At 63.8% G+C, this 55,339-nt stretch carries 57 protein-coding genes (1 of these 57 cut by a window edge); 25 read left to right on the top strand and 32 right to left on the bottom strand.

From position 1 onward, the window contains the following. Window positions 1-78: 78 nt before the first annotated feature. The 5 genes from ACQZ5H_RS15765 to ACQZ5H_RS15785 form a co-directional block, all read right to left on the bottom strand. Window positions 79-225: a DUF1127 domain-containing protein gene (locus ACQZ5H_RS15765; RefSeq protein ID WP_112711237.1), complete on the bottom strand. Its 147-nt coding sequence runs from the start codon at window positions 223-225 to the stop codon at window positions 79-81. Between the two features lie 158 nt (window positions 226-383). Continuing rightward, a complete protein-coding gene (locus tag ACQZ5H_RS15770) occupies window positions 384-578 on the bottom strand; it encodes a hypothetical protein (RefSeq protein WP_112711238.1) in 195 nt (64 codons plus the stop codon). Window positions 579-634: 56 nt separating this feature from the next. Next, a complete protein-coding gene (gene rpsU / locus ACQZ5H_RS15775) occupies window positions 635-868 on the bottom strand; it encodes a 30S ribosomal protein S21 (protein ID WP_112711239.1) in 234 nt (77 codons plus the stop codon). A 31-nt stretch (window positions 869-899) separates the two neighbouring features. Beyond that, a complete protein-coding gene (locus ACQZ5H_RS15780; RefSeq protein WP_165402710.1) occupies window positions 900-1,052 on the bottom strand; it encodes a hypothetical protein in 153 nt (50 codons plus the stop codon). Window positions 1,053-1,254: 202 nt separating this feature from the next. Beyond that, entirely contained in the window at window positions 1,255-2,097 is an 843-nt protein-coding gene (locus ACQZ5H_RS15785) for an alpha/beta fold hydrolase (RefSeq protein WP_449098297.1), read from the bottom strand. Between the two features lie 282 nt (window positions 2,098-2,379). Between ACQZ5H_RS15785 and ACQZ5H_RS15790 the strand changes: the two genes are divergently transcribed. From ACQZ5H_RS15790 to ACQZ5H_RS15800, 3 genes are read left to right on the top strand one after another with little or no spacing between them, the layout of a single operon-like run. Further along, window positions 2,380-2,835 (top strand): (2Fe-2S)-binding protein, encoded by a 456-nt coding sequence (locus tag ACQZ5H_RS15790; RefSeq protein WP_413712307.1) that lies wholly within the window; start codon window positions 2,380-2,382, stop codon window positions 2,833-2,835. A 4-nt stretch (window positions 2,836-2,839) separates the two neighbouring features. Continuing rightward, window positions 2,840-4,996 carry a molybdopterin cofactor-binding domain-containing protein gene (locus tag ACQZ5H_RS15795; RefSeq protein WP_449098298.1) on the top strand — a complete coding sequence of 719 codons (2,157 nt, stop codon included), beginning with the start codon at window positions 2,840-2,842 and terminating at the stop codon, window positions 4,994-4,996. A gap of 1 nt (window position 4,997) precedes the next feature. Then, window positions 4,998-5,636 carry an Isoquinoline 1-oxidoreductase subunit gene (locus ACQZ5H_RS15800; RefSeq protein ID WP_449098299.1) on the top strand — a complete coding sequence of 213 codons (639 nt, stop codon included), beginning with the start codon at window positions 4,998-5,000 and terminating at the stop codon, window positions 5,634-5,636. Between the two features lies 1 nt (window position 5,637). Here the strand turns inward: ACQZ5H_RS15800 and nadC are convergent, their stop codons facing one another. From nadC to ACQZ5H_RS15820, 4 genes are all read right to left on the bottom strand, one after another. Beyond that, window positions 5,638-6,492, bottom strand: a complete 855-nt coding sequence (gene nadC, locus ACQZ5H_RS15805; protein WP_449098300.1) for a carboxylating nicotinate-nucleotide diphosphorylase — start codon at window positions 6,490-6,492, stop codon at window positions 5,638-5,640. 1 nt (window position 6,493) lies between these two features. Beyond that, the gene (locus tag ACQZ5H_RS15810) at window positions 6,494-8,032 is read right to left on the bottom strand and encodes an L-aspartate oxidase (RefSeq protein WP_449098301.1); all 1,539 of its coding nucleotides are present in this window, start codon (window positions 8,030-8,032) and stop codon (window positions 6,494-6,496) included. Next, a complete protein-coding gene (nadA, locus tag ACQZ5H_RS15815) occupies window positions 8,029-9,000 on the bottom strand; it encodes a quinolinate synthase NadA (RefSeq protein ID WP_449098302.1) in 972 nt (323 codons plus the stop codon). Before nadA ends, ACQZ5H_RS15810 begins: the two co-directional genes overlap by 4 nt. A gap of 67 nt (window positions 9,001-9,067) precedes the next feature. Further along, a complete protein-coding gene (locus ACQZ5H_RS15820; protein ID WP_449098303.1) occupies window positions 9,068-9,964 on the bottom strand; it encodes an NUDIX hydrolase in 897 nt (298 codons plus the stop codon). A 132-nt stretch (window positions 9,965-10,096) separates the two neighbouring features. Between ACQZ5H_RS15820 and ACQZ5H_RS15825 the strand changes: the two genes are divergently transcribed. The 10 genes from ACQZ5H_RS15825 (at window position 10,097) to ACQZ5H_RS15870 (ending at window position 19,397) form a co-directional block, all read left to right on the top strand. After that, the gene (locus ACQZ5H_RS15825; RefSeq protein ID WP_449098304.1) at window positions 10,097-10,696 is read left to right on the top strand and encodes an IMPACT family protein; all 600 of its coding nucleotides are present in this window, start codon (window positions 10,097-10,099) and stop codon (window positions 10,694-10,696) included. Between the two features lie 150 nt (window positions 10,697-10,846). Further along, a complete protein-coding gene (locus tag ACQZ5H_RS15830) occupies window positions 10,847-11,518 on the top strand; it encodes an FCD domain-containing protein (protein ID WP_449098305.1) in 672 nt (223 codons plus the stop codon). An 18-nt stretch (window positions 11,519-11,536) separates the two neighbouring features. Next, the gene (locus ACQZ5H_RS15835; RefSeq protein ID WP_449098306.1) at window positions 11,537-12,970 is read left to right on the top strand and encodes an MmgE/PrpD family protein; all 1,434 of its coding nucleotides are present in this window, start codon (window positions 11,537-11,539) and stop codon (window positions 12,968-12,970) included. Window positions 12,971-13,028: 58 nt separating this feature from the next. Further along, the gene (locus tag ACQZ5H_RS15840; RefSeq protein ID WP_207225185.1) at window positions 13,029-13,997 is read left to right on the top strand and encodes a tripartite tricarboxylate transporter substrate binding protein; all 969 of its coding nucleotides are present in this window, start codon (window positions 13,029-13,031) and stop codon (window positions 13,995-13,997) included. Window positions 13,998-14,068: 71 nt separating this feature from the next. After that, complete coding sequence (locus ACQZ5H_RS15845; protein WP_130281682.1) at window positions 14,069-14,566, top strand: tripartite tricarboxylate transporter TctB family protein; 498 nt, start codon at window positions 14,069-14,071, stop codon at window positions 14,564-14,566. Further along, entirely contained in the window at window positions 14,566-16,062 is a 1,497-nt protein-coding gene (locus ACQZ5H_RS15850) for a tripartite tricarboxylate transporter permease (protein WP_130281684.1), read from the top strand. Before ACQZ5H_RS15845 ends, ACQZ5H_RS15850 begins: the two co-directional genes overlap by 1 nt. After that, window positions 16,059-17,429 (top strand): MmgE/PrpD family protein, encoded by a 1,371-nt coding sequence (locus ACQZ5H_RS15855; protein ID WP_449098307.1) that lies wholly within the window; start codon window positions 16,059-16,061, stop codon window positions 17,427-17,429. Before ACQZ5H_RS15850 ends, ACQZ5H_RS15855 begins: the two co-directional genes overlap by 4 nt. A 12-nt stretch (window positions 17,430-17,441) precedes the next feature. Further along, a complete protein-coding gene (locus tag ACQZ5H_RS15860) occupies window positions 17,442-18,197 on the top strand; it encodes an SDR family NAD(P)-dependent oxidoreductase (protein ID WP_449098308.1) in 756 nt (251 codons plus the stop codon). 87 nt (window positions 18,198-18,284) lie between these two features. After that, complete coding sequence (locus tag ACQZ5H_RS15865) at window positions 18,285-18,845, top strand: chromate transporter (protein WP_449098309.1); 561 nt, start codon at window positions 18,285-18,287, stop codon at window positions 18,843-18,845. Continuing rightward, on the top strand, window positions 18,846-19,397 hold the full coding sequence (locus tag ACQZ5H_RS15870; protein ID WP_449098310.1) for a chromate transporter: 552 nt from the start codon (window positions 18,846-18,848) through the stop codon (window positions 19,395-19,397). 3 nt (window positions 19,398-19,400) lie between these two features. On the opposite strand, the gene ACQZ5H_RS15875 is transcribed toward ACQZ5H_RS15870, so the two are convergent. The 4 genes from ACQZ5H_RS15875 to ACQZ5H_RS15890 form a co-directional block, all read right to left on the bottom strand. Continuing rightward, complete coding sequence (locus ACQZ5H_RS15875) at window positions 19,401-20,471, bottom strand: isocitrate/isopropylmalate dehydrogenase family protein (protein ID WP_449098311.1); 1,071 nt, start codon at window positions 20,469-20,471, stop codon at window positions 19,401-19,403. A gap of 97 nt (window positions 20,472-20,568) precedes the next feature. Continuing rightward, a complete protein-coding gene (locus tag ACQZ5H_RS15880; protein ID WP_130281696.1) occupies window positions 20,569-21,258 on the bottom strand; it encodes an FCD domain-containing protein in 690 nt (229 codons plus the stop codon). Between the two features lie 100 nt (window positions 21,259-21,358). Then, window positions 21,359-22,486, bottom strand: a complete 1,128-nt coding sequence (locus ACQZ5H_RS15885) for an acyl-CoA dehydrogenase family protein (RefSeq protein ID WP_449098312.1) — start codon at window positions 22,484-22,486, stop codon at window positions 21,359-21,361. A gap of 11 nt (window positions 22,487-22,497) precedes the next feature. After that, on the bottom strand, window positions 22,498-23,685 hold the full coding sequence (locus ACQZ5H_RS15890; RefSeq protein ID WP_449098313.1) for an acetyl-CoA C-acyltransferase: 1,188 nt from the start codon (window positions 23,683-23,685) through the stop codon (window positions 22,498-22,500). 246 nt (window positions 23,686-23,931) lie between these two features. Here ACQZ5H_RS15890 and ACQZ5H_RS15895 point away from each other — a divergent pair, with 246 nt between their 5' ends. After that, a complete protein-coding gene (locus ACQZ5H_RS15895; RefSeq protein ID WP_449098314.1) occupies window positions 23,932-26,493 on the top strand; it encodes a GcvT family protein in 2,562 nt (853 codons plus the stop codon). Between the two features lie 58 nt (window positions 26,494-26,551). Here the strand turns inward: ACQZ5H_RS15895 and ACQZ5H_RS15900 are convergent, their stop codons facing one another. Together ACQZ5H_RS15900 and ACQZ5H_RS15905 are read right to left on the bottom strand one after the other, a co-directional pair. After that, a complete protein-coding gene (locus ACQZ5H_RS15900) occupies window positions 26,552-27,604 on the bottom strand; it encodes an adenylate/guanylate cyclase domain-containing protein (protein WP_449098315.1) in 1,053 nt (350 codons plus the stop codon). 42 nt (window positions 27,605-27,646) lie between these two features. Beyond that, complete coding sequence (locus tag ACQZ5H_RS15905; RefSeq protein ID WP_112711261.1) at window positions 27,647-28,096, bottom strand: SRPBCC family protein; 450 nt, start codon at window positions 28,094-28,096, stop codon at window positions 27,647-27,649. 148 nt (window positions 28,097-28,244) lie between these two features. Here ACQZ5H_RS15905 and ACQZ5H_RS15910 point away from each other — a divergent pair, with 148 nt between their 5' ends. From ACQZ5H_RS15910 to ACQZ5H_RS15925, 4 genes are all read left to right on the top strand, one after another. Continuing rightward, window positions 28,245-28,937, top strand: coding sequence for a GntR family transcriptional regulator (locus ACQZ5H_RS15910; protein WP_449098316.1), 693 nt, complete (start codon window positions 28,245-28,247; stop codon window positions 28,935-28,937). A gap of 216 nt (window positions 28,938-29,153) precedes the next feature. Continuing rightward, complete coding sequence (locus ACQZ5H_RS15915) at window positions 29,154-30,356, top strand: amidohydrolase family protein (protein ID WP_449098317.1); 1,203 nt, start codon at window positions 29,154-29,156, stop codon at window positions 30,354-30,356. Then, entirely contained in the window at window positions 30,353-31,924 is a 1,572-nt protein-coding gene (locus ACQZ5H_RS15920) for a gamma-glutamyltransferase family protein (RefSeq protein ID WP_449098318.1), read from the top strand. Before ACQZ5H_RS15915 ends, ACQZ5H_RS15920 begins: the two co-directional genes overlap by 4 nt. A gap of 2 nt (window positions 31,925-31,926) precedes the next feature. Then, window positions 31,927-33,165: an amidohydrolase family protein gene (locus ACQZ5H_RS15925; RefSeq protein ID WP_449098319.1), complete on the top strand. Its 1,239-nt coding sequence runs from the start codon at window positions 31,927-31,929 to the stop codon at window positions 33,163-33,165. Between the two features lie 16 nt (window positions 33,166-33,181). Here ACQZ5H_RS15925 and ssuD read toward each other — a convergent pair whose 3' ends face one another. The 5 genes from ssuD to ACQZ5H_RS15950 form a co-directional block, all read right to left on the bottom strand. Then, on the bottom strand, window positions 33,182-34,333 hold the full coding sequence (ssuD, locus tag ACQZ5H_RS15930; RefSeq protein WP_449098320.1) for an FMNH2-dependent alkanesulfonate monooxygenase: 1,152 nt from the start codon (window positions 34,331-34,333) through the stop codon (window positions 33,182-33,184). A 16-nt stretch (window positions 34,334-34,349) separates the two neighbouring features. After that, window positions 34,350-35,189, bottom strand: coding sequence for an ABC transporter permease subunit (locus ACQZ5H_RS15935; RefSeq protein ID WP_449098321.1), 840 nt, complete (start codon window positions 35,187-35,189; stop codon window positions 34,350-34,352). Between the two features lie 27 nt (window positions 35,190-35,216). Then, on the bottom strand, window positions 35,217-36,005 hold the full coding sequence (locus ACQZ5H_RS15940) for a taurine ABC transporter ATP-binding protein (protein WP_449098322.1): 789 nt from the start codon (window positions 36,003-36,005) through the stop codon (window positions 35,217-35,219). A 59-nt stretch (window positions 36,006-36,064) separates the two neighbouring features. Continuing rightward, window positions 36,065-37,072, bottom strand: coding sequence for a taurine ABC transporter substrate-binding protein (locus ACQZ5H_RS15945; protein ID WP_449098323.1), 1,008 nt, complete (start codon window positions 37,070-37,072; stop codon window positions 36,065-36,067). 198 nt (window positions 37,073-37,270) lie between these two features. Then, window positions 37,271-37,618, bottom strand: a complete 348-nt coding sequence (locus ACQZ5H_RS15950) for a RidA family protein (RefSeq protein ID WP_130281724.1) — start codon at window positions 37,616-37,618, stop codon at window positions 37,271-37,273. Between the two features lie 408 nt (window positions 37,619-38,026). Between ACQZ5H_RS15950 and ACQZ5H_RS15955 the strand changes: the two genes are divergently transcribed. From ACQZ5H_RS15955 to ACQZ5H_RS15965, 3 genes are read left to right on the top strand one after another with little or no spacing between them, the layout of a single operon-like run. Further along, on the top strand, window positions 38,027-39,058 hold the full coding sequence (locus ACQZ5H_RS15955; RefSeq protein WP_449098370.1) for a methionine ABC transporter ATP-binding protein: 1,032 nt from the start codon (window positions 38,027-38,029) through the stop codon (window positions 39,056-39,058). After that, window positions 39,048-39,716, top strand: coding sequence for a methionine ABC transporter permease (locus ACQZ5H_RS15960; RefSeq protein ID WP_112711271.1), 669 nt, complete (start codon window positions 39,048-39,050; stop codon window positions 39,714-39,716). Before ACQZ5H_RS15955 ends, ACQZ5H_RS15960 begins: the two co-directional genes overlap by 11 nt. 37 nt (window positions 39,717-39,753) lie before the next feature. Then, a complete protein-coding gene (locus tag ACQZ5H_RS15965; RefSeq protein ID WP_449098324.1) occupies window positions 39,754-40,530 on the top strand; it encodes a MetQ/NlpA family ABC transporter substrate-binding protein in 777 nt (258 codons plus the stop codon). A 181-nt stretch (window positions 40,531-40,711) separates the two neighbouring features. On the opposite strand, the gene ACQZ5H_RS15970 is transcribed toward ACQZ5H_RS15965, so the two are convergent. Both ACQZ5H_RS15970 and ACQZ5H_RS15975 read right to left on the bottom strand, forming a co-directional pair. Then, a complete protein-coding gene (locus ACQZ5H_RS15970; protein WP_112711273.1) occupies window positions 40,712-40,909 on the bottom strand; it encodes a hypothetical protein in 198 nt (65 codons plus the stop codon). Window positions 40,910-41,054: 145 nt separating this feature from the next. Further along, on the bottom strand, window positions 41,055-41,951 hold the full coding sequence (locus ACQZ5H_RS15975) for a LysR substrate-binding domain-containing protein (protein WP_449098325.1): 897 nt from the start codon (window positions 41,949-41,951) through the stop codon (window positions 41,055-41,057). Window positions 41,952-42,153: 202 nt separating this feature from the next. Here ACQZ5H_RS15975 and ACQZ5H_RS15980 point away from each other — a divergent pair, with 202 nt between their 5' ends. Further along, window positions 42,154-43,002, top strand: a complete 849-nt coding sequence (locus tag ACQZ5H_RS15980; protein ID WP_449098326.1) for an alpha/beta fold hydrolase — start codon at window positions 42,154-42,156, stop codon at window positions 43,000-43,002. Between the two features lie 8 nt (window positions 43,003-43,010). On the opposite strand, the gene ACQZ5H_RS15985 is transcribed toward ACQZ5H_RS15980, so the two are convergent. Further along, window positions 43,011-43,910 carry a LysR family transcriptional regulator gene (locus ACQZ5H_RS15985; protein ID WP_449098327.1) on the bottom strand — a complete coding sequence of 300 codons (900 nt, stop codon included), beginning with the start codon at window positions 43,908-43,910 and terminating at the stop codon, window positions 43,011-43,013. Window positions 43,911-44,102: 192 nt separating this feature from the next. On the opposite strand from ACQZ5H_RS15985, the gene ACQZ5H_RS15990 reads away from it, so the two are divergent. Then, entirely contained in the window at window positions 44,103-45,410 is a 1,308-nt protein-coding gene (locus ACQZ5H_RS15990) for an MFS transporter (RefSeq protein WP_449098371.1), read from the top strand. Window positions 45,411-45,437: 27 nt separating this feature from the next. Here the strand turns inward: ACQZ5H_RS15990 and ACQZ5H_RS15995 are convergent, their stop codons facing one another. After that, window positions 45,438-45,815 (bottom strand): RT0821/Lpp0805 family surface protein, encoded by a 378-nt coding sequence (locus ACQZ5H_RS15995; protein ID WP_449098328.1) that lies wholly within the window; start codon window positions 45,813-45,815, stop codon window positions 45,438-45,440. Between the two features lie 381 nt (window positions 45,816-46,196). Here ACQZ5H_RS15995 and ACQZ5H_RS16000 point away from each other — a divergent pair, with 381 nt between their 5' ends. After that, window positions 46,197-47,126, top strand: a complete 930-nt coding sequence (locus tag ACQZ5H_RS16000) for an aldo/keto reductase (RefSeq protein ID WP_112711279.1) — start codon at window positions 46,197-46,199, stop codon at window positions 47,124-47,126. Window positions 47,127-47,175: 49 nt separating this feature from the next. Here the strand turns inward: ACQZ5H_RS16000 and ACQZ5H_RS16005 are convergent, their stop codons facing one another. From ACQZ5H_RS16005 to ACQZ5H_RS16040, 8 genes are all read right to left on the bottom strand, one after another. After that, the gene (locus ACQZ5H_RS16005; RefSeq protein ID WP_203430506.1) at window positions 47,176-47,424 is read right to left on the bottom strand and encodes a hypothetical protein; all 249 of its coding nucleotides are present in this window, start codon (window positions 47,422-47,424) and stop codon (window positions 47,176-47,178) included. A gap of 8 nt (window positions 47,425-47,432) precedes the next feature. Further along, complete coding sequence (locus ACQZ5H_RS16010) at window positions 47,433-47,744, bottom strand: ArsR/SmtB family transcription factor (protein WP_449098329.1); 312 nt, start codon at window positions 47,742-47,744, stop codon at window positions 47,433-47,435. 190 nt (window positions 47,745-47,934) lie between these two features. Beyond that, the gene (locus ACQZ5H_RS16015; RefSeq protein ID WP_449098330.1) at window positions 47,935-49,110 is read right to left on the bottom strand and encodes a DUF5666 domain-containing protein; all 1,176 of its coding nucleotides are present in this window, start codon (window positions 49,108-49,110) and stop codon (window positions 47,935-47,937) included. Next, window positions 49,107-49,961, bottom strand: coding sequence for a DUF6502 family protein (locus ACQZ5H_RS16020; protein WP_449098331.1), 855 nt, complete (start codon window positions 49,959-49,961; stop codon window positions 49,107-49,109). Before ACQZ5H_RS16020 ends, ACQZ5H_RS16015 begins: the two co-directional genes overlap by 4 nt. A gap of 234 nt (window positions 49,962-50,195) precedes the next feature. Next, entirely contained in the window at window positions 50,196-50,579 is a 384-nt protein-coding gene (locus ACQZ5H_RS16025) for a hypothetical protein (RefSeq protein WP_449098332.1), read from the bottom strand. Window positions 50,580-50,588: 9 nt separating this feature from the next. Beyond that, window positions 50,589-51,635 carry a flagellar hook-associated family protein gene (locus tag ACQZ5H_RS16030; protein ID WP_449098333.1) on the bottom strand — a complete coding sequence of 349 codons (1,047 nt, stop codon included), beginning with the start codon at window positions 51,633-51,635 and terminating at the stop codon, window positions 50,589-50,591. Between the two features lie 5 nt (window positions 51,636-51,640). Further along, window positions 51,641-53,101, bottom strand: a complete 1,461-nt coding sequence (flgK, locus tag ACQZ5H_RS16035) for a flagellar hook-associated protein FlgK (protein WP_449098334.1) — start codon at window positions 53,099-53,101, stop codon at window positions 51,641-51,643. Window positions 53,102-53,114: 13 nt separating this feature from the next. Beyond that, complete coding sequence (locus ACQZ5H_RS16040) at window positions 53,115-54,407, bottom strand: flagellar hook protein FlgE (RefSeq protein ID WP_413712267.1); 1,293 nt, start codon at window positions 54,405-54,407, stop codon at window positions 53,115-53,117. A gap of 521 nt (window positions 54,408-54,928) precedes the next feature. On the opposite strand from ACQZ5H_RS16040, the gene ACQZ5H_RS16045 reads away from it, so the two are divergent. Continuing rightward, on the top strand, window positions 54,929-55,339 hold the 5' portion of the coding sequence (locus tag ACQZ5H_RS16045; protein WP_112711343.1) for a TetR/AcrR family transcriptional regulator. Its footprint extends 237 nt past the window's final position; 411 of the gene's 648 nt are visible here — the first part of the coding sequence; it begins with the start codon at window positions 54,929-54,931; its stop codon lies off the right edge, out of view.

Genomic DNA, 55,339 nt, shown 5'->3' on the forward strand with positions numbered 1-55,339 from the left:
CCATGCGCCAAAAACAAAAACGCCGGCTCGTATGAACCGGCGTTTCGTATGGGATTTTATTCGGCTTTCGCCGGCCGTTTAGCGGCCGGAAGCAGCGCGTGCGACCGACTGGATTTCGCTGCGGCCGATGCCGAGGTCGCTGAGTTCGCGGTTCGACATGCGACCGAGTTCAGCAACGGTCTGACGGTACTTGCGCCAGTTATTGAAAGAGCGTGCAATGTTCATCTTAGTCCCCTTCCTTGGGCTTTGCGAACCCTGCTGCCCCAATCGGCGCTCCGTTCGCTTCGATGAGATGTACATAATATGAGCCGCCTCGGATTTGCAGCGCAAAGACATCCAATCAGCAATGCGTAAATTGCATAGCTTGCCCATATGAAGGGCAATTAATGGACACTCGGCGTCTTCACCACGAGAGCGAAGTCCTCGGCAACGAGCTCGCTGATCGCGATCAGCACCTCTTCGGCGCTAAAGCCGGAGGCAATCGTCGAGCGGATCAAATCTTGGAGATCCGGCTCCACCACCTCGCGGCAGTCCTCGAGCCTCTCATCCGAGACATTCATGCTGAACAGTTCTTCCATCGCACAACCCTTTCATGTCCCGGCCGCCGGCGCATCTGCCGGCGGCCCCTGGATCGTTACCGTGCCGAAGCGCGGCGCTTCGTGGGCAACAGCCCTTCGCGCTGCAGCTTCTTCCTCGCCGCCTTGCGCACGCGGGCGACGGCCTGCGCCCGCTCGCGCACCCGCCGTTCGGACGGCTTCTCGTAGGCGCGGCGTTCCTTCATCTCGCGAAACAGGCCTTCCTTCTGCATCTTCTTCTTGAGGACGCGGATTGCCTGTTCCACATTGTTGTCTCTGACAATGACCTGCATGGTGTTCTCCTTATCGTTGGCGTTCGATGTCTCAGCCCAGCTGTTTGGCGATGATCGCCTTCAGTTCCCGGCGCGTCAGCAGGCAGGGATAGGGCTTCCAGTTCTTGTCGGGCCGCTTCACGGCCTCGTCGCGCTCGCGCGGCGCTGCCGCGGCAGGCGCAATCGCGGTATTCGTCTTGTTCAAATGTCATCCTTGGCCGCCTGAGGGCGGCATCCGGCACCAGCCGGCGCAAAACGCCAGCCGGCCGGCGCTGAGCGCCGGCGATGCCTTGGGTTAGTATGTGAATGATGACGAAAAGATAGGGAGACGGGCGCCAGTTTGCAAGGCGCGCTCGATGAACCTCCGCCGCAGCCCGGGCCGCGGCGGAGGCTTGCACCGGATGCGATCAGCCTTTGATGAAGGCGAGCAGGTCGGCGTTCAGAACGTCTGCATGGGTAGTCAGCATGCCGTGCGGATAGCCCTTGTAGACCTTCAGCGTACCGTTCTTCAGAAGCTTGATCGATTCATGCGCGGAAGCGCCGATCGGCACGATCTGGTCGTCGTCGCCATGCAGCACCAGCGTCGGTACCGAAATATTCTTCAGGTCTTCGGTCTGGTCGGTTTCCGAGAAGGCCTTGATGCCCTCGTAATGGGCCTTGGCGCTGCCCATCATGCCCTGGCGCCACCAGTTGCGGATCACGCCTTCGGAGATCGCGGCACCCGGACGGTTATAGCCGTAGAACGGGCCGGTCGGGACATCGAGGAAGAACTGCGCGCGGTTATCGGCAAGCGCCTTGCGCAGGCCGTCGAAGACTTCGAGCGGCAGACCGCCCGGATTGGCCGCGGTCTTCAGCATCAGCGGCGGAACGGCGCTGACCAGCACGGCCTTGGCAACGCGGCCCTGCGGCTCGCCGAACTTGGCGACATAGCGCGCAACCTGGCCGCCACCGGTGGAGTGGCCGATATGGATGGAGTTTTTCAGATCGAGATGCTCGACGACGGCAGAGGCGTCGGCGGCGTAGTGGTCCATGTCGTGACCTTCGCTCACCTGCGAAGAACGGCCATGGCCGCGGCGGTCATGGGCGATGACGCGATAGCCGCGCTGCACGAAGAACAGCATCTGATTGTCCCAGTCATCGGCCGAAAGCGGCCATCCATGATGGAACATGATCGGCTGGGCATCCTTCGGGCCCCAGTCCTTGTAGAAAATCTGCACGCCATCTTTGGTGGTGACGAAATGCTCGGTCATATTGGTCGTCCTCTTATCGTTTGGGGTTGAATTGTTTAAAGGGCAAGCCAAGCGGATAGGCGGGCTGACCGGAAAAAGACGGCTCGTGTCGCCGGGTCAGCGCGCGGCATCTTTAGTGATGGACCTCAGGAGATCAAGATGCCCACTGCAGCCATTGCTGGTACGGTCGCGGACCTGCACCATCCGGATTAGCCCATCTCGATTACTTGCCGTACAAGCGCCCCTCCTCTACCTTTCGCGCCACTGAATGTTCGTTGGGGGCGGCTTTCAGCCGAAGCTCACATGACCTACGATCTTATGGTCAACGGCAAGACATATGCTGTTGATGTCGATGGTGACATTCCGCTTTTATGGGTTCTGCGTGACACGATAGGCCTGACCGGCACGAAGTTCGGCTGCGGCATCGCCATGTGTGGCGCCTGCACCGTGCATGTCGATGGCGTGCCGATGCGCTCCTGCGTCATGCCGGTGGCGGAGGCTGCCAGCAAGCAGGTGACGACGATCGAGGCGATCGGCAACACCGAGGCTGGTGCCCGGATCCAGAAGGCCTGGCTCGACATCGATGTCGTGCAATGCGGCTACTGTCAGTCCGGGCAGATCATGTCGGCAACGGCGCTGCTCGCCGCCAATCCGAAGCCGACCGATGACGACATAGACGCCGTCATGGCCGGCAATATCTGTCGATGCGGCACCTATCCGCGCATCCGCGCGGCGATCAAGCTGGCGGCGGAGGCGTGATGCGATGTCTCTCCTCGACAAGATCAATCCCGCTCTCTCGCGCCGCCATTTCCTGATCGGCGCCTCGCTGACGGCATCGGGCCTGCTGATCGGCGTCAGGCCTTCGCTCACAGCCGACGCGCCGCCGCTCCCGCTGCAGCCGAACGCCTTCATCCGTATCCCCGCGGAAGGCAAGATCGCGCTGATCATGCCTTCGGTCGAGATGGGCCAGGGCATCTACACGGCGGTCGCCATGCTGCTCGCCGAAGAGCTCGAAGTGAGCCTCGACCAGACCGTTCTCGAGCATGCACCGGCGGACCCCGAGAAATACGCGAACCCGCTTCTCGGCGACCAGATCACCGGCGGCTCGCTGGCGGTCCGCGCGGTCTACGATCAGATGCGCAAGGCGGGTGCTACGGCCCGCATCATGCTGGTCAATGCCGCCGCCAGCGGCTGGGGTGTCGATCCGGAAAGCTGCGAAGCCAGAAACGGGCAAGTCCTGCACACTGCGACCGGCCGCAGCGCCAGCTATGGCGACCTGATTGGCGATGCCGCCTCGCAACCGGTGCCGCAGGATGTGCCGCTCAAACCGGCCTCAAGCTTCGCCATCATCGGCAAGGCGGTGCGCCGCCTCGACAGCCCCGAGAAAGTCAACGGCACCGCGAAATTCGGCATCGATGCGCGGCCGGACGGCGTCTCCTATGCGGCAATCGCCATCTGTCCGCACTTCAACGGCAAGCTCAAGAGCGTAGACGATGCGCCGGCGCTTGCCGTCAAAGGCGTGAAGCAGGTCGTGCGCATCGAAGAGGCCGTCGCCGTCGTCGCCGACAATACCGGCGCGGCGCGCAAGGGCCTTGCTGCCTTGTCGATCGAGTGGGATGCGGGACCAAGCGCCAGCGTGTCCCTCGCCGATCTGGAACAGCGGATGGATGCCGCGATCTCCGGCGAAGCGATTGCCCATATCAAGGAAGGCGATGTCAACAAGGCGGAAGCCGAACATGGTCCGGTTCACGAATTCATCTACCGGCTGCCGATCCTGACCCATACGGCGATGGAGCCAATGAACTGCACGCTCGATGTCCGCAAGGATGGCTGCGACGTCTGGGTCGGGACGCAGGTGATGGGGCGTACGCGACAGGCGGTTGCCGAGGTCACCGGCCTGCCGGTGGAGAAGGTCGTCGTTCACAATCATCTGCTCGGCGGCGGCTTCGGCCGTCGGCTGGATGTCGATGGCATCATCCTTGCCGCTAAGATCGCCAAGCAGGTCGACGGCCCGGTGAAGGTCACCTGGAGCCGGGAGGAAGATATCCGCCACGACTGCTACCGGTATCTCAATTACAGCAAGGTCACCGCAACGCTCGGGCCGGACGGCATGCCGGTCTCCTGGCGCCATCGCGTCATCGGCCCCTCCGTCATGGCCCGCTGGCTTCCGGCCTTCACCCGCGATGGGATCGACCTCGACCAGATGGGCGGCGCGGAAACGCCCTATGCCATTCCGAACAAATATACCGACTTCGCGCGCCACGAGGCGCCGGATGGCATGCTGACCGGCAACTGGCGCGGCGTCGGTGCGACGCGCAACATCCCGCCGATCGAAGGCGGCATCGATGAACTCGCCCATATTGCCGGGATCGACCCGCTGGAATACCGCCGGCGCCTGCTCGGGCATAAGCCGCGCCTGCTTGCAGCACTCAATCTCGCCGCCGAAAAGGTCGGCTGGACCAACGCACCACCCAAGGGAAAAGGCCGCGGCATCGCGCTCTCGGAAGATTTCGGCAGCTTCTCGGCGATGATATCAGAAGTCAGCGTGGACGACGACGGCGCGTTCAAGACGGAACGCATCATCTGCGCCGTTGATTGCGGCCAGGTGATCAACCCGGATACCGTCGAAGCGCAGATCCAGAGCGGTATCGTCTATGGGCTGAGCGCGGCACTCTACGGCCGCATCACGGTTCTGAACGGTGCCGTCGTCGAGGGCAATTTCGACGACTCTCCGGTGTTGCGCATCCACGAAACGCCGAAGATCGAGGTGCATATCGTCCCGAGTTCGGAAACGCCGGGTGGCATCGGCGAGGTCGGCACGCCAGGGGTCGCGCCTTCGCTCTTCAACGCGATCTTTGCCGCGACCGGGAAACGGCTGCGCTCACTGCCGATCGACCCGGGCGGATTGAGGAGGGTGTGAGATGAGACCGCTGACCACCTTGTCATTCGCCGCCCTCATCGCCTTCGGCACCACGCTGGCCGGAACCGGCGCCATTAAAACCTACGCCGAGACGGCAACGGACGGGGCGCTGAAGACCGTCGCCGATTTCGAAACGATCCCCGACAAGGCCGCGCGATCCAAGGCGATTTTCGAGGAGGCGAGCCGGGTGATGACCCATCCGCGCTGCATCAACTGCCATCCGGCAACCCGCAGCCCGACGCAGGGCGAGGACATGCATCCGCATGTGCCGCTGATGATCGCCGCAAAGACCTCGCATGGCCCCGCGGGGCTTGCCTGCGCCACCTGCCATGGCGCGGAGAACCGCCCGATCGTCGGCAGCAAGCTGAAATCGATCCCCGGCAATGCCCATTGGCAGCTGGCGCCCGCCAGCATGGCCTGGCAGGGCCTGACGGTCGGCCAGATTTGCGAGCAGGTGAAGGACACCAGCCGCAACGGCAACCGCTCGCATGCGGACCTGATCCGGCACATGGGCGAGGACCATCTGGTCGGCTGGGCCTGGCATCCGGGCGATGGCCGCACCGCCCCTCCGGGATCGCAGGAAGCCTTTGCGGCGCTGATCGCCGCCTGGGTGGATACCGGCGCCGAGTGTCCGTCTTAGCTTAGGCTTCCGAGCGGAAATCCAGGCCGATATCGAGGATCGGGGCGCTGTGGGTGATCCAACCGACGGAGATGAGATCGACGCCTGAAGCGGCGATGGCGGCTGCCGTCTCCGGCGTGATGCGGCCGGAGGCTTCCGTGATCGCCCGCCCGGCGACGATACCGACGGCTTCGCGCAGCTGTTCCGGCCCCATATTGTCGAGGAGCACGGCATCCACGCCCTCTTCCATGACTTCGCGCAGCTGGCTGAGCGTATCGACCTCGATCTCGATCTTGACCATGTGACCCGCAGCCTTGGCGCGGCGCAGCGCCTCGCGCGTGCCACCGGCGATGGCGATGTGGTTGTCCTTGATCAGGATCGCGTCGTGCAGGGCGAAGCGATGGTTCATGCCGCCGCCGGCGCGGACGGCGTATTTCTCCAGTGCCCGAAGCCCCGGCGTGGTCTTGCGCGTGCAGGCGACCGACGCCCTGGTTCCGGCAATCGCGCGCGCAATCGATGCGGTAACGGTGGCAATGCCCGAGAGATGGCTGAGAAAGTTGAGGGCGGTGCGCTCGCCGGTCAGCAGGCCCCGTGATGGGCCGCTGATCGTCGCGATCACCTCCCCGGCCTCGACGGCAGCGCCATCGTTGACATGCCGGGTCATGGTAATAGCGGGATCCACGAGCTGGAAGGCAAGCTCGGCGGCATCGAGACCGGCAATCACACCGGGCTGCCGCGCGGCCATGACGACGGTCGAGCGATGATCGCCCGGGATGACGGCGGCCGAGGTAATGTCTCCGGCAAGCCCGAGATCCTCGGCAAGCGCATTGCGCACGATCGGCTCGACGATGACGCGCGGCAGGGAAACGAGGGGCATGTCAGGCACTCCTTGCAAAATCCTGGGATGTGGCGGCGCGGGCGCTTTCCAGCACCTGCGCCAACGTCATCGTCCGCCGTCTGGCGGCCGGATGTTTGAGCGGCAAATCAGTCCGCGCATGCGCGCCGCGCGACTCGTTGCGCAGGCTTGCGAAGACAGCGATCGCCAGCGCAACGACGGCCGGATCCGAAGCCGGCCCCTCCTCTTCCGCCAGAGGCAGAAGGGCGGCGATCGCGCCATGCATCGCTCCGGCATTGCGCAGCACGCCGAGATGGCGCGAGACGATAGGCCGGACGAGCGCCGTGTTCGACCGTCCCGGCATGGCGGGGATCGCCGCGAGGCTGCCGTCGGCATCGGATCCCGCGATGCTGCGGGCCGCCCGCATGCCCATGACGGCGGCTTCGAGCAGCGAATTACTTGCTAGGCGATTGGCGCCGTGCAGGCCGGTCGATGCCGCCTCGCCCGCGACCCACAGGCCCGGAACGCTGCTGCAACCGTCGAGATCGGTGGCAACGCCGCCCATATGATAGTGCACCGCCGGGCGCACGGGGATCGGCTGCAGGCCGGGATCGACGCCCGCCTCCTGGCAGAGCTCGGCAATCACCGGGAAACGCGAAGCAAAGCCGGTGCCGAGAGCGCGGCGGGCATCAAGGAAGACGCGGCCGCCGCGGGCGATCTCGGCGCTGATGGCTCGAGCGACGATATCGCGCGGCGCAAGCTCGGCGCCTGCGACATCGGCCATGAACCGCTCGCCCCGTTCGTTGATCAGCTCGGCGCCCTCGCCGCGCACGGCTTCGCTGACCAGCGCCAGCGGCCGGCGGCGGCTGTCGAGCGCGGTCGGATGAAACTGCACGAATTCCATATCGGCGAGCGCGGCGCCGGCGCGGGCCGCAAGCGCAATGCCCTGACCGAAATTGCCGGCCGGGTTGGTCGTCGCCTCATAGAGACCGCCAATGCCCCCAGTCGCCAGCAGCACCCGCGAAGTCGGCAGCACGAAATCGCCGCCCGCACCGGCACAGAGCAGACCGCAGACCGCGCCATCGGCCATGATCAGCCGTCGCGCCTCGGCGCCCTCAATGACCGTGATCGCGGGATCGGCGAGCACCGCAGCGGCAAGCGCCCGGATGATCGCCGCCCCGGAGCCATCGCCTTCCGCATGAACGATACGGCGGCGCGAATGCGCTGCTTCCAGGCCAAGCGCCAAGCCGCCCGCGCCGTCGCGATCGAACCGGACGCCGAAGCGTTGCAGCGCTGCGATCGTATCCGCAGCGTCCGCCACAATGCTTTCTGCCGCTCCGACATCACAGAGGCCGTCGCCCGCGGCGAGCGTATCGGCAAGATGCAGGCCGACGCTATCATCCGCGCCGAGGGCCGCGGCAATGCCGCCCTGCGCCCAGGCGCTCGAAGTCTCGGCGCCAAGCGCGCTGCGGGTGACGATGACGGAGGGCGCGGGGGAGAGCGTCAGCGCCACGATCAGGCCGGCAAGCCCGCTGCCGACAATGACCGGACGTCCAGCCAGGTGAGTGAGGATCTCGCTCATATCGCCAGCATCCTCTCAACGGCGAGACGGGCGGCAGCCGCCACGCTCTCGTCAACGGTAACTTCGTGGCGGTTTTCTTCCAGCGCCGTGCGGATGTTGGAGAGCGTGATCCGCTTCATATGCGGGCAGAGATTGCAGGGGCGGATGAACTCGACATCCGGGTGATAGACGGCGACGTTGTCGCTCATCGAGCATTCGGTGAGCAGCACGACGCGCGCCGGCTTCCTCGCGCCGACATAGTCCGACATGACAGCCGTCGACCCGGCGAAATCCGCTTCCGCGACGACATCCGGCGGGCATTCGGGATGGGCGAGAACGGTGACGCCGGGGTGATTTTCGCGCAACTGCCTGACGTCGTCGGCCGAAAACAGCTCGTGGACCTCGCAATGGCCGTGCCATGCAATGATCTCGACATTGGTCTCGCGGGCGACGTTGCGGGCCAGATATTCGTCCGGGATCATCAGCACCCTGGGAACACCGAGGGATTCGACGACCTGCTTGGCATTGCCCGAGGTGCAGCAGATATCGGAAGCCGCCTTCACCGCAGCCGAGGTGTTCACATAGGTAATGACGGGGACGCCGGGATGGGCCTGGCGCAGAAGCGCGACATCCTCTGGCGTGATCGAGTCCGCCAGCGAGCAGCCGGCACCCATATCGGGGATCAGCACCGTCTTGGCGGGATTGAGGAGCTTCGCCGTCTCGGCCATGAAATGCACCCCGGCAAGCACGATCACGTCGGCATCGACATCGATCGCCTTGCGGGCGAGCGCCAGGCTGTCGCCGACGATATCGGCTACGCCGTGGAAGATTTCCGGCGTCTGGTAGTTATGCGCCAGGATGACGGCGTTGCGCTTGCGCTTCAGTTCGAGGATGGCCTCGACATCGTCTTCGAACGACATCCATTCGGCCTTGGGAATGACCCGGCTGACGCGCTCATAGAGAGAAGAAGCAGAAACGGGGCGGTTCATGGCGATCTCCTTTATGCTCAATTTGAGCATTTACGGAGCAAATAGATATTCTCACATTGAGTATATGTCAATTGCGGGAGAGAGGCAGTTTCGATCCAGAGAGGGCGCGCTCCTCGACAACGGTTTCGCGGAAGCGGAACAGCTTGGCGGGACGCCCGCCGGTCTCGCTGGTCACGCCGCCGGTTTCCTCGACCAGCTCCTGCTGCTCGATAAGGCGGCGAAAATTCTGCTTGTGAAGGCCGAGCCCTGCCAGCGCCTCCACGGCGCGCTGCAGCTGCAGCAGCGTGAAGCTCTCCGGCATCAGCTCGAAAACGACAGGGCGATATTTGATCTTGGCGCGCAGGCGGGCAACGCCGGTCGCCAGGATGCGCCGGTGATCGGCAAACATCGGGCGGCCGAAATTGTCAGCGCCACCAGCCTCGGCCACCAGTCTTGCCTCGTAGAGCATCTCATAGCGCTGCAGCGTCAGATCCTCGTTCCAGCCGCCACCATCGAGACCGAAAGTGAAGTCGGCGCGCCGGTGCCGCTCATGACGCCTCGCCGGCTCGGCATCCGCCCAGAGCCGCAGCTTCTCGATGACTTCGCCGAGCACCTCGGGAGCGCCCTGACGATGATCCTCCCAGGGCAGGTACTCGTACCATCCATGCCAGGCAGGCCGCCCGGCGCCCGGCGCCTCCTGTTCGCGCACCAGACCGAGATAGCTGATCGAAATGGTCCGGCCGCCGAGGATGTCGTTGTTCCGGTCGCGGTCGGCGAATGTATAGAGCTGCTCGAGATAGCCGATCGGATGGCCCGTCTGCTCCTGGATCCATTCGCGCAGCCCGCTCTGCAGCGTGCGATGCCCGAGTTCGAAGGGGCCGGAGGGCAGCGCTTCGCCTGAGCGGACAGTCATGACGCGCGGCTCGTCACCGGTCACGGCCGTCACGACAGCCATGAGTTCGGCATGGGCAAGCCCGATCGTCACGTTGATTCCCCTCAGCTATCCGGCACTTCGATCCTTTTGGCACAGCCGCGCCGCTTCGCCAACAGGCGCTGGAGGCTGCCGCAGCTTTGCGCTATTAGGCATCAAGCCAACCAGCCGGGTCCGCCGCCGCAGATGTTCGTCCTGAAAAACCAGATCAGCCTTGAGCAAACGATCAAGAAGAGCCGGTTTCTTGCGATCGCCGTTCCTGTCGACAGCGAAGCGGCGGTAAAAACGGCACTCGCGCAGCACTCCGACCCTTCCGCCAATCACAATTGCTACGCCTGGCGCGTCGGCAACATCTATCGCTTCAGCGATGACGGCGAGCCCTCGGGCACAGCCGGAAAGCCGATCTTCCAGGCCATGGAAGGTCGCCAGCTCGACAAGACCCTCGTCATCGTCACCCGCTGGTTCGGCGGCGTGCTGCTCGGCGCGGGCGGCCTGGTTCGCGCTTATGGCGGCACGGCAGCCGCCTGCCTGCGCGAGGCCGAGCTTGCGGAAACCGTCGCCTCGATCGGCGGGACCGTTCACCTGAGCTTTCAGGATCTGGAGATCGTTCGCGCCAAGCTGGCATCGGCAGGCATGGCCCGCGTCATGGCCGAGCAGTTCGACCACGAAGGCTGCTGGCTGACGCTCGATATCATCGAGAAGCACGCCGAAGACGCCGCTCTGATAATCACCAACCTGACCCGTGGCCGCTCCGCGCTGAAGCTCGACGACAACGCCGTCGAGTAGCGGCGAGCGCGGCTCTGCCGCACCCTCATTTCCATCCCTCCTCCCTGGCTGCGCTACCACGACCCATCCACAGGCCGCCGATTTGATCGACATTAAATTGTTGACAATTTACATTCTGCATGTGAAGTCTTGCCTCAAGAGGAGAGTTGAATGGTTCTGAGCGCTGTCGAGATCTTGCGGTCGCAGTCCCTGCCCATGGTGCTGGAGCAGGAGATCGAGCGCGTCATCCTGAGCGGTGAGTTCGGTCCCGGCGACCGGATCAACGAGAAGGAACTGGCGCTGCGCTTCGGCATCAGCCGCGGCCCGATCCGCGAGGCGCTGCGCTCGATGGATTCCTCCGGCCTCGTCGAGCAGGTGCCGAACCGCGGCTTCTTCGTCCGCGAGCTCAGCGCCGAGCAGGCCTGCGACGTCTATGAGGTCCGTGCCGCACTGTTCGGCCTTGCCGGAAAGCTGCTGGCCGAGCGCATCACCGACGAAGGCATCGGCCGGGTCAAGACATTCATCGCCGACATGGACAAGGCGGTCGCGGCCGATGATTTCGAAGCCTATGTGAAGCTCAATTTCGCCTTCCACGAATTCATCGTCCGCAACGCCGGAAACCCGACGCTTGCCCAGCAATATCTCGGCCTTGTCAAGCAGCTGCGGCTCTACCGCGCCCGCAACCTGATGCTCGGCGATTCCTTGCATGCCTCGCATCTCGAACATCACGAGATGGCGACGGCGGTGATCGCCCGCGACCCGCAAAGGGCGCTGGCGGCTCATACCAGACATGTCGACTCCGCCCGGCTGCGGCTGATGGCGACCGTCGCGACACATAAGTAAAACAGGGAGACACCACGCGTGACCAGCATATCCGACATCACGGCTCAGGCCATCCGTTTCATCGAGCAGACGACCTATGCCGACCTGCCCGAAGAAGCCCTTGCCATCGGCCGCCGCTGCATGGTCGATACGGTTGGCCTCTATCTCGCAGGCAGCCAGGAATCCTCCGTCCGTATCCTGATCGAGGATGCGCTGGCCCAGGGCGGCCGCGGCGATGCTCCGCTGCCGGGCGCCGGCACGAAGAAGGTTCCGGCCGCGATCGCCGGCCGCGCCTGGGGCACGTCGGGTCATGCGCATGACTGGGACGACACGCAGGTCTCGCACGATCCGGCCCACGTTTACGGCCTGCTCACCCATCCTTCCGTGCCGCCGCTGACAGCTGCGCTGATCGTAGCCAGCGAGCTTGGCAATGTCGACGGCCGTGACATCATGCTGGCCTTCCAGGTCGGCTTCGAGGTCGAATGCAAGATTTCCGAATGGATGAAGCCGCGCCACTACCGCCGCGGCCACCACACGAGCGGCACCGTCGGCACCTTCGGTGCGGCTGCTGCTGCCGCCAAGCTGCTCGGCCTCAAGGGTGCGCAGCTTGCCCATACGCTCGGCCTCGCTGCCAGCTTCGCCGCCGGCATCCGCGTCAATTTCGGCACGATGACCAAGCCGCTGCATGTCGGCCGCGCCTGCGAAAACGGCATCACTGCCGCGCTTCTCGCCGCCCGCGGCTTCGAAGCCGATCCGGCGGCACTTGACGGCACCTGGGGCTTCTTCTCGGTAATGGGCGAAGGCTTCGACGAAGAAAAGGCCAAGCAGGGCTTTGCGTCGCCGCTGACGATCGTCAGCCCCGGCGTCAGCATCAAGCCCTATCCGTCGGGCATCCTCACCCATCAGTCGATGGACGCGATGCTGAAGCTGGTGCTCGATCACGATCTCAAGCCGGAGCAGATCAATCGCATCCGCTTCTTCGCCGGCAAGAACATCATCGAGCCGATCCGCTATCCGATCGCCAAGAACCATCTGCAGGCGAAGTTCTCGATGCCGGCGCTGCTCGCCATGATCGCGCTTTGCCGCCGCGCCAGCCATCATGAGTTCGAGGACGCCTTCGTCGCCGGAGAGGCGATGCAGGATCTGCAGGCGCGCACCGAAGTCATCAACGATCTCGAGATCGACGCGCAGGGCTACGACAAGATCCGCTCGCGCATCGAGGTCGCCACCAAGGACGGCCGCACCCTCGTGCAGTGGGCAGACGAGCGCTATCGCGGCGGCCCGTCCAACCCGATCAACGATACCGATCTGGGCGCCAAGTTCCTAATGTGCGCCGAGGGCGTCATCAGCGATAGCGACCAGGCCGAACTGCTCCGCCTGGTCCGCGGCATCGACAAGGGCGCCGACATCAAGCGCCTGATGGCGCTGATCAGCGGTGACGGCGCAGCCGCCGGGGGCCTTGCTGCGGAATGATCTGATTTTTTGAGGCAACACCGCCCTGGGAGAGGCGGTGAACTAGTGGGAGAGAGAAATGAGCATGATCAAGATGATTGGAACAGCAGTTTCCGGGCTCGCCGCTCTGGCACTGCTGTCCGCAACGCCGGCTCTCGCAGAGCCGGCGGCCTATCCGGTCAAGGTCGTCACCCTGGTGACGCATTCGAGCCCGGGCGGCGGCAGCGACGTCTTCCTTCGCGAGATGTCGAAATATCTCGGCAAGTACATCAACGCCACCTTCGTCGTCGAAAACGTCCAGGGCGGCAGCGGTGCGAAGGCCATGGCGCGCGTCGCTGCGGCTCCTGCCGATGGCAGCGTCTTCTACGCGACGACGCCGACCTATATCTACACCTCGCTGATGAGCAAGCCGCAGTCGACCTACAAGGACATGCAGCCGCTCGTGAACTTCTTCCTCGACAGCGAAGTGATATTCACTCGCGCCGACGGCCCCTACAAGTCGCTGAAGGACGTCATCGATCACGCCAAGAAGGAGCGTGGCCGCTGGGGCGCTGCAAACCCGGCCTCGCTGGAACGCCAGGCGGCCGAACAGCTGAAGCGCGCCGCAGGCGTCACGCCCGCGATCGTCACTCATGAAGGCGGCGGCGACATGATGCTCAACGTGCTGAACGGCACGCTCGACATCGGCATCGGCGAAATCCAGGAACTGCGCTCGCAGCTCGACGCCGGCAAGATCGTGCTTCTCGCCACCTTCAATCCGGAACGCATCGCCGACAAGCCTGATGTCCCGACCGTCAAGGAACTCGGCTACGACGTCTCGCTCGTGAAATTCCGTGGCCTCGCGGGCCCGAAGGGCATTCCGGATGAGACTGCTGCGATTTGGGACGAAGCCGTCAAGCAACTGCTCGAAGACCCAGATTACAAGAAGGCCTACTCCGAAGAAGTGCTCGTCGCCAAGCCGATCGGCCACAAGGAATATCCCGATTTCGTCAACACCTTCGCGACCACCACCGAAGACTTCCTGAAGTCGACCGGCGCGATCAAGTAACCGGCCGCGACATGCCGGAACCGCGCGGCCCGCGGTTCCGGAGCCCCCTGCTTCTCCATGAGGACAGTCTCATGAACAAAGATCTTCTCAGCGGCGTAGTGCTTCTGGCCGTCGCCGGCACTTATTACACCTGGACCACGCAGATCGCCGACAGCACGCTCTCCGACGAGATCGGTGCCGGCGGCCTGCCGAAGGTTTTGGCTGCCATCCTCGCCATTCTCGCCGTCTGCCTGATCGTCCGCACGCTGCTTTCGGCCCGCATGAAGCCGGCAACAGCCGCGGCTGCCGCGGGCAATGCCGACGACGAAGAGGCGGATGAAAACGCCAAGCTTCCCCGCGCCATCGGCTTCCTGCTCTTCGGCGCCGCTTACGTCGCCCTCCTGCCCTTCGTCGGCTATCCGATTGCGACAGCCCTGCTGATCGCCGGCATCGCCCTTTACGAGGGATCGCCGCGCACCTGGGTCATCCCAGCGGCCGCGATCGGCGGCGGCATTCTCTATTGGGCCATCTTCGTGAAGCTGCTCGGCGTCAACCAGCCGATGGGCTCGCTCTTCCAAGGACTATTCTGATGGCGACCTTCTGGGACATCATCCATCTCTTGACTGAAACGCCGATCTTCTTCGTCGCCATCGCCGGCCTCACCTGGGGCATTCTCGGCGGCGCGCTTCCCGGCATTTCCGCCTCGATCACCATGGCGCTCGTTCTGCCGTTCACCTACACGATGGACCCGGCACAGGCGATCGCGCTGCTGGCTTGCGTCTATATCGGCGCCGAATACGGCGGCTCGATCCCGGCGATCCTAATCCGCACGCCCGGCACCAACTCGTCCGCCGCGACCGTCATCGACGGCTACGAGATGAACCGCCAGGGCCGCGCCGGCGAAGCGCTCGGCATCTCGCTGATGTCCGGTGTCGTCGGCTCGCTGTTCGGCCTGGCGATGCTGATCCTGCTGACCGAGCCGCTTTCGTGGTTGGCACTTGCCTTCACGCCCGCATCCTATTTCGGCCTCGGCATTCTCGGCCTCAGCGTCATCGCCTCGATGAGCGGCGGCTCGCTGATCAAGGGACTGGCAGCCGCGACGATCGGCCTGATGCTCTCGACCGTCGGCACCGACCCGATCTCCGGCGTCACCCGCTTCACCTTCGATATCCCCGATCTTCTTGGCGGTATCGAGCCGGTTCTCGTCATGGTCGGGCTTTTCGCGCTGACCGAGTTGATGAGCCAGTCCGGTTCGGCAGGCATGAGCCGGCTCAATGCCAGCATCCGCATCAAGCTGCCAAGCCTGTCGATGATGAACAAGCTGAAGCGTTCGCAGTTCATCGGCTGCATCCTCGGCCTGTTTGAGGGCCTGACGCCCGGCGGCGGCGGCTCGATCGCGGCCTTCATGTCCTATAACGAAGCCCGCCGCTGGTCGAAGACCCCGCAGCTCTTCGGCAAGGGTTCAGAAGAAGGCGTCGCCGCTCCTGAAGCCGCCAACAACACCGTGGCAAGCACGGCGATGATCCCGCTGCTCAGCTTCGGCATTCCGAGCTCGAACTCCACAGCGGTCCTGCTCGGCGGCCTGCTGATGCACGGCCTGATCCCGGGACCGCGCCTGTTCGAACAGAGCGCCCAGGTCATCGACAGCATCTATGTCGGCTCGTTCATCGCCATCATCGCCCAGATCGGCATCGGCATCATCATCCTGCCCGCCTGCATCTGGCTGGTGAACCGTCCGCGGCAGTACCGCTCCGGCTTCATCTTCGCGCTGATCCTGTCCGGCATCTACACGCTGAACAACAGCCTCTTCGACCTCGGAATCGCGCTCGGGCTCGGTCTGGTGGGCTACCTGATGCGCCTGACGCGCTTCCCGGTTCTGCCGATGATCCTCGGCGTCGTCCTCGGCCACATGGTCGAATCCAGCTACCGGCGCTCGCTGGTTCTGTCCGGCGGCGACCTGATGATCTTCCTGCAGGATCCGATCGCGCTGGGCCTGCTGACGCTCGCCCTCATCTTTATCGTCTTCTCCCTTGCCCGCGAAGTTCGCGACGCGCGCAAGGCCAAGCTGAAGGAAGCTCATTCATGAATGTTGCCGTCTCGAAACCGGCACCGGTCGCAACCACGCTCGCGGCATTTGCCGCGAGTGCAGTGCCCCCGGCAGCAGCGCGCACCACCTGCCGCCAGCTGATCTTCGATATCGTCGCGCTCGCAGTCGCCGCCCGTGATACCGATTACGTCAAGGCGGCCCTCGGAAGCGCTGCGGATGAAGGCGATTGCACCGCCTTCGGCCATGCCCGAAAGCTCGGCCTCTACGATGCAGCCCTGGTCAACGGCACCGCCGCCCATGGCGAGGACTATGACGACACGTTCGAAGGCGGGCCGATCCACGCGGGTGCGGTCATCGTCTCGGCCGTGCTGGCGATCGCAGAACAGCGCAAGCTCGACGGCGAAGCGGTGATGCGCGGCATTGCCGTCGGCACCGAACTCATGTGCCGCATGAGCCTCGTGGCGCCGCAGGCGACCCACAAGGCAAGCTTCCATCCGACGGCGATCTTCGGCGCACCGGCAGCGGCAGCAGCCGTCGGCGCCGCGCTTGGACAGGATGCGGAAACCATTGCCCGGGCGCTCGGCATCTCCGGCAGCCTCGCATCCGGGATCATCGAATATCTCGCCGATGGCAGCTCGACGAAGCGCCTTCATGCAGGTGCAGCCGCCCAGGCGGGTCTGCGCGCCGCACTGCTCGCCGAAGGCGGCTTTACCGGCCCGATCACGGTCTTCGACGGCACCAACGGCATGTACAAGGCCTTCGCTCCGTCGAAGACGCCCGATTTCGCGCCGCTCCTCGATGGTCTCGGCGAGAGCTGGGTGCTGGAGACGCTGGCCTTCAAGCCCTATGCCTGCGGAACGATGACCCAGCCCTTCATCGACTGCGCCATCAAACTCGCCAAGTCGGGCGTTGCCGCCGACGATATCGTCTCGATCACCTGCAATGTCGGCGAGGGCACCGTCCATCGCCTCTGGGAGCCGCTTGCCAAGAAACATCAGCCGCCGAACGGCTATGCCGGCAAGTTCTCGACGCCCTATTGCATCGCCGTCGGCTTCACCGATGGCCAGGCCGGGCTCGGCCAGTTCACCGACGAACGCGTCAAGGATCCAGCACTGCGCGCGCTTGCCGCCAAGGTCTCCTACGAGATCGACCCCAACGATCCCTATCCGCGCGGCTATACCGGCCACGTCAAGGCAGTCCTGAAGGACGGCAGCATCCGCGAATTCCGCCAGCCGCATATGCGCGGCGGCGCGCATGAGCCGCTGCCGGATGCCGAACTGCAGGCCAAGTTCGAGGCGAACCTCGCCTTCGGCGGCTTGACCGGCGAGCGGATCGATGCACTTCGTTCGGCACTCGGCCGCATCGCTGATGGCGGTGCCGTCGACCTGTCGGCAGCGCGGCTGTGAACGGAGGGCATCATGACTGATCTCGGTCTCAAGGGGCGCGCAGCACTGGTCACGGGCGCTTCCCGCAATATCGGCCGCGCCATCGCACTGGCGCTCGCCGATGCCGGCGCCTCGATCGCCATCGTCGCCCGTTCCGACAGGGAGGCCGCGGAAGCGGTCGCGAGCGAGGTCGAGGCTTTCGGCGTCAAGGCCAAGGTCCTGATCGGCGATGTCGCGAGCGAGGCGGATGCCGCAAGGCTGGTCTCCGAAGCCGCCTCGGCGCTCGGCCGCTTGGACATTCTGGTCAACAATGCCGCGATCCGCCGCGAAGCGCCGGTCGAGGAGCTCTCCTACAAGGACTGGCGGGACGTGATCAGCGTCACACTCGACGGTGCTTTCCTGATGAGCAGGGCGGCAATCCCGCATCTGCGGGCGGGCGGCAGCGGCGCGATCATCAATATCGGCGGACTGACGGCCTATACCGGTGCGGTCAACCGCGTCCACGTCGTCTCGGCCAAGGCCGGTCTCGATGGCATGACAAAGGCGTTGGCCCAGGAACTCAGCCCTGACGGCATCACGGTCAACCTCGTCTCGCCGGGGATGATCGAGACCAATCGCGAGCATACCAAGGCGGGCGATCCGGCCCATCACAAGACGACGCGCACGCTGGTCGGGCGGCGCGGCACGCCGGAAGAGGTGGCGGCAGCCGTTGCCTATCTCGCCAGCATGCAGGCGCGTTTCACCACCGGCCAGACGCTGCATATCAACGGCGGCGCCTTCCTGCCTTGACCGATCGCCCGCGACTCGCGGAAACAGTCTGAACAACGTTCCCCGGCGCATCGCCGCCGGGGCTCAAGCGCATGATGGACCCGTAGGATGTCTGTACCGGAATCCCTGCGGCCGGCGGACCGGCCGAGCCTCGCCGCCCTCTTCCTTCTCTGCTTCAAGGTCGGGATACTGAGCTTCGGCGGCGGTCTTTCCGGGTGGCTCTACCAGGAATTCGTGCTGCGCAAGGAACTCGTCAGCGACGAGGATTTCTCGACCAGCCTGGCGATCTCGCAGATGCTGCCCGGCGCCAATGTGGTCAATCTCGTCATCTGCCTCGGCGAGCAGCTGCGCGGCCCCCTCGGCTCCATCGCCTGTTTCACCGGCTTTCTCGTCGGCCCGTTCTTCGCGGTGATCGGCCTCTACAAGCTCTTCGATCTGCTGGCGGGTTACGAACTGCTACCCGTCGTCTTCAACGGCATCGCCTTCGCCGCGATCGGCCTTCTGCTGTTGACCTGCATCCAGGGAAGCCGCCGTGCGATCCGCTTTCCGCCGGCCGCCATCGTTATCGCGCTGACAGCCTTTCTCGTCGGCGTGCTCGAATGGCCGCTGATCCCCGTCGTTTTCGCCATTGCGCCCTTCAGCATCGCGCTCGCCTGGAAGAGGCGGTAGATGCGCGACAATCCCCTCATCAGCCTCGCCCTCGTCTTCATCCCGTTCTCGCTGACCTCGATCGGCGGTGGCGCGGCGATCATCGCCGGGCTGCAGAACGAGACGGTCAACGTGCATGGCTGGCTGACGCAGGCGGAATTTCTGCATCTTTTCGGCGTGTCGCGGGCAGCGCCCGGTCCGGGTACCATGCTCGCCACCGTGATCGGCTGGAAGGTCTCCGGCTGGCTCGGCGCGCTGATCGCTTCGCTGGCGCTGTTCCTGCCCTCGTCGCTGCTCTGCTACGCCGTCTTCCGGCTGACCAATACCCACCGTGACAAGGAGTGGCACCGCGCCATGCGCGAGGGGCTCGCGCCGATCGGCACCGGCCTGATCATCGCCGGTGTCATCTCGCTGTTCCGGGTCGCAGAAGGCGGCGTGCTGGCGCTTGTCATCGCCGCACTCTCCTGCGTCCTGCTCTACTGGAAACCGAAAATGCCGGTGGTCGCCGTTCTCGCGCTTGGCGGAGCGGCTGCGGCCCTTGCCCATTACTGGCCGCAGCTGACCGGTTTCTGACCGCTAGCCGAGCGCAGCGATGATGCCTCGCGTCATCCCGTCCGTGCCGGCAGTACCGCGGATGTCGCGCGTGCGGGTCTCGGGATTGGCAAGCGCTCTGGCAATCGCCCTTTCCATGATCGCCCCTGCCTCGACCGCCTGCGGGATGCCGCGATTGTGCCCCAGCCACTCGATCATCATCCGGGCCGACTCGATCATCGCGAAGGGATTGGCAATGCCCTTGCCCGCGATGTCGGGCGCCGAGCCATGCGTCGCCTGCGCCATCGCGAGATTGCCCTCGCCGATGCAGAGGCCGGGCGCCATGCCGAGACCGCCGACCAGACCCGCCGCCTCGTCGGTCAGGATATCGCCGAACATGTTGGTGGTGACGATGACGTCGAAGCTCTGGGGATCGCGGATCAGCCGCATCGCCATCGTATCGACGATGACCTCATCGACCGTCACATCAGGAAATTCCTTGGCGACCCTATGGCACTCCTCGACGAACATGCCGCAGCCGAGCTTGAAAACGGTGTTCTTGTGCACGACCGTCAACCGCTTCTTGCGCTGCCGGGCGATCTCGAAGGCGGCTCTCGCCACGCGCGAGGAGCCGAGCCGGGTGATGACGCGCACCGAAATCGTCATCTCCTCCGTCGGGCGGAATTCGCCGGAACCGGCCACGACATTCCGGTCCGGCTGGAAGCCCTCGTTATTCTCGCGGACGATAACCAGATCGATATCGTCATAGATGGCGCCGAGCCCCGGAAAAGACTTCGTGGGGCGGACATTGGCGAAGAGATTGAACCCCTTGCGCATGATCGGATGCGGATTGATGGCACCCGGCACTTTCGGATAGGCCTGATGGCCGATCGGCCCCAGAATGAAGCCATCCATCTTGGCGAGCGTCTCCATGGTCCCCTCGGGAAAAGTCGAGCCATGCGTATCGAGCGCCGTCCGCCCGATCGGCATCGGCCGCCAGTCGATCTTCAGCCCGGTCTTTTCCGCCGCTGCCTTCACCACATCCACCGCCGCCGGCACGATCTCGTGGCCGATATCGTCTCCATTGAGAATACCGATGACCAGATGACTTTCCATGCAATGCCTCCCTCGTTGCCGGGCGACCTTGCGTTTCAAATTGTAGATTGTCAACAATTTTCAGGACGAATAATCGCCCTGCGAAAGGCGGAGCCATTCAGCCCTTGCGGGCTTCGCCGGCGTTCCTGGCGCGGATGATGCCGTTGAGGATATGGGTGCGCGCCGTCATCAGCGCCCGAACCGGATCGCGGGCGGCCAGCGCATCGACGATCGCCCGGTGCTCCTCGTTCGAGACATGCAGCATGTCGGGGCCGGAGAGCGCGCGGTAGCGCTGGATATGCAGCTCGCGCACGAAGCTCTGATAGGTGGCGGCCAGCCGCAGGTTCCCGGCCATGCTGGCGATCTGCTTGTGGAACTCGAGGTTGACGGGATAGTAGATATGCAGGTCGCCGAGAGCAACGATCTCTTCCATCTTGTCGATCAGCCCGCGGAGCACCGCAAGCTCCGCATCGGTGATCCGCTCGGCAAGCATCATCGCCATGCAGCCGAAGACGCCGGCGCGGGCCTCCGACAGATCAAGCGCCTCGTCGGTGCTGAGCGCCCGGATGAAGAAGCCGCGGTTCGGAATGATCTCGATCAGCCCCATGGCGGCGAGCGCGCTGCAGGCCTCCCGGATCGGTCCGCGGCTGACGCCGAGGCGCTGCGACAGGCCGTTTTCGTTGACTCGCTCGTTCGGCTTTAGCTCACCGTCGATGATCATCCGCTCGATCTCGGCTTGCACGACATTGGCAAGCGAACGGGTCCGCAGGATGTCGATGGCCGAGAGGTTCTGGGTGGAATCTGACATTGGCAAACGGTCCGCCTGGTTCCGGGATCAAAGCAACATATTAGCGTGCAGTCATTTCCACACTCGCGGCAAAGTTCAACCCCAAATCGGCATTTGAGCCTCAAAGGTTCCGCGCAATCACCATCTTCTGTACGTCGCTGGTCCCCTCATAGATCTGGCAGATGCGGACATCGCGGTAGATGCGCTCCACCGGATAATCGGCCATATAGCCATAGCCGCCATGGATCTGCAGCGCCGCGGAACAGACCGCTTCGGCCATCTCCGATGCAAAGAGCTTCGCCATCGACGCTTCGGAGAGGCACGGCTCGCCGGCCTCTTTCAAAGCCGCCGCATGCAGGACGAGCTGGCGCGCCGCCTCGATCTTCGTCGCCATTTCGGCAAGCCGAAAGGAAATCGCCTGATGCTCGGCGATCGCCTTGCCGAAGGCGGTTCGCTCACGGGCATAATCGCGCGCCGCCTCGAATGCCGCCCGCGCCATGCCGACCGCCTGCGCGGCAATGCCGATGCGGCCGCCTTCGAGATTGGCGAGCGCAATTCTGTAGCCGTCGCCCTCCTCGCCCAGTCGAAGGGCGGCCGGGATGCGCATGCCGTTGAAGGCGATCTGGCAGGTATCGGATGCGTGCAGCCCGAGCTTGTCCTCGACGCGAACCACTTCGTAGCCCGGTGTATTCGTGGGCACGATGAAGGCGGTGATGCCCTTCTTTCCGGCCGCCGGATCGGTCACCGCGAATACGATGATCACGTCGCCGTTCTTGCCGGACGTGATGAACTGCTTGGCGCCGGTGATGATATAATCACTGCCGTCCCGCTCCGCTCTCGTCTTCAGGTTCGAGGCATCGGAGCCCGCCTGCGGTTCGGTCAGCGCAAAGCCGCCGATCCATTCGCCCGATGCCAGCTTCGGCAGGAAGCGCTGTTTCTGTTCCTCGCTGCCGAAGCGCAGGATGGGCACGCAGCCGACCGAGCTGTGAACACTCATGATCGTCGAGCAGGCGCCGTCGCCGGCGGCAATCTCCTCGATCGCCAGTGCATAGGCGATCGCGCCTGTTTCCGAGCCGCCATATTCCTCCGGAACCAGCATGCCGAGCAGGCCAAGCTCGCCCATCTCCCGCAATTCCTCGCGCGGAAAACTGTGCTCCTTGTCACGGCGGGCAGCACCCGGCGCAAGGCGCTCCTGCGCGAAGGCGCGCGCCATGTCGCGGATCTGGATCTGGGTTTCGTCGAGCCGCATATGCCTCTCCCTCAGATCCGCTCGAAAGCCATGGCCGTCGCCTCGCCGCCGCCGAGACAAAGCGAAGCCATGCCGCGCTTCAAACCATGGCGATGCATGGCCGAGAGCAGCGTCACGATGATGCGGGCGCCGGAAGCGCCGATCGGATGGCCGAGCGCGCAGGCGCCGCCGTGGATATTGATCTTCTCGGCCGGAAGCCCGAGATCGTGCATCGCCGCCATCGGCACGACGGCGAAGGCCTCGTTGATCTCGAAGAGGTCGACATCGCCAAGCGCCCAGCCGGTCTTTTCCGAGAGCTTGCGCAACGCGCCGACAGGCGCCGTCGTGAACAGATTGGGTGCCTGCGAATGCGTCGCATGGCCGGTGATGGCGGCAATCGGCGTCAAACCGCGCCGCTCCGCCTCCGAGCGCCTGATCATGACGAGCGCCGCCGCACCATCGGAGATCGAGGCCGAACTTGCGGCCGTCACCGTGCCGCCATCGCGAAACGCTGGTTTCAGCGAGGGAATGCGGGCCGGATCCGCCTTGCCCGGCTGCTCATCCCGGCTGATCTCGCGGCTGGTCTTTCCGGATTGCACCTGGACCGTCACCGTCTCGGCATCGAAAAGCCCGCCGTCGACGGCGCGTTTGGCCTTGTCGAGCGAAGCGATGGCATAATGGTCCTGAGCGTCACGGGTGAACTGATAGGCTTCGGCGCATTCTTCCGCGAACGTGCCCATCGAGCGGCCCTTGTCATAGGCATCCTCCAGGCCATCGAGAAACATGTGGTCGTGGATGGCGCCATGGCCCATGCGGTAACCGCTTCTGGCGCGCTTCAGAAGATACGGGGCATTGGTCATGCTCTCCATGCCCCCGGCAACGACCACCGACTGGCTGCCGGAGAGAATCTCGTCGTGGCCGATCATCGCCGCCTTCATGCCGGAGCCGCAGACCTTGTTGATGGTCGCGGCACCACAGTCATAGGGCAATCCGGCGCCGAGTGCCGCTTGCCGGGCCGGGGCCTGCCCCTGCCCTGCCGGCAGCACGCATCCCATCAGCACTTCGCCGATCGCCTCCACTGAAAGTCCGCTGCGCTCGATCGCAGCCCGAATTGCCGCCGAACCGAGATCGGTCGCCGCCACGTCCTTGAAGTCGCCCTGAAAGCCGCCCATCGGCGTGCGCGCCATGCCGGCGATCACCACCGGATCGTCTGATGTCATGAGATTGGCTCCTCCCTGCCTGGCTCATGGATGGATGCGCGATGTCTCCCGCGATCCTGTTACAAACATACCGCTGTTCGTCTCAAATGCCATGGCTGCATGCGGATGTCGCAAAAGAGCCAGCGGCTTCGCGTCTCGAATAGACAAGCCCCTTGGCGGATCGCTACATCTTATTGTCGTGGATCGACTGTAGTGCCGTTTCGGCCTGTATTAGATTCGGCGCACCAAGGTTCAAGGGTTCAAGTGATGGCGGAATTTCCAAGCAAGGCTAAAGTCGTAATCATCGGTCTCGGCGGCATCGTCGGCGCCTCGATCGCTCATCACCTGATCGAGCGTGGCTGGGACGACATTGTCGGCATCGACAAATCGGGCATCCCGACGGATATCGGATCGACGGCACATGCCTCCGACTTCTGTTACACCACCAGCCACGACTATCTCAGCGTCTGGACGACCCAGTACTCGATCGATTTTTACGAGAAGATGGGCCACTACGCCCGTATCGGCGGCCTGGAAGTTGCCCGCACCGGCGACGACATCTGGATGGAAGAGATCAAGCGCAAGCTGAGCTCCGCCAAAGCCTTCGGCACCAATGCCCGCTACGTCACGCCCTCCGAGATCAAGGAAATGTTCCCGCTTATCGAGGAAGACCAGGTTCAGGGCGGCATGTTCGACCCCGACGCCGGCCTCGTCATTCCGCGCTCGCAGACGGTTGCTGGCAAGCTCGTCGATGCTGCCGAAAAGTCCGGCAAGCTCAAGATGTTCGGCAATACGCCGGCGAAGTCGCTGATCGTTGAAGGCGGCCGCATCAAGGGCGTCGTCACCCATCGCGGCACGATCATGGCCGATCACGTCATCGTCTGTGCCGGCCTCTGGGGCCGCCTGATCGCCGAAATGGTCGGCGAAGACCTGCCGGTCATGCCGGTCGATCATCCGCTGACTTTCTTCGGCCCCTATAACGAATTCGAAGGCACCGGCAAGGAAATCGGCTTCCCGCTGCTGCGCGACCAGGGCAACTCCGCCTATATGCGCGATACCGGCGATCCGGCCACGACCGAAGGCGGCCAGATCGAGTGGGGTTATTACGAGACCACCAATCCGCGCATGTGCCATCCGCGCGATCTTCTCGAAAAGCACGAAGCACGGCTCTCGCCGTCGCAGCGCGACCTCGAGATGGAACAGATCATCGAGCCGCTCGAGCGCGCCATGGAACTGACGCCGATCCTTGGCGAACTCGGCTATAACGAAGGCCACTCCTTCAACGGCCTGCTGCAGGTCTCGGCCGGCGGCGGCGCCTCCTGCGGCGAAAGCCAGAAGGTTCGCGGCCTCTGGTATTGCGTCGCCATCTGGGTCAAGGACGGCCCGGGCTACGGCAAGCTGATCGCCGACTGGATGACCGACGGCCGCACCGAGATCGACCACAACTCGATCGACTACGCCCGCTTCTACCCGCATCAGTTGACCGAAGAATTCATCGAGGGCCGCTGCTACGAAGCCGCCCAGAAGATCTATTTCCCGGCCGTTCACACCCGCGAACCCTATGCATCCGGCCGCAACGCCAAGCGCTCGCCCTTCTACGAACGCGAGAAGGAACTCGGCGGCTACTTCATGGAACTCGGCGGCTGGGAGCGTGCGCATGGCTACGCCGCCAACGAGCATCTGCTGGAAAAATATGCCGACCGCGTGCCGGTTCGCGAGAACGAATGGGACAACCGCCATTTCTGGCGCGTCTCGAATGCCGAACATCTGGCGATGAGCGAGGATTGCGGCATCGTCAATCTCAGCCACTTCCACATGGTGGACATCGAAGGTCCTGACCATGTCGACCTGCTCGAATGGCTCTGCGCCGCAAAGATCGGCGGCGACGGCAACATTGGCAAGGGCATCTACACCCACTTCCTCGACGACGAGGGCATGGTGCGCGCCGACTTCACCGTCATCCGCATGGCCGACCGCTGCCGCCTGATCAACGGCGCCGATGCCGGCCCGCGCGACTTCCACTATATGAAGCGCGTTGCTGAGGATCGCGGCCTTGACGTGACGATCACCGACGTTTCGGAGAAGTACATCACCATCGGCATCTGGGGACCCAACGCCCGCGAGACGCTGAAGAAGGTGGTTGCCGATCCCTCGGGCCTCGACGCCGAGAACTTCGCCTTCGCGGCGATCAAGCCGATCGAGATCGGCGGCAAGCCGGTCACCGCCTTCCGCATCTCCTATGTCGGCGAGCAGGGCTGGGAACTGCACATGAAATACGAAGACGGCCTCGCCGTCTGGGATGCGCTGCGTTCGACCGGCGTCATGCCGTTCGGTGTCGAGACCTACGCGAACTCGCGCCGCATGGAAAAAAGCCTGCGCCTGCAGAACGGCGATCTGCTTACCCAGTACAATCTGTTGGAAGCCGATCTGGCCCGTCCGAAGGTCAAGGAATCCGACTTCCGCGGCAAGGCCAAGCACCTGGAATACAAGGCGCGCGACCACCAGCCGGCAATGCTCTGCACCCTCGTCATGACCGAGAATACCGACAAGTCGGGCGTCAAGCGCTACCCCGTCGGTTCCATGCCGGTGATGGACCCGGAAACCGGCAAGGTGCTGATCGACGAGCTCGGCCGCCGCTCCTACACGACCTCGGTCGCCTTCGGCCCGACGCTCGGCAAGAACATCGCGCTCGCCTACCTGCCCTGGGATTATTGTCAGGTCGGCCGCAAGCTCAACATCGAGTATTTCGCCGAGACCTATCCGGTCGAAGTCGCAGCCGTCGGCTACAAGCCGCTCTACGACCCTGAAAACATCAACCCGCGCAGCTAAGGCCGCACCGGGTCAGCTTCGAAAGCCGCCGCAATAAACACGCGGCGGCTTTTTCGTTTCATTCGCCGCCGAGCGCAAAGACCGGGCACGGCTCGGCAATGCCGCGAAGCGGATGACTGCCGAGATCCACCAGCCCTTCCGGCACTTCGGACGCAAGCGCGCCGGAGACGAGAACCGTCTGCCCAAGTGGTTTGCAGAGACCTTCAAGACGGCTGACGAGATTGACGGCAGGGCCGATCGCGGTGAAATCCAGCCGGTCGGCCGCGCCGATATTGCCCCAGAAGATTTCGCCGAAATGCAGCGCCATGCCGAACGGCAATGAAGGGAGGCCATCGCCTTCTCGCGTGGCATTCAGGTGCTTCATGCCGGCCTTCGCCGCGTTGGCGGCGCGAATGGCGGCCGCGCAGGCATCATGCGCCGTCCCCGTCACAGGGAAGATCGCCAGCACGCCGTCGCCGATGAATTTCAACACCTCGCCGCCGAAGACGTTGACAGCACCGGTCACCCGCTCGAACCAAGCGTCGAGCGCAGCAATGACTGTTTCCGCCGGAGCACTTTCGGACATGGCGGTGAAATCGCGAAGATCGGCGCAAAGCAATGCCGCACGGATGGTCTCACCGCTACCACGCTTCAGCGCACCGGCGCCGACGCGGGCGGCACTACGCCTGCCGAGATAGGCTTCGAGCAACGCCGCACCCGCCAGCCGTGCCGAGATCGCCGCCAGCGGCGCCTTGGCAAACCGCGCGGCATCGTCGATCAGCGCCTGCTGCTCTGCACTGAACGGCTGGCTTCCCGCCCAACCGAGGAAGCGCACACCGCTTGCCTCACTGGCGAGCCCTTCCCTGGCGTTGCCGATCTCGGCCAGCCATTCACGCCCCGCCTGCGCCGAGACGCCGAAGCCGAGCGCTTCGATCACCTCGTTGCCGGCGGCGCGCCAGAGCCAGGTTCGCTGCGCGATGATCGGATGCGGCACGGCAAGCGTCAGCGCGATGCGGGCGACGGGAATGCCTTCGGCCAGCAGCATCCGGCCGAGTTCACCGAGAAACAGTTCCGGGGTTGCCGTCTGGCTCGCCTCATCGACCAGCCAGGCAAGGGAGGGAGGCATGTTCATGCAGCGATGATGCCATGGCCGCTAGGCCGTGTCATCCGAGGTTCAGCCGGTGCGGCCGGCATTCGAATCCGGTCCCGGATCCTTGCCCGCGACGACGGTGGCGAGACGATCGAGATAATGCGCCCAGCCCTCGGCATGACCGGCGCACTGCTCCGGCGTCGGCAGGCCGGTATGGGTCAGCCGCAGCAATGTACCATCGGGCTTCTCGATGAGGTCAATCTCCACGAGGCTCGACCCCGGCGGCACGATCTCGCTGCCATCCCAGCCGAAGCTGTAGGCGATGCGATGGACGGGGATCACCTCGCGGAACGTGCCGCGGGCGAAGCGGGCGCCGGTGACATTGACCAGATAGAGACCACCCGGCTCGGCCTCGACATGGGCCTCGGTTCCCATCCAGCGCAGGATCTTGTCGGGATCGGTCAGCAGCGCAAAGACCGCCGCAGGCGGCGCGGCCACATGGGTTTCCCGTTTGACGACCATTGTATCAGGCATGGCTCTCCCCCTGACCTTCTCTCCTGATGATCTAGGTTCCGCATCACAACTGCTCAAGGGGTGGCCCTGACAGCGCGCGGCTGCCGCCGGTTGCCGTATGCGGGAACGCCGGATAACGTATACAGAAAATCACTTCTCAGGATCCGCAATGTCCTCGAATTCCGATCGCGTCGAAGCCGCCACCCTCGCCCTGCGGCGCGCCATCATTGAACAGGCGCTGAAGGCCGGCACCAAGCTGCCCGAAGACGAGATCGGCCGGCACTTCTCGATGAGCCGGACGCTGGTGCGCGCTGTACTCGCCAAGCTGCAGACCCAGGGTCTCGTCGATACCTATCACAAGCGGACCGCGACCGTGGCGCGGCCGAGCCTGGAAGAGGCCCGCGATGTCTTTGCCGTGCGCCGTTCGCTGGAACGCGAGGCCATGAGAAGCGTGATGAAGCGCTGGTCGCCCGAGATCGAGAAGGCTCTGAAAAATCACGTGAAAGAGGAAGAAGCGGCGCATGCCAAGGGCGATGCGCGGCTTTCCACCCGGCTTGCCGGCGAGTTTCACCTGAAGCTCGCGACGCTCTCCGGCAATACGGTGTTGGAACGCTACCTTTTCGAGCTGGTGTCGCGCTGCTCGCTGATCCTCGCCATGTACAGCCGCCCGCATTCCAGCGAATGCGCCATCAGCGAGCATTCCGCCCTGATCGCCGCCCTCAAAGCGCAGGATGCCGCGGCGGCCGAACGTTTGATGGACGAGCATCTCGTGTCGGTAGAGACGCGCGCGCTGATCACCGACGAGACGGAGACTGCACCCGATCTCGGCAGCATCCTCTCGCGCTACAGCAGCGCCCGGTAGCGCCGCCTATTTTTCAATCATGTATACATGATTTTGCCTTTTATGTAGACATGATATATGAGCATTCGCGAAACCGTGCCGGTCAAGCGGGTCTCCAAGCCCTGCGATCCGTGCCCGGCAGATATTTCATCCCATAGGCCGCCAACTGGCATTGCTCTTGCACGTCATATCCCGAGTGAGTCAGGCGCCCGGCGGCAGAACAACAAGGAGAACGAGATGGCCGAGATCGAGACCGTCTTTACCAATGCGCGCCTCGCCGATGGATCGCTGGCGGATATCGGCGTTTCCGGCGGCAGGATCGCCGCGATTTCACCGGCAGGCGCTGCAGGTGGCGCAGGCAGCACCGTCGATCTCGGGGGCATGCTGGTCGTGCCCGGTTTCGTCGAGGGCCATATCCATCTCGACACCAGCTTCTATGGCGACGCGTGGATCCCGCATAAGCCCTGCACCAACGGCTTCGATGTCCATGAGCGCGTCGCGTTCCAGGCGCAGAATATGGCTCAGGCCGCGCCTATGGACGAGCGCGCCCGCAACCAGCTCGATCTCTGCATCGCCAATGGCGCAACGGCCATGCGCAGTCATGTCATGGTCGACGGATCGGTCGGCCTGACGTCTCTCGAGACGATCCTGAAGGTCCGCGAGGACTACCGCGATCTGATCGATATCCAGCTCGTCGCCTTCCCGCAGAGCGGCATCCTGAAAAGCCCCGGCACACCCGAACTCCTCGACCGGGCCATCGCGCTAGGAGCAGACCTCGTCGGTGGCCTCGATCCGGCAAGCTTCGACCGCGATGTGACGGGCCATCTTGACGTTGTCTTCGGCGTTGCCGAAAAGCACGGCGTCGATGTCGATATCCATCTGCATGATGCCGGCACGCTCGGTCTCTTCACCATCGAGGAGATCTGCGCGCGGACTGTGGCGCTCGGCATGTCCGGCCACGTCACCGTCAGCCATGCCTACGGGCTGGGCGACCTGCCTCCGGATGCGGCAAGAAAGGCGGCCGACCTGATCGCCGCGAGCGGCGTTTCGATCATGACCAATGCGCCCGGCAATCACAATTTTCCGCCGGTCGCCTTGCTGCGCAAGGCAGGCGTGACCGTCTTCAGCGGCAGCGACAATATCCGCGACTCCTGGTGGCCCTACGGCGATGGCGACATGCTGCGCCGGGCCGAAATCATCGGCTACCGCTCCGGCTTCTATACCGATGACGAGCTGGCCGCCGCCTTCGACGTCGTGACCGCGGCAGGCGCCAAGGCGCTGCGGCTGGAGGGCTACGGCCTTCAACTCGGCAGCAAGGCAGACTTCGTGACCTTACCGGCCGAGCACATTCCGCAGGCCGTCGTCGGCGTGCCGAAGGGCCGCAAGGTCTTCAAGTCCGGCAAGCTGGTTGCCGAAGACGGCGTGGTGATCCGCCGATGACGACGGCGAGCCGCCAGACATCAGGCAGCGATGCCGCGTCCACGAGCGCCATGGTGACAGCGCCGCATTGGCTTGCAGCGGAGGCCGGTGCCAAAGTCCTCCGTCGCGGTGGCAATGCCATCGAGGCGGTGATCGCGGCCGGTGCGGCGCTTTCGGTCGTCTATCCGCACTTCTGCGGGCTCGGCGGCGATGCGATCTGGCTCGTCGCCGATCGCTCCGGCACCGCCACGTCCTTCCTCGGCATCGGTCAGGCGGCCATGACCCTGCCCGAGATCCTGGCAATCCCGCTTCGCGGACCGATGTCGGCTCTCACCACGGCGTGCCTCGTCGACAGCTGGGGCACGCTCCTTGCTCATTCGGCGGAAAGCTGGAACGGCAAAGAAAAACTCGCCGCCCTGCTGGAGGACGCGATCGCTCTGGCGGAAAACGGCTTCCCCGTCAGCCCCTCTCAGAGCTTCTGGCACCGGTTCCGGGAAAAGGAAATCCCGGACTGGCTGGGCTTTGCGGCGACTTTCGCCGCCGATGGCACACAGCGCCAGCCTGCCCTGGCGAAGACATTGCGCGCCATTGCCGACCATGGCCCACGCGAGTTCTACGAGGGCGAGCTTGCCGCCCGGATTGCCGCCGGGCTGGCTTCGGCCGGTTCACCTTTGACCGCAGAGGACCTGGCGAGAACCAAGACCCGTACGGCCAACCCCCTGTCGCTCGGTTATCGCGGCCTGACCCTCCTGGCGCCCCCGCCGCCGACGCAGGGCGTCACCACGCTCGGCATCATGGGGGTTCTCCGCCAGTTCAACATGGCAGCGCTCGAGCCGGACAGCGCCGCTTTCTACCACCGCCTCGTCGAAGCGGTGAAACAGGCCTTCCTCGATCGCACCGGGATCGCCGATCCGGATTTCGCCGATGTCGATTGCGAGGCCTTGCTGAATGGCACCCGCCTAGCTGCCAAGGCGGCCGCGATCGACCCACAGAAGGCGATGTCCTGGCCGCAGCCCTACAAGCACGGCGATACGGCATTTCTGGCCGCGACCGACAGCGAGGGACGCAGCGTCTCGATGCTCCAGAGCATCTATTTCGATTGGGGAAGCGGCGTCGTGGCCGGGGATACCGGCATCCTCTGGCAGAACCGCGGCGCCGCTTTCAGCCTCGATCCCGCAAGTCCCAATCGGCTGACGCCCGGCAAGCGTCCGTTCTACACCCTGAACCCCGGCATGGCGCTGAAGAACGGGCGTCCGCACCTGCTCTACGGCACACAGGGCGCCGACGGGCAGCCGCAGACGCTGTCGCTACTGTTGTCGCTGCTGATCGACCACGGGCTCGACCCGCTGGCGGCCCTGTCGCAGCCCCGCTTCCTGCTCGGGCGCACCTTCTCCGATGTGAGGGACACGCTGAAGATCGAGGCCAATGCCGGGGCTGGTGTCTTCGAGGAATTGCAGGCCATGGGCCACGAGGTGAGCAGTATCGATGCCTTCAGCCAGCTGGGCGGACAGGCAGGCGTCATCCGCATCGGCAAGACGATCGATGGCGCGCATGATCCGCGCAGCGACGGCGGGGCGATCGGTATCTGACCATGGCGACACCGCTCTTCGATCTCCTCATCCGCAATGCCAGCCTCGAAGATGCGGACGACCCTGTCGATATCGGCATATCAGCCGGGATGATCGCGGCGATCGGATCGAACCTCGTTTGCGAAGCCGTCGAAACCGTCGATGCCGAGGGCGCCTTCGCGAGCTGCGGCGTCACCGACAGCCATGTCCATCTCGACAAGGCCTGCATCCTCGACCGCTGCAGCATCTGCGAGGGCACGCTCGCCGAAGCCGTGCGCGAGACCGTCGTCGCCAAGGCAGGCTTCACCGAGGCCGATGTCTATGCCCGCGCCGCCCGCGTCGTCGAGAAAGCAATCGTCAATGGCACGATGCGGATGCGAACCTTCGTGGAGATCGATCCCCGCGCCGGCATGCGCTCCTTCGAGGCGATCAAGCGCATCCGCAGCGACTATGCCTTCGCGGTCGACATCGAGATCTGCGCCTTCGCGCAGGACGGCCTGACCAATGAACCCGAAACTTTCGCGATGCTTGATCAGGCGCTGGCGGATGGCGCCGATCTCATCGGTGGCGCGCCCTATATCGATCCCGATCCGCACGGTCAGATCCGCATGATCTTCGATCTGGCGGAAAAGCACGGTGTTCCCGTGGATTTCCACCTCGATTTCGACCTGTCGCCGGAAAAGAGCAACCTGCCCGAAGTCATCGAGGAGACGCTGAGGCGCGGTTATCAGGGCCGCGTCTCGCTCGGGCACATGACCAACCTGTCGGCGCTCGCGCCGGACGAATTGCGCGCCGTTGCCCAGAAACTGAAAGCCGCAGGCATCGCCATCACCGTGCTGCCGTCGACGGACCTCTTCCTCAACGGCCGCAGCTTTGACCGGCTGGTACCGCGCGGCGTCGCCCCTGCGCATCTCCTGGCTTCGGAGGGCGTGCTGACATCGATCGCCAGCAACAACATCCTCAATCCCTTCACGCCTTACGGCGACGCCTCGCTGATCCGCATGGCAAACCTCTATGCCAATGTCGCGCAGCTCTCACGCCGCCAGGATATGCAGCTCGCCTTCGACATGATCGAGCGCTCCGCGGCAGAGATCCTGGGAAAGAGACAAAAGATCGCCGTCGGCGAACCCGCCGACATCATCCTCATCGACTGCGGTGACCGCGAACAGGCGATCCGCGAAAACGCCCGCGTCATCTTCGGCTGCAAAGGCGGGCGCAAGACGTTCGAGGCGCAGAGGCCGATCCTGTTCCGGCCTCGCTGACCGGAACAGGAAGGCCTCAGGCCGTCCGCTTCGATTTCAATCCGCTCTCGAAGGTCTGGTTATCCTTGCCGATGCCGTAAGATTTCTCGCCGGATTTGCCGATCAGCGGGAAGAGCAGCTCGGCGACATGGAATGCCTCTTCGAGATGCGGATAGCCCGAACCGATGATGGTCTCGACGCCGATCTCCCGATATTCGCGCAGGCGCGCCGCGATATTTTCCGGGCTCCCGACCAGCGCCGTCCCGGCGCCGCCGCGCACGAGGCCATGACCGGCCCAGAGGTTCGGCGCGATGACAAGCTTGTCGCGGCTCCCCTGATGCAGCGCCGACATCCGCTTCTGGCCGACCGACTGCGATACGTTGAGGAATTCATTCTGCGCCTCGGCGATCTGTTCGTCGGTGACGCGGCTGATCAGCTCGTCGGCGGCAGCCCAGGCCTTGTCGTCGGTTTCGCGGACGATGAAATGGATGCGCAGGCCGAAGCGGATCTTGCGTCCCTCGGCAAGGGCACGCTCCTTGACCCGGGTGATCTTCTCGGCCAGCAGAGCGGGCGGTTCTCCCCAGCTCAGATAGACGTCGGCATGCTTGGCGGCGACAGCGATGCCTGCATCCGAGGAGCCGCCGAACCAGATCGGCGGATGCGGAGCCTGCACCGGCGGAAACGAAAGTCCGCGTCCATGCGAGGAGAGATACTTGCCTTCGAAATCCGGATTTTCGCCGGAGAGAATCCGCCGCCAGATGGTCAGGAACTCGTCGGTCTGCTCGTAGCGCTCGCCATGCCCGAGCTTGTTACCGTCTCCGGCAAGATCGGCGGGATCAGCACCCGTCACCACATTGAACAGCGCCCTGCCGCCGGAGATGCGGTCGAGGGCCGCAGCATGACGCGCGAACATGGCAGGCGTTGCGCTGCCCGGGCGGAGCGCCACGAGGAAACGAAGCCGTTCCGTCAGCGGCACCAGCGAGGCGGCGGTGATCCAGGCATCCTCGCAATAGGTGCCGGTCGGAAGCAGTACGCCTTCGAAGCCGAGCCGGTCGGCTGCCTGGGCGATATCGCGCATATAGCCGAAGGTCGGCGGACGGTGGCGTTCGTCGCTTCCGAGGTAGGGACCATCGCCATGGGTCGGCAGGTACCAGAAAAAGTTCAGCGGAGGATTTGCATGTGCGGTCATGGGTCGGATCCGGATGTCAGAGTTTGCCCTTCCAGGGCACGAGCTGTTTTTCGAGGAAACGCATCGCCGCGGTGAAGGCGAAGGCGAAGATGGCGATGACAATCAGGCCGACGAAGACGACATCCGTTGCCAGGAAATTGGAGGCGGACATGATCATGTAGCCAACGCCAGATTGCGCCGCGATGAGCTCGGCGGCCACCAGTGTCGAAAGCGTTGCACCGATCGCGATGCGCAGACCCGTCAGAATCTCAGGCAGCGCAGAGGGAAGGACGATCGTCGTGAAGAGCTGGAGGCTGTTCGCGCCCAGCGACTGGGCGGCATTGATGCGCTCCTGCGGCACAGAGCGGACACCGGCTTGCGCCGCATAGCAGATCGGCGCGAAGGCAGAGAGACTGAGGAGCAGGATCTTCGAGGATTCGCCGATGCCGAGCCAGATGATCAGCAGCGGCAGATAGGCAAGCGGCGGCAGACCCCAGTAGATGTCGATCGGCACGCTCAGCACGCCTTTCGCCCAGCGATTCAGCCCCATGATCAGGCCGATCGGCACGCCGAGGCCGATGCCGAAGGCGAGCGCCACGCTGATGCGACCAAGGCTCGCCAGAATATGTTCGGCCAGCGTGCCATTGGCATATCCATCAGCGGCGATCGCCTGAAACTGGACGAGCACTTCGCCCGGTGAGGGAAGGAAGAGTGGGGAGGCGAGATGGTACCGCGTCGCGATCACCCATCCGAAGAGGAGTGCCACCAGGGTCGCGGCACTGATCGCGAAGGTGCCCGTCGCCGGTTTGCGAACGCGTGGCCTGCGCTCGGGCGAAGTCGCGCGGGCTGCTGTGGCTGGTTCTGCCAATACGCTCATAGTCGAATCCTTGCTTTGTGTGCCGCGTCAGGCGGCCCGGCGGTCATACGCGGGCTTGTGAATGATCGAGCGGATCTCTTCTCTGAGAGCGACGAAATCCGGATTTGCGAGGATCGGCCCGATTTCCCCGGTGCCCGCGAATTCCCGCACGAAATCGGCCTCGTATCGTGCAACCACCCTGCCCGGCCGCGGCGACATGACGAGGATGTGGGTGCCGAGCGTCAGCGCCTCTTCGATCGAGTGAGTAATGAAGAACACCTGCTTTTTCGTCTCGGCCCAGACCGAGGCGAGCAGCTGCTGCATGGTTTCGCGCGTCAGGCTGTCGAGGGCGCCGAATGGCTCGTCCATCAGCAGCACTTTCGGATCCGTCGCCAGGGCGCGGGCGATGCCGACGCGCTGGCGCATGCCACCGGAGAGTTCATAGGGAGGCTTGCTCTCGAAATCGGAAAGCCCGACAAGCTTTAGAAGCTCGCGCGCCTTCTGGTGCCGTTCCCTTTTACCGACGCCCTGATACCGCAGGCCGAGCGCGACATTGTCGAGAACGCTCGACCAGGGAAGCAGCGTATCCTTCTGGAAGACGACACCGCGATCACCGCCCGGCCGCGAAGCCGCCACGCCGTCGATCAGGATCTCGCCTTCGGTCAACGGCTGGAAGCCGGCGATGGCATTCAGCAAGGTCGATTTTCCGCAGCCCGAGGCACCGAGCGCGACGACGATCGAGGCCGGCGGGATGTCGAAGGAGACGTTGTCGAGCGCGTGGACGGAGCTTCCGTCGGCTGCATCGAATTTCACGGTGGCGTGTCGGACTTCAAGCATGTCGTGTCTTCCGCAAATGGGAAATGGCGGCCGGGTCGGGCCGCCATTTCGTCAGACGTTCAGTTCGAGGCGAGTGCTGCGGCAGCAAACTGCGGATCGACGAAGCTCGCGTAGCTGTCCTTGACCGCAGTGATCTTCTTCTGCTCCTTCAGGAAGCCGGCGGTATCCTTCAGGGTCTTGGCGACGCTGCCCTTGTCGCCTTCGCCCAGCCAAGCGGCCGTTACCTGCTCCTGCAGCGGAACGACGACGGTCGTGTTCAGCCAGCCGGCATTTTCCTCGGGCGTGCCGCCCTGCAGCTTGGCGATTGCCTTGATGTTGTCGGAGGACGCAGTCCAGTTGTTCGGGTTCTTGGCGAAATCGACATAGTACTTGTCGATCAGGCCGACATATTTCGTCAGGAATTCGGCATTCTTTTTAGCGAAGTCCCCGGTTACCACGAGCGCGCTGAAAACAGGCGCGCCGCGCTTCGAGACTTCACCGGAGGTCACCAGAACCTTGCCGTCCTTTTTCAGCTCGGTCAGCGCCGGATCCCAGACGAAGGCACCGTCGATATCGCCGCGCTTCCAGGCGGCAACGATCTGCGGCTGCGGCATGGCGATGACCTGCGCGTCCTTTTCGGTGAGACCTTCCTGCTTCAGATAGGCAAGAAGCTGGTAATGGTCGGTGGAAACGGGCGCGGCCGAGAACTTCTTGCCCTTGAGATCGGCGGCGGACTTGATATCGGGGCGCACGACCAGCGCTTCGCTGTCGCCTGCACCGGCCGTGATGTAGATGCCCTTGACGTCGAGATCCTTGCTGACCGAAGCCGCATAGGGGCTCGAACCGACGTCGCCGAGCTGCACGTCGCCGGAGGCGATCGCCGCGAAGATATCGGCGCCGGAATTGAAGCGGCGGAATTCGATATCCCAACCGGTCTGCTTGGCGAGATCGCCGTTTGCAATACCGACCAGATAGGGCACGGCGCCGGTCTGATAGGCGATAACGACCTTCTTTGCTTCATCAGCATGTGCGGCAGTGATGAATGACGCAACGAGACCGATCGTCCCGAGCAATGTCTTGATACTCATGGTGTCACCTCAATGTTCTCGTCAACCCCTGCGGTGACGTCCCAATGAGATTTCCATAATGTCTATTTATATTATAGATTATATTTTCTAAAAACAGGCAACCTTCGGAAAAGAGTCATTCCGGAAAAGCGACAAGCTTAGCGCTGACATTGCGGCACGGCGGTCTGCCGGAGCGTTTCATGGGCGCTCCGGCACCGATTACTTGGCAGCGATCGCGGTCATTTCGACGAGCATATCCGGATGGGCAAGCCGTGCCTCGACGGTTGCGCGCGCCGGCGCATGGCCTTCCGCAACCCAGGCGTCCCAGGCTTCGTTCATCTCGTCGAAGCCCGCAATGTCGGCGAGATAGATTGTGACGCTGACGAGATTGTTCTTGGTGACGCCTGCCTGCGCCAGCGTGTCGTCCATGCTGGCGAGTACCTCGGCGGTCTGCACCTTTACCGACTGGCCACGGGTTTCTTCCGCCGTATGGCCCGCGAGGAAAATCAGATTTCCGACAACCACCGCGTCGCTCCAGCGCGCTGCCAAGCCAATTCTTTCGATCATCAAACCACCCTTCTCTCTTTAAAACAGCCTTCTCGCAGGGTTTGGCACAGGCCGCCCACTCATCACAAGGCGGGAATATTTTTCCTGCTTTGCCGCCCTCGTGAAATTTCATCCCTGTTCAGCGCCGCCCCGTCGCGGCATAAGTCCCCTCATTGAAGAGAGGCGCCTTGCCTCTCCAGCCGCCTACACTGAAAGCCTGTTGTCATGCGCCGGAACCGTGATTGTCTTCGAATGTGCAGCCTGATTGGCTAATGTGCGCATGAGCGGTTATAGAACCGCGAGTTTTTGAAGACCAACCTCCGAGAGCATATCATGACAACTGAGCACGCGGGCCACGAACTGGCTGCCGGCGCCGCATCAACCGGTCGTTCCCAGGGCAATTTTGCAGGCACCGATCATCCGGTGCCGATGGTCGCCTTCGAAGGCGCCGGAAAGCGCTACGGACCGGCAGGCGAAGGCGGGTTTACCGCTGTCGAACATGTCGATCTCACCGTCGGACGCGGCGCCATCACCGGCATCATCGGCCGGTCGGGCGCCGGCAAGTCGACCCTGATCCGCATGGTCAACGGCCTGGAGACCGCCACATCCGGCAAGGTTTTCGTCGATGGCGTCGATGTCGGGGCGCTCGGCGAAGATGGCCTGCGGGGGCTCCGCCGCCAGATCGGCATGATCTTCCAGCACTTCAATCTTCTCTCTTCGCGCACCGCTTTCGACAACGTGGCGCTGCCGCTGGAAATCGCCGGCGTCGACAAGCAGGCGATCCGCGCCAAGGTCGGCCCCCTGCTCGATCTCGTCGGCCTCGGCGACAAGGCCGGCAGCTACCCTTCGGAACTTTCGGGCGGCCAGAAGCAGCGCGTCGGCATCGCCCGCGCTCTGGCAACCGATCCGAAGCTGCTGCTCTCGGACGAAGCGACCTCGGCGCTCGACCCGGAAACGACGCAGTCGATCCTCGAACTGCTGAAGCGGATCAATGCCGATCTCGGCCTGACCGTTCTGCTGATCACCCATGAGATGGAAGTGGTGAAGACCATCGCCAGCCATGTGGCCGTCATCGATGCCGGGCGGATCGTCGAGTCCGGCCGCACCTTCGACGTCTATACCAACCCGCAGCACGAGACGACGCGCACGCTGCTCGCTTCGGCGCTGAAGCTGCCGCAATGGCTGCGCTCGACGATCAAGCCGCAGCCTTCGGCGGGCGACCGGGTGCTGGTGCGCCTCGTCTTCTTCGGCGACACGGCCTTCAAGCCACTGACCGGCAGGCTGGTCGCCGAGCTCGGCTCCGACGTCAATATTCTCGCAGGAGCGATCGAGGAAATATCGGGCGAGCCCTTCGGCTCGCTGGTCGTTTCCTATTCGGCTGACCCGGATGTCGTCGCCCGCGCCAACAGGTTCTATACTGAAACGGGCCTCAAGACGGAGGTGCTCGGCTATGTCGCCTGATATGATCTTCAGCCTGCTTTCCAAGGCGCTGATGCAGACCCTGCAGATGGTCTTCGTCGCCGGCATCGTCGGCTCGATCATCGGCCTGCCGATCGGCGTTTTCCTGGCCACATCGGGCAAGGGCGAACTGTTCCCGGCGCCGGCGACCAACCGCGTGCTTGGCCTCATCGTCAACGCGGCGCGCTCGACGCCCTTCATCATCCTCGTCGTCGCCATCGTGCCGCTGACGCGGCTGCTCACCGGCACCTCGATCGGCACCTGGGCGGCGATCGTGCCGCTGACCATCGCCACCATCCCGTTCTTCGCCCGCCTGGTCGAATCCGCGATCCGCGAGATCGACAAGGGCCTGATCGAAGCCGCCCGCGCCATGGGCGCCACACCCTTCCAGATCGTCTTCAAGGTGCTGCTTGCGGAAGCGCGACCCAGCATACTGATGGCGCTGACGATGACCATCGTCAGCCTGATCGGCTACTCCGCCATGGTCGGCGCCGTCGGCGGCGGCGGGCTTGGAGACCTTGGCATCCGCTTCGGCTACCAGCGTTTCAATCCCGAGATGATGGTGATCGTCGTCGTGGTGCTGATCGTGCTGGTGCAGGTGGTCCAGAGCGCCGGCGACGGCCTTGCCCGGCGCTTCGACAAGCGCAACCGCAAGAACTGATTATTCGCATACCCATAAACATACCAAGGAGACATCCATGAAGAAGTTCATCATTGCAGCCGCGATCGCGGCCTTTGCCGCCGGTTCGGCACTTGCCGAGGACATCAAGGTCGGCGTGACGCCGGGCGAGCACGCGCAGATCATGGAAAAGGTCGCCGAAGTCGCCAAGACCAAGGGCCTCAACATCGAGATCGTCGAGTTCTCCGATTATGTCGTGCCGAACCAGGCGCTCGCCGACGGCGACATTCAGGCCAACTCGTTCCAGCACCAGCCCTATCTCGACAACCAGATCGCCGACCGCAAGTTCGATCTCGTCAGCATCGGCACGACGATCACCACCCCGATGGGCGTCTATTCCAAGAAGGTGAAGAGCCTCGACGAACTGAAGGAAGGCGCCACCGTCGCCATCCCGAACGACCCGACCAACGGCGGCCGCGCGCTTCTGGTTCTCGCCAGCAAGGGCCTGATCAAGTTCAAGGAAAACCCGGGCATCAAGGTCACGGTTGCCGATATCGTCGAGAACCCGAAGAAGATCGACTTCGCCGAAATCGACGCCGCACAGCTGCCGCGCTCGCTCGATGATGTCGACGCTGCCGTCATCAACACCAACTACGCGATGGAAGCCGGCCTGCACCCGAAGACCGACGCGATCGCCATCGAAGGCGAAAAGTCGCCCTACGCCAACGTCATCGTCGCGCGCGCCGCCGACAAGGACGCCCCCTGGGCCAAGACGCTCGTCGAATCCTACCACGACGAAAGCATCCGCAAGTTCATCAACGAACAGTTCAAGGGCGCGCTGATCGCGTCCTGGTAAGGCCTGCGCGATCTCGTCAAGACACGGAACGGTCCGGCCTCGCCGGGCCGTTTTTGCTTTCACCGGATCGACAGGAAGCCGCCGGGCTCGGAATGGTCGTAGAGCACGAAGCCGATGAGCAGCGTCAGCACGATCAGGGTCGTCAGGGCTTCCGATACGATGAGCCGTCTCATGACATGCCTCACAAATCATCCGGCGAGGGATCGCCGGCCATCTCGCGCAGTTCGGAGGCGCTGAGCGCGATCAGCGCCTCATATTGATCGCCGATCATCCTGTTGAACTTCCTGCGGACACCGAAATCCTGCGATGACCCGAGGGTCTCCATCGTGTCGATCGTTTTCAGGATGTGATCCTTGATACCACTGGGCTCTGATGTCATCGGGTACTCGCCACCAAACGCTGCACTCAAGGCGCCGGAGCGCTCCGCGTCAGGCGGAAGCGCCACGCATTGCACTGTCACTATCTATCCAAATGCCGGCAATATCACCTTGGTCCTTCGGCTTAAGCCTGAAGCCGGGTGTCCCCTATTCGGCATTCTCGACGAAGAAGTCGATGAGCGCGCGAACCGCGGGAGAGTTGCCCTTGCGCGTTGCAAAGGCGAGATAGACTTCCTCATCCGCCGGGCTCCAGTCCGGCAGGATGCGGACAAGACGGCCGGCCGCCAGATCGTCACGGCAGGTTATCTCCGGCAGCATGGCGATGCCGAGGCCCGAGCGCAGCGCGGCGAGCACGGCCGGAATGCTGCGGCAGGCGAGACGCGCCCGCTTCTTGACGATCGCGACCTCCTTGTTCGGGCCGGTCATCTGCCAGGTATCTTCGTCGTAGAGGCTCGTCGCCGTCAGCAGCGGAAGCTCTTCGAGCTGCGCGATCGAGGTGATCGCGCCCGCCTCCTCGATAAAGGCCGGGCTTGCGACCAGGACCGACGACGCCTTGGCCAGCCGCCGCATGACGACGCTCGACTGCGTTTCGCGTTCACGGCTTGAGCGGATTTCGAGATCGATGCCTTCGCCGACCAGGTCACTGTTGTGCTCGACACCGACGACTTGGACAGAGACCTCAGGATAGCGGCTCAGAAAATTCTGGATGGTGCGGGTCACGACGAGATCGACGAAAGGCATCGGGCATCCGAGCCGGATCAGACCCCTCGGGCGCTCTTGCGCGCTGATCACCGCGTTTCGCGCATCCTCGGCGGCCTGAAGGATCGCCACGCAGCGTTCGTAGAAGTCTCTTCCGATCTCGGTGACACGAAAATTGCGCGTCGATCGCTCGATCAGGCGGGTGCTCAGCTCGTCCTCGAGCTTCTGGACCCGGACGCTGAGTTTCGAGCGCGGAATACCGAGATTGCGGCTTGCCGCCGCGTAGCCGCCATGTGCGACGACAGCGGTGAAATACCGGATGTCGTTCAGGTCGTTTGCCGGCATTGCTGCCTCCTGTGCGTCGCCCGATGCGACAATTCCTGGAACGGCACTCCGGTAGCGCATCGGAATGTCTTAGTCATCAGCGATAGATGATGCGGCGGGGGCTCGCCCGTGGCATGGAGCTTGCAGTAGGTTAATAAAAACCTCGCTTTTGCGGATACCTGTCATGCTTCGACACGCATTGTCAAAATTAGCAGCCGTTTTGATGCATCTTGCGTCGGTCCAGGGGACACATGCTGCCGAAAAGTGGCAGGTCTTCACCCCTCCTCCGCCGATGCCCGTCGCCGACGAGAGCGGCCTGGCGGATGTGAACGGCATTCGCATGTATTATGCGATCTACGGCAAGGGCCGGGGCAATCCGATCCTCCTGGTGCATGGCGGCATGGGAACCGGGGATGTCTGGGGCTTCGAAGTGCCGCGGCTTTCTGAGCATCATGAAGTCATCGTCGCCGACAGCAGAGGCCACGGGCGTTCGACGCGCACCGAAGCGCCCTATACCTATCATATGATGGCCGAGGACTATGTGGCCCTGCTCGACAAGCTGAAGGAGCCGAAGGTCTCGCTGGTCGGATGGAGCGACGGCGCGATCATCGGCCTCGACATCGCCATGAACCACCCGGATCATCTGGCGAAACTCTTCGCCCACGCGGCCAATGTCACGCCCGACGGCCTGAACGACGACCCCGACATGACGGCGCTGACCGCCGCCGGCGCGCGCGACGAAACGGAATACAAGCGCCTGTCGCCCACGCCGGACGACTTCTCGAATTTCAAGGCGGCGATCCAAAAGCTCTGGGCCACCGAGCCCAACTACACGGCCGCCGACCTCGGCAAGATCACGGTGCCAACCGAGATCGTCGTCGGCGATCATGACGAGTTCATCCTGCCGGAGCATTCCCGCTACATCGCCTCGGCCATCCCGGGCGCCAAGCTCGTCATCCTCAAGGATGTCAGCCATCTGGCGATCTACCAGGACCCCGACCAGTATATCAAAGCGGTCGAAGACTTCGTGGATGGAGACGGCGCGAGCGCGACGAGCGCATCGAGGCCCTGACCGGGCGATCAGTCCATCGAGCGGAATGTCTCGAAAATCAGCGCCCGCAGCCAGCGATGGACGGGATCGGCATCCATCCGCGGATGCCAGGCCTGCACGATATCGAAACCCGGCATGGCAAAAGGCAGATCGAAGGTCGCGATCTGGTCGACAGCGGCCGATCTCAGGTAGGACTTTGGGATCGAACCGATCAGATCCGATGTCGAGGCGACGGCAATCACCGCCGGAAAGCTCGGGACGATCAGCTTCACCTCGCGGTGGGCGCCAAGCTCCGCCAAGGCCCTGTCGACAGGACCGGAAAAATCGGCCTGGGGGGAGAAGACGACATGGCCGCAGGCGGCATAGGCGCCGACAGTCAGCTTGCCCGCGTCAAGAATGGGGTGGCCGTGTCTGGCAACACCGACATAGCGGTCTTCAAACAGCGTCTGGCAGCGCAGCTCGCCGGCGTCGGCGGGCAAGACCCCTATATCGAGATCGACGGCCGCCTCTCGCAGGGGGTGCACGTCCTTGTCCGATCGCGGCGCGAAGCGAAGGCGGATGCCCGGCGCAGCACCGGCGACGGCAGCGCTCAAGGTCGCGGCGTAGAGAAGCACGAAGGCCTCGTTGGCGCGGATGGTGAAGTCGCGGCTGATCTCGCGGATATCAAGCGTTGCCGCCGGGCTCAGCACCCTGACCACAGCCTCTTTCAGCGCGTGGACGTCTGCGGCGATGGCGAGAGCATGCGGGGTGGCGACCATGCCGCGGCCGGCGGGCACCAGGATCGGATCGCGCAGCGCGGTTCGCAGGCGCGACAGCGTTCTGCTCATTGCGGAGGTGCTGAGGTTCATCCGGCGCGCGGCGGCCGAGACGCTCTGCTCCTGCAGCAGGGCATCCAGAGCGACCAGCAGATTGAGATCGACTTCCGTCATGGCTGGACGATATTGATGAATGGCGCTTGATGCAACGGTACTTTTACTTCGTTGCGTCTGGCGCAACTCGTCCGCAGAGCGTAGCTATCGGGCATGGAAACCAAAGGGAGTGTCCTGATGTCCCTCGCTTCAACAATGCCCGTCGCCGATGAGCCCGGCCTGAAGTCGGCGCGCAGCCGGATTGCCGTCGCGCTGATCCTGTCGACTATCGTTCTCGTCGTCCTCGACGGCGCGATCGCCAATGTCGCCCTACCGTCGATCGCGCTCTCGATGCAGGCCGATGCCGGCAGTACCGTCTGGGTCGTTTCGGCCTATCAGCTGGCCGTGCTTGTCGCCATTCTGCCCTGCGGGGCGCTCGGAGAAATCTACGGCGCCCGACGGGTCTTCCTCGCCGGTGTCGCGCTGTTTACCGCAGCCTCGGCGGCCTGCGCCCTTGCCGGCAATCTGCCCGTTCTGGTCGTTGCCCGTTTCGCGCAGGGCCTCGGCGGCGGCGCAATCATGGCGCTTGCGATGATGAACCTGCGCGCCGTCGTGCCCGAACGATCGCTTGGGCCCATCATCGGCGTCAACGCCATGGTGATCGCCATCTCGGCGGCTGCCGGCCCCGGCATTGCCGGTGCGATCCTCTCCGTGACGCAATGGCCGTGGCTCTTTGCCGTCAACCTGCCGCTCGGCGCTATCGTTCTGATCGGTGGGCGGCTGCTTGGGAAGATGGAGCGCGCCGATCGCCCGCTGAACACTAGGGCGCTGCTCCTGAACACGCTGATGTTCATCCTGTTCTTCTGCGGCACCGAACGGATCGCCACCGCGCCGGTTACCGGTGTCGCCCTGATCGCCGCCGCACTCGCCTGCCTCGCCGCCTTGCTACGTCTCGAACGCGGAAGCCGCACGCCGATCATCCCGACCGATCTTCTGGCGGAACCGGCCTTTCGCGTTGCCGTCATCGCCTCGGTCTGCTGCTTCAGCGGTCAGATGCTGAGCTACATCGCCCTGCCCTTCTACCTGCAGCACAGCTATCGGATGACCCCGGTTCTCGCCGGCCTCTACATGATGCCCTGGCCGATCGCGACCGCCATCATTGCGCCGATGTCCGGCCGCCTCACCAACCGAGTCAAGACGGCCTGGCTCTGCGCCACCGGCGGCGCTCTTCTGGCGCTCGGTCTTCTGATCATCGGCTTTGCGCCATCGGACCCGCATGCCATCGCGTTCCTGACGGGCACTGTGATTTCCGGCTTCGGCTTCGGATTGTTTCAGACCCCGAACAACCGGATCCTGCTGTTGTCGGCACCGAAGGCCCGGAGCGGCGCGGCTGGCGCCATGCAGGGCACGGCACGGCTTCTCGGTCAGACTTTGGGCGGGATTTCGATGTCGATCATCTTCACGCTGCTGCCGATATCGATTGCGCTCGAAACGGCAATCCTCACGGCCAGCGCCTGCGCTGCCGTGGCAAGTCTGGTGAGCCTCAGCCGTGGACGGTATGAAGTGGCGGGGAAAGCGTAAACAGCGCCGGAGCGGTGGCGTCGGGGATCAGTGCAATCCCGGCGCCCCAGTTACCTTCCAGGAACCATCGGCCGGGCAGGCAACGCCATCGAACCGCGTCGTGCCTTCCAGGCTTTGGCTGCTCGTCACGAACCGCCGGCATCCGTCCGGACCATCGCCTGCAGCGTCGATCTTTTCGATAACACCGGCGCTGCCCGTCGAAGGATTGGCCCAGGCCAGGGTACTCGCACCGACTGGCGCATTGCCGACAGCATCGGCGATAACCGACTGATCCGTCATCGGAGCCGGCTTCGGCACGGAAGACGTGACCGCCACTGTTTCCAGCGGCTCGGTATGCGAACACGCTGCCAGCGGCAGCAGGAACATCAGGCAGGCAAGGAGCGGCGCAATCGGCTTTTCTGTCATGGAGTCATCCAGTTTCAAAAGTGCCTCTGACACAGCAATGTGTTCAGAAGCGGGCCACTTCGTCGATCCCATGCCGCCATGGTTAGTATGGTCTTAATGTCTGCTGCTACCGCAGGTCAATATGGCGGGAGCAGTTCTTCAAGTGCTTGTGGTGGCGTCGAATTCCCCGATCGGCCTTGGCGATGCGGCAACCTCCCCTTCGGCATCCCGATAAAAAGATTCGATCGCGCCGCCAGAGGTGCTATCTACGTCGCGGGCACGCTTCAGGAGCGGCCGTTTGTCAGGGCGCTTGTGGGAGGCAGTCCTGACGGAGGAGAGTTTTCGTTTTTGGCCGCGATAGATTGCGGTCGTTCCCTCTATGCTCAACGAGGTCCAGATTTCATGAAAACCTATACTGTCAAGAACACGTCGCTCAGCGTTTCCAGCGTCATCCTCGGCCTGATGCGCATCGCCGAGATGACCGATGCGGAGATTCGCGGGCTGTTCGATGCCGCGGTCGAGGCTGGTGTGACCGTCATCGACCATGCCGATATCTACGGCGGCGAGCGCCACCGCTGCGAGAAGCGCTTCGGCGAGGCCGTGAAACTATCGGCGGCCGATCGTTCGCGGATCAGCATCCAGAGCAAGGTCGGCATCCGCCGCGGCTGGTTCGACTTTTCGCGCGAACATATCCTGCAGTCGGTCGACGGCTCGCTTGCCGCGCTGAAGACCGATTATCTCGACGTACTGCTGCTCCACCGCCCGGATACGCTGGTCGAGCCTGAAGAAGTGGCCGACGCCTTCGAGACGCTGCACAAGGCAGGCAAGGTGAAGCATTTCGGCGTCTCCAACCACACGCCGGGCCAGATCGAGCTGTTGAAGACCGCGGTCACGCAGCCGCTGCTGTTCAACCAGGTCCAGCTCAGCATCACCCATGCCAATCTGATCGCCCAGGGCGTCGCCGCCAACATGGCCGGTCTCGACCAGTCGATCTCGCGCGATGTCGGCCTTCTCGATTATTCGCGCCTCAACGGCATGATGCTGCAGGCATGGTCGCCCTTCCAGAAGGGCTTCTTCGACGGCGTGTTCATCGGCGACCGCAAGGACTTTGCCGAGCTCAACGACGTGCTCGACGAGCTGGCCGCCAAATACGGCGTGACGCCGACCGGCATCGCGGTCGCCTGGATCACCCGTCATCCGGCCAATATCCAGGTCGTCCTCGGCACCACCAAAGCCGCGCGCGTTCGCGAAAGCGTTGCAGGTTCGGATGTCGATCTGACCCGCGAAGAATGGTACCGCCTGTTCCGCGCTGCCGGCAACAAGGTGCCGTAAGATCGGGTGATCCCGTGTCAGCGATGCCCTTTGCGGGGCATCGCTGCAATCAATCCAGGCGCTGCAGGGCGCTGCCGAGATCGCCGAGCCGGGCGAGCAGCAGCGCCATCTCATCGGTATGATCCTGTGAGAGCCGGCCGACAGAGCCGCTGCGTTCCCAGAGCCGCTGCAGCCGCTGGCTGAGACCCGCCGCGTCCTGCATCATCTGCAGGATCGCCTCGCGGTTCTCCCAGGTGGTGACCACCGCTGGCGGGATCTCGTCATATTGTCCGTAAAGCTGCTCGTCTAATCTCAGCATGATGGATCCTATCGTCGAACGGCCGGCGCTGCGCGCGGGGCGGAAAACTGCCGGGACAAATTCTTGAGCAATTCCAGAAGGCAGGGACGGGCCGAGCGGTAGAAGATCAGCTGTCCCTCGCGCCGTGTCGTTACCAGATCGGCCTGCCGCAACCGGGCCAGATGCTGCGACAGCGACGACTGGCCCATGCCGAGCTGTTCCGCCAGATCGCAGACACTCATCTCTTCTTCGTTGAGGATGGCCAGGATTTCCAGTCGCTTGGGGTTACCCATTGCCAGCAAACGCATGGCATACGCCTGGATCATTTCTCGATCGGCCATCGGCAATCGCATCCGTCAACGGTTGATTGAAACAAACGCATAAAAAACGGGGCGGCCGTCTACCAGCTTGGGGTTGCGCAGGTGGACGGCCGGCGACTGCTGCCGCGGCAAAGCAAGCACTTCAGAATCGCATCTCTAATAAATGGGAATTTTTCCCATATGTCAATTAGCGGACGCTTCCGCAAGCGCCTCAATCGGGCGCTGGTCCAGGGGGGCCTGACGGCGGACCGCCCGGCCCGCCGAAGCCACCGGGTCCGCCAAAACCGCCTGGAGGATGGCCGACACTGCCCGGCGGGGGGCCACCCGGAGGCAGACCACCAGGCGGTGGGCCGCTACCGGGTCCAGGTCCGAAACCAGGGCCATTGAACTGCGAACCGTCGAAGGGGCGCCCATCAGGCGGCGGACCACCGGGTTGACCATTCGGACCCGGACCTCCGGAGGGACCGAAATCCGTCCGCATGCCGTTGCGGGGATCCATCAGCCGCCCGCCGTCACGCACGGCGATATCGGCAAAGGCATGGCCACCGGGACCGAAGCGCATCGGACCTCGCGGCGGGAAACGGCCGATCCCGAGCACGAGCGAACTGCTGCCCTGCCGGCCATAGGTCTCGACATTGACGATGCCGCGTTTCAGCCCGGGGACAAGAGGCTCGACGGCGACCGTCGAGACAGCCGTCAAGCCGGCTATAGTCTGGAAGCGCACCAGGGCCGGACGGCCAACAATCCCGAAGTAGCGCGGCCCGAGTGAAAGACCGCCGATCGCAACGCCGGCGCCTCTCGGCTCGGCGACACCACGCACATGCTGTCCGGCACCCGCCGGGCGTGGCTCGATCCGCCGCGCGACGATCTTGCCGTCAGGCTTGCGGATGCCGAAGACCGCAACGACATCGCCGACCTTCAGCGAACCCGTGTCGAGCCCGTGGGTCGCAACCCGCTGATGCAGGATCGATAGGCTCCGGGAGCCGATCCGGTCGATGCGGCCCTGCACCTCGCTGGTGATGCTGATCCGCCGTGCCCGGCGTCCGTCGAGGAGGACGCGCACGACATGGCCGATCTGCATCTCCCGTGTCGAAACCCGCTTGCCGTCGATCGTGACGGGCGTCCTGCGGGTAAAGGGGATGTGGACGTCGTTGACGATGATCGAGCCGAAGCCCTGGATCGTGCCGACGATGCCCGTACCGCCGATGCCGTGGTCCTCGTTCTCGCCGCCATGAACGGAAAGGCCGGAGCCGCCGATACCATGGTCGCCGTTGCCGCTATTGCTGCCGCCGCTCTTGCCACGGGCGTCGGCAGGCAGGGCACCGAAGAGCTGCAGCGCGACGCTGCCGAGCAGGAGCTGGCGTCTGGAAAGCATGGGAGGCGTCATGGCTTGCCCTCCCCGGCTCCGGTGGAGGCATCAGGCGCGACGGTCTCGTTCATCACGTAGACGCCGGTGATCCAGCGGCCGTCGCCACCCGGATCCTGCTGCACCAGCTGGTGGGCGATCTTGTTGAGCTTCAGGAGCATCGCCATCGTCTCTTCCCGCGCCATACCGTCGAGTCGCGCGGCAAGCTCCGGCGAGATCCGGTCGTAGTGGACCGCGCGCTCCAGATGCGGGGGGCTGTCGCTCAGGACGTTGGTGACGGCCGCAAGCGCGTGGTCATGCAGGTTGCGGGTGAAATAGTGGCGGCGGGCATCGTCGGCGGCGCTCGGCACCACGGAGGCAACATCGAGCGTCACCCGGCCCTCGGCGTCGATTAATGCGGTGCCGCGGTCGAGCCATTCGTCCAGCACGGCGCGCGGGTGCACGTCACGCGTCACCTCGGTGACGAGCCGTTCGAACGATGGGGCATCGTCGGGCGCGGTACGCGGCAGCGGCAGCGGCTTGCCGTTTTCGTCGCAATAGGTCGGGTCGGCGAGCCAGCGGGCAATGACACGGCCGGTCTGCGAGACGGCCGGCGGCAATGCCGCCTCGGAGAGCGGCTCACCGCGCAGGCGGCTGACATCCTTGCGGTGGATGCCGGTCAGAAGCGAGATGCGGCTATCCGTCTGCTGCTTGGTGGCAAGCGCAAAGTCATTTTCCGCCACTTCGATGTAAAGCCTTCTCAGCACCGCCGAAAAAGCCGGAAAGCCGAGCCCGGACGACAGGGCGAGCTTGACCAGCGGCCGGAGCACGCGGATCAGCATGGCCTGCAAGTTCTCCTCGGAGAACGGACGTTTCGCGCGCGGCGTCGGCATCGGATATACCCGGTCTAGCAAGGCCGCCGACCACTGTAACGGGCTGACGGCCATCGATATGCCGTAAGCGAAACCATGCGCTGCCGCAACGCCCCGGCCCTGGCCGGAAAGGTTTCAAATAATGCCATGACCGGCCAGAGGAGCGCACTGCTAAGACACCCCTCCGGCCGGCCTTCAGCCGATGCGCCGGATATCATCTCTTGCTGAAACAAGGACATAACAGGCGCACCGCCATCAGTGAACGGTGCTATTTTCGGTACCGCCGCCGCCGCCCTGCAGCCCCTCGCCGCTCCAGTCGATCAGCCGGTCGAGCCGCGCGATCTTGTGGAAAACCTGGAAGACGTCGAAGGTCTGGCCGAGCTGGATGTTCTCGGCCAGCAATTCGCAGAGGTCGAAGATCTCCTGCGGCGTCTCCGCCATCTCGACGCCATCGTCGGTGAAGATGCCGGAACGCGGCCAGGCCCGCTCCTGCTTTGCGTCGCGCTTGGTGCCGATGAAGGGAATGGTGTCGACGATATTGGAGGCGAGCTGGAAGGAGAGTTCGGTCATATAGGCCTGGCGCGACGTCATCGAGCGTGCCGCGTCCAGGATCGAGGTTCGGGGTTTCGGCAGGCTCATCGGCGCCTCTCAGAGATAGTTGACGAGGCTCAGCTGCTGCAGCTTGGAGACCAGCGTATAGGCGGTCTCCAGCTGCGTCTGCAGCTGATTGACGAGGGTCGAGGCCTCATAGACATCGACGCCCTGCAGATCGACGAGATTGCCCTGGTAGAGCGTCGAGCGTGCATCGAGCGCATCATTGGCCTTTTCCAGCCGCTCCTGCGACAGGCCGAGCTGGCTCTGCTGGGTGACGATGCCGCTGGTCGCCTGCGAGGCGTAGCTGATCGCCTTGGAGGCCACCGCGCTCTTGGCGTCGGCGCCGAGATCCTGGCCGAACAGCGAGGAAATGACGACCGAGGCGAGCGCCAGGTAGCGCATTCCCTCCGAATTGGCGCTGGTCGAAGACGAGATCGTCTCGTTCTCGCTGATGCGGCTCGTCATGCTGTTGCTTGACGCCGACGACCAGCCGTTCGCCGGATCGGTCCAGGCGCTTTCGGAGAACATCGGCTCGATCGTGCCGGTGATGAAGCTGGTGATCTCGTCGCCGGAGAGCTCGTTGACCGGCTTGCCGAGGCTCGTGGCATAGTCGCTGAGCGCTGAACTGATCGCCGCCGTCACCGTTGCCGACTGATCGGTCAGAGGCGTCTCGTCGATATTCGTCCCGGCGAAGACGAACTCGCCGTTGACGGAGGTATTGGCCGTCGAGATCAGCTGCGACAGCGTATCGTTGGCCGCCTGCAGGGCGACCGCGACGCTGGTGGAATCTTGCCCGGCCTGCAGCGCCGTCAGGTTCGAGACCAGCGTATCGCCGGCATCCTTGAGGCTGGAGAGCGCCGTCTGCGACGCGTCCATGCGCAGCCCGACGATCGAGTTGCTCGCCGTCAGCGCATCGGTGAGGCTGATGGCATTGGTCAGGTTGACGGACTTGGCAGCGCCCGACCCGAGCGACACGCCGATATCGCTGTAGACGCCAGTTGCCGCTTCCGTCGAGGCCTGCAGCAGTTTGGTCTGCGACTGGCTGATCGTCAGCCGGAGCGTGCTTTGCATGGCGGATGATGAGACGAAGGATGCTTTCATGGTGATCAGCTCGCAATGTCGAGCAGCGACTGAAGCATCTCGTCGATGACGTTCAGGATCTTGGTCGCCGCCTTGTAGGATTGTTCGATGTCGAGGAGCAGTGTCAGCTCTTCGTCCAGATTGACGCCCGTCTCGTTCGAATAGGCCTCGTCCGAGCGCGACAGCGCTGCCGCAGTATTCTCCGAAGCGGTCGTCGCGCCGCTGCGATATTCTTCCAGCCAGCCGATCGAGGCGCTGGCATAATCCATCAGGCTCTGGCTGGTGGAGAGCCCGGCGTCGGAGGAGAAATCACGCTTCGCCGACAGCGCCTGATAGAGGTTATCGAGATTGTCGGTGAAGCCTGCGTCGTCTGAGCTATTGAGGTCGGTGATGCCGCTGATATTGCCGTCGCGCAGCTTCATCGCATCGCCGCCCTGGCTGGTGATGACGGCTGTGTTGATCGAGATCGTCGCGGCGATCCCGGTCGTATCGTCGCTTGCCGCTGGCGTGCCGCCCGCTGCGCCCGATGACGTCGTCCAGGTGAAAAGCCCCGGCGCACTCGATGTGCCGTCGCTTTCCGAGAAAATCTGCACCAGCGACTTGGCGATCTCGTCGAGCTGCGCCTGGAAGGTCGGCGCCACCTCGTCACGCAGCTGCAGCAGGGCCTGCAGGCTGCCATTGGCGTCGGTGGTCGAGCCCTCGCCCGCCGTCAGCGCCACGCCGTCGATATAGACGGCATTGCCCTCGGTTCCCGCCACATAGGTGGAGGTCGGCGAAAAGGTGACGCTGCGCGGGATCGTCTCGAACAGCACCGTGCCGTCGGACGTATAGAGCGCCATGTCGTTATTGCTGCGGGTCACCGAGGTGACGCCGACGATCGAGGAGATCTGCTTCAGCAGCTTCTCGCGCTCATCGAGCGCCGAAGACGTATCGGCGCCAGTGGCGGTCGCGGCCTTGACCGCATTGTTGGCGGTCTCGAACTGCGACAGCAGGCTGTTCAGCGTATCGACCTGCGAGGCGATCTCGGCATCCGCATCGGCGCGGACGGACTGCACGCCGTCGCTTGCCGTGTTCAGCGAGTTCGCCAGATCCTGCGCCGCCGTCACGGCCGACTGCGCCGTGATCGAGCTGCTCGGCGACGTGGCAAAGGTCTGCATCGCCTGCTGGAAGGCGCTGAGATAGGTGCTCGGCGACGTCTCGTAGTCGTTGCCGCCGACCAGCGACTTCAGACTTTCCAGCCCGCTGAGCAGCGTCTGCTGGGCGCTGTCCTTCGAGTTCGACTGCAGATATTGCGTCAGCAGCGCATCTTCCTGCGCCCGGCTGATGGTGACCACCTGGGCTCCGGCAAGCGAAGTGGTGACCGATGCCTGGCGGCGCACATAGTCGGAATTGCCGACATTGGCGATGTTGGTCGAGACGATGCTGCTCTGCTTCGCCGTGGTGTTGAAGATGCTCTGGACGCTGTTCAGCGCGGAGGAAAGGGTCATGAGCCTCCCCCCCTTAGCGTTTCAGGTTGACCAGGACGTCCATGATGTCGGAGCCCGTCTGGAAGACCTTGGAGTTTGCGGTGTAGCTGCGCTGTGCCTCGATCATCTCGGTCAGCTCACCGGCGAGATCGACATTCGAGCTCTCCAGCGCGCCGGACTGGATCGAGCCCAGACCGTTCGACTGCGGGAAACCGGTGACGGTGACGCCGGACATGCCGTTCGCCGAATAGACGTTGCCGCTGAGGAGCGTCAGGTTGTCGGGGCTGGCGACGGTCGCGAGCGGGATCTGGTAGAGCGCCTTGCTGGTGCCGTTGGCATAGGAGACCGAGACGACGCCGGCGGTGCTGATCGAGACCGAGCTGACGGCGCTTGCCGCCTGACCATCGGCCGAGCCGGTCGCAGAGAAATCCGACGACAGCTGGGTGAAGCCGGAATAGTCCATGGTGATCGTCTTGCCGGTGGTGGGATCGACGATGTCAGTGTCGGTTGCCGAAGTGAGCTTGCCATCGGCATCGAAGCTCAGCGTCGCGGTGCTGACGGCGTCCGACGAATAAGGGAAGGACGTCGTGCTGCCGGTCGCCGCATCGCCGTTGCGATAGACAGCCACTTCCCAGGTGCTGCCGGTGACGGCGCCGTTGGCGTCGGTCGTCACACCCGTTTTGGTGAAGTAGTAGTCGTACTGGACCGTGGCGCCGAGGCTGTCATAGGCGACCAGCGACATCTTCTTGGTATCGTCGGTCACCGAGGCGGAATTGGCGCTCGGCAACGTTGTCGTATCGCTGACCACTTCGGCAGCGGAATTCAGGTTGCCGCTGAAAGAGGCACTGGTCGAGGCGATGGCGCTGAGGCCCGACTGCGAGACATTGACCGGAACGAGACCATCGAAACCGTTGACGACGACGGCGGGCGCGCCGGAGTCGTAGGAGTATCCCATCAGCGTGAAACCGGCGCTGTTGACCAGATTGCCGCTGCTGTCGACCGAGAAGTCGCCGGAGCGCGTCAGAACCGGCGTGCCGTCGGGGCTCTCGACGATGAAGAAGCCGTCGCCTGAAATCGCCAGATCATAGGCCGAGGTCGTGTAGGAAATATCGCCCTGTTGCGAGATCGCCTGGCGCACCGAGGTCTGCACGCCGCCGGAATTGTAATTGCCCGACGAGGACGGCAGGACCAGCGAGGAGAAGGAGGTCGATACCGACTTGTAGCCGACGGTATTGGCATTGGCGATATTGTCGGACACCGTGCTCAGGCGGTTTGCCTGTGCGTTCATGCCGGAAACTGCGGTTTTCATGCTGCCGAAGATGCTCATGATCTGATCCCTGTTCTTGGATTTTCTGGACATGCCCCGGACAAGAAGGCATTCAGCGCCTGAAAAGCGCGCACGAAGGCTCACGGGCAGCCGGGCACCGGCAACCGCAAAGAGGCTGATCGTGTTGGAATGCCGCCTGATGGCGAAGGTCGCAGCGGATCATCCGCGCGTTTGGAGACCGCCCCTGCGGGACGGCAGCGCATTCAAGGTCTCGAAATCGAGATGTGGGGTCTCGCTCTCCGCGGCGGTTGCATTTTCGCCGGGAGACGGTTTATTGGACACAACGGCGCTTTCTGCTTCGAACGGCAGACGGCGCGGGAAAGCGTCACATCGGTTTGGTGCTGCGAACGGCTGTCATATGCGCTCCTCAGGGGGCAAGTTAGTCGAACAACGCATTACAGAACTAATCAGTTCTCTAATTCTGATTCGGTCAGAGGGCAACTGAATTTTCTGCGCCGGGCGCCGATCTTCAGTTTTGCCGGCCCCGCCCGGCGCTTCGCCAATGGGACTTGCGTGCATCGATGACGGCCGGCGGGAATGAGGACGAGGCACCGCGCAAGCGCGGCAGGCCCAAGGTTTCGAGCGACGACGACAAGCGCGCCAATATCGTCGAGAACGCCCGCCGCATCTTTGTCAGGAACGGCTATGCGGCCAGCACCACGGCAGTCGTCGCCACCGAAGCCGGCGTTTCCAAGCAGACGCTGTACAAGCTGTTCGAAAGCAAGGAAGAGCTGTTTGCCGCCGTCGTCGGCGCCCACCGGCGCATGATGCTCGACCTGCCGCGCGAAGCCGAAGCGATCAGTATCGCTCAGTCGCTCGAGCAGATCTTCATGATCGATATCGACGAGGAGACCGACGCCGACCGCGCTGGTCTGCTGCAGCTCGTCTTTCGCGAAGCGCCGCAATTCCCCGAACTGATCGAGATCCTGCAC

It is taken from the genome of Rhizobium sp. 21-4511-3d, assembly GCF_053522545.1.

Excerpts from the sequence above, each read along its gene's own strand:
- ACQZ5H_RS15950 (WP_130281724.1), bottom strand. The coding sequence starts at position 37,618 with ATGATCGAAAGAATTGGCTTGGCAGCGCGCTGGAGCGACGCGGTGGTT.
- ACQZ5H_RS15765 (WP_112711237.1), bottom strand. The coding sequence starts at position 225 with ATGAACATTGCACGCTCTTTCAATAACTGGCGCAAGTACCGTCAGACC.
- ACQZ5H_RS15965 (WP_449098324.1), top strand. The coding sequence starts at position 39,754 with ATGAAGAAGTTCATCATTGCAGCCGCGATCGCGGCCTTTGCCGCCGGT.
- ACQZ5H_RS15960 (WP_112711271.1), top strand. The coding sequence starts at position 39,048 with ATGTCGCCTGATATGATCTTCAGCCTGCTTTCCAAGGCGCTGATGCAG.
- ACQZ5H_RS16015 (WP_449098330.1), bottom strand. The coding sequence starts at position 49,110 with ATGACGCCTCCCATGCTTTCCAGACGCCAGCTCCTGCTCGGCAGCGTC.
- ACQZ5H_RS15840 (WP_207225185.1), top strand. The coding sequence starts at position 13,029 with ATGAGCATGATCAAGATGATTGGAACAGCAGTTTCCGGGCTCGCCGCT.
- rpsU (WP_112711239.1), bottom strand. The coding sequence starts at position 868 with ATGCAGGTCATTGTCAGAGACAACAATGTGGAACAGGCAATCCGCGTC.
- ACQZ5H_RS15790 (WP_413712307.1), top strand. The coding sequence starts at position 2,380 with ATGACCTACGATCTTATGGTCAACGGCAAGACATATGCTGTTGATGTC.
- ACQZ5H_RS15970 (WP_112711273.1), bottom strand. The coding sequence starts at position 40,909 with ATGACATCAGAGCCCAGTGGTATCAAGGATCACATCCTGAAAACGATC.
- ACQZ5H_RS15850 (WP_130281684.1), top strand. The coding sequence starts at position 14,566 with ATGGCGACCTTCTGGGACATCATCCATCTCTTGACTGAAACGCCGATC.
- ACQZ5H_RS15800 (WP_449098299.1), top strand. The coding sequence starts at position 4,998 with ATGAGACCGCTGACCACCTTGTCATTCGCCGCCCTCATCGCCTTCGGC.
- flgK (WP_449098334.1), bottom strand. The coding sequence starts at position 53,101 with ATGACCCTTTCCTCCGCGCTGAACAGCGTCCAGAGCATCTTCAACACC.
- ACQZ5H_RS15830 (WP_449098305.1), top strand. The coding sequence starts at position 10,847 with ATGGTTCTGAGCGCTGTCGAGATCTTGCGGTCGCAGTCCCTGCCCATG.
- nadC (WP_449098300.1), bottom strand. The coding sequence starts at position 6,492 with ATGCCCCTCGTTTCCCTGCCGCGCGTCATCGTCGAGCCGATCGTGCGC.
- ssuD (WP_449098320.1), bottom strand. The coding sequence starts at position 34,333 with ATGACCGCACATGCAAATCCTCCGCTGAACTTTTTCTGGTACCTGCCG.
- ACQZ5H_RS15885 (WP_449098312.1), bottom strand. The coding sequence starts at position 22,486 with ATGCGGCTCGACGAAACCCAGATCCAGATCCGCGACATGGCGCGCGCC.
- ACQZ5H_RS15920 (WP_449098318.1), top strand. The coding sequence starts at position 30,353 with ATGACGACGGCGAGCCGCCAGACATCAGGCAGCGATGCCGCGTCCACG.
- ACQZ5H_RS15855 (WP_449098307.1), top strand. The coding sequence starts at position 16,059 with ATGAATGTTGCCGTCTCGAAACCGGCACCGGTCGCAACCACGCTCGCG.
- ACQZ5H_RS15995 (WP_449098328.1), bottom strand. The coding sequence starts at position 45,815 with ATGACAGAAAAGCCGATTGCGCCGCTCCTTGCCTGCCTGATGTTCCTG.
- ACQZ5H_RS16005 (WP_203430506.1), bottom strand. The coding sequence starts at position 47,424 with ATGCTGAGATTAGACGAGCAGCTTTACGGACAATATGACGAGATCCCG.
- ACQZ5H_RS15905 (WP_112711261.1), bottom strand. The coding sequence starts at position 28,096 with ATGCCTGATACAATGGTCGTCAAACGGGAAACCCATGTGGCCGCGCCG.
- ACQZ5H_RS15880 (WP_130281696.1), bottom strand. The coding sequence starts at position 21,258 with ATGTCAGATTCCACCCAGAACCTCTCGGCCATCGACATCCTGCGGACC.
- ACQZ5H_RS15915 (WP_449098317.1), top strand. The coding sequence starts at position 29,154 with ATGGCCGAGATCGAGACCGTCTTTACCAATGCGCGCCTCGCCGATGGA.
- ACQZ5H_RS16030 (WP_449098333.1), bottom strand. The coding sequence starts at position 51,635 with ATGAAAGCATCCTTCGTCTCATCATCCGCCATGCAAAGCACGCTCCGG.
- ACQZ5H_RS16025 (WP_449098332.1), bottom strand. The coding sequence starts at position 50,579 with ATGAGCCTGCCGAAACCCCGAACCTCGATCCTGGACGCGGCACGCTCG.
- ACQZ5H_RS15900 (WP_449098315.1), bottom strand. The coding sequence starts at position 27,604 with ATGAACATGCCTCCCTCCCTTGCCTGGCTGGTCGATGAGGCGAGCCAG.
- ACQZ5H_RS16020 (WP_449098331.1), bottom strand. The coding sequence starts at position 49,961 with ATGCCGACGCCGCGCGCGAAACGTCCGTTCTCCGAGGAGAACTTGCAG.
- ACQZ5H_RS15940 (WP_449098322.1), bottom strand. The coding sequence starts at position 36,005 with ATGCTTGAAGTCCGACACGCCACCGTGAAATTCGATGCAGCCGACGGA.
- ACQZ5H_RS15870 (WP_449098310.1), top strand. The coding sequence starts at position 18,846 with ATGCGCGACAATCCCCTCATCAGCCTCGCCCTCGTCTTCATCCCGTTC.
- ACQZ5H_RS15980 (WP_449098326.1), top strand. The coding sequence starts at position 42,154 with ATGCATCTTGCGTCGGTCCAGGGGACACATGCTGCCGAAAAGTGGCAG.
- ACQZ5H_RS16010 (WP_449098329.1), bottom strand. The coding sequence starts at position 47,744 with ATGGCCGATCGAGAAATGATCCAGGCGTATGCCATGCGTTTGCTGGCA.
- ACQZ5H_RS15935 (WP_449098321.1), bottom strand. The coding sequence starts at position 35,189 with ATGAGCGTATTGGCAGAACCAGCCACAGCAGCCCGCGCGACTTCGCCC.
- ACQZ5H_RS15795 (WP_449098298.1), top strand. The coding sequence starts at position 2,840 with ATGTCTCTCCTCGACAAGATCAATCCCGCTCTCTCGCGCCGCCATTTC.
- ACQZ5H_RS15925 (WP_449098319.1), top strand. The coding sequence starts at position 31,927 with ATGGCGACACCGCTCTTCGATCTCCTCATCCGCAATGCCAGCCTCGAA.
- ACQZ5H_RS16000 (WP_112711279.1), top strand. The coding sequence starts at position 46,197 with ATGAAAACCTATACTGTCAAGAACACGTCGCTCAGCGTTTCCAGCGTC.
- ACQZ5H_RS15875 (WP_449098311.1), bottom strand. The coding sequence starts at position 20,471 with ATGGAAAGTCATCTGGTCATCGGTATTCTCAATGGAGACGATATCGGC.
- nadA (WP_449098302.1), bottom strand. The coding sequence starts at position 9,000 with ATGAACCGCCCCGTTTCTGCTTCTTCTCTCTATGAGCGCGTCAGCCGG.
- ACQZ5H_RS15770 (WP_112711238.1), bottom strand. The coding sequence starts at position 578 with ATGGAAGAACTGTTCAGCATGAATGTCTCGGATGAGAGGCTCGAGGAC.
- ACQZ5H_RS15975 (WP_449098325.1), bottom strand. The coding sequence starts at position 41,951 with ATGCCGGCAAACGACCTGAACGACATCCGGTATTTCACCGCTGTCGTC.
- ACQZ5H_RS15810 (WP_449098301.1), bottom strand. The coding sequence starts at position 8,032 with ATGAGCGAGATCCTCACTCACCTGGCTGGACGTCCGGTCATTGTCGGC.
- ACQZ5H_RS15825 (WP_449098304.1), top strand. The coding sequence starts at position 10,097 with ATGTTCGTCCTGAAAAACCAGATCAGCCTTGAGCAAACGATCAAGAAG.
- ACQZ5H_RS15895 (WP_449098314.1), top strand. The coding sequence starts at position 23,932 with ATGGCGGAATTTCCAAGCAAGGCTAAAGTCGTAATCATCGGTCTCGGC.
- ACQZ5H_RS15890 (WP_449098313.1), bottom strand. The coding sequence starts at position 23,685 with ATGACATCAGACGATCCGGTGGTGATCGCCGGCATGGCGCGCACGCCG.
- ACQZ5H_RS15785 (WP_449098297.1), bottom strand. The coding sequence starts at position 2,097 with ATGACCGAGCATTTCGTCACCACCAAAGATGGCGTGCAGATTTTCTAC.
- ACQZ5H_RS15910 (WP_449098316.1), top strand. The coding sequence starts at position 28,245 with ATGTCCTCGAATTCCGATCGCGTCGAAGCCGCCACCCTCGCCCTGCGG.
- ACQZ5H_RS15845 (WP_130281682.1), top strand. The coding sequence starts at position 14,069 with ATGAACAAAGATCTTCTCAGCGGCGTAGTGCTTCTGGCCGTCGCCGGC.
- ACQZ5H_RS15955 (WP_449098370.1), top strand. The coding sequence starts at position 38,027 with ATGGTCGCCTTCGAAGGCGCCGGAAAGCGCTACGGACCGGCAGGCGAA.
- ACQZ5H_RS15985 (WP_449098327.1), bottom strand. The coding sequence starts at position 43,910 with ATGACGGAAGTCGATCTCAATCTGCTGGTCGCTCTGGATGCCCTGCTG.
- ACQZ5H_RS15865 (WP_449098309.1), top strand. The coding sequence starts at position 18,285 with ATGTCTGTACCGGAATCCCTGCGGCCGGCGGACCGGCCGAGCCTCGCC.
- ACQZ5H_RS15860 (WP_449098308.1), top strand. The coding sequence starts at position 17,442 with ATGACTGATCTCGGTCTCAAGGGGCGCGCAGCACTGGTCACGGGCGCT.
- ACQZ5H_RS15945 (WP_449098323.1), bottom strand. The coding sequence starts at position 37,072 with ATGAGTATCAAGACATTGCTCGGGACGATCGGTCTCGTTGCGTCATTC.
- ACQZ5H_RS16040 (WP_413712267.1), bottom strand. The coding sequence starts at position 54,407 with ATGAGCATCTTCGGCAGCATGAAAACCGCAGTTTCCGGCATGAACGCA.